The organism is Arthrobacter sp. UYCu512, from assembly GCF_040547075.1.
GTDB lineage: Bacteria > Actinomycetota > Actinomycetes > Actinomycetales > Micrococcaceae > Arthrobacter.
Map to the genome: position 1 here is coordinate 1 of NZ_JBEPPA010000019.1, position 53,635 is coordinate 53,635.

The 53,635-nt window shown below is 64.8% G+C and carries 45 protein-coding genes and 2 pseudogenes; 28 read left to right on the forward strand and 19 right to left on the reverse strand.

The annotated features are described in order from the left end of the window. Positions 1–238: 238 nt before the first annotated feature. Positions 239–1,176 (forward strand): annotated as a pseudogene (locus ABIB49_RS16655) (acetylxylan esterase). Positions 1,177–1,254: 78 nt separating this feature from the next. On the opposite strand, the gene ABIB49_RS16660 reads toward ABIB49_RS16655, so the two are convergent. The 6 genes from ABIB49_RS16660 to ABIB49_RS16685 all read right to left on the reverse strand — a co-directional run bounded on the left by ABIB49_RS16660 (position 1,255) and on the right by ABIB49_RS16685 (position 10,408). After that, a complete protein-coding gene (locus ABIB49_RS16660; RefSeq protein ID WP_354157388.1) occupies positions 1,255–4,524 on the reverse strand; it encodes a D-Ala-D-Ala carboxypeptidase family metallohydrolase in 3,270 nt (1,089 codons plus the stop codon). Positions 4,525–4,538: 14 nt separating this feature from the next. Continuing rightward, positions 4,539–5,882, reverse strand: a complete 1,344-nt coding sequence (locus ABIB49_RS16665) for a hypothetical protein (RefSeq protein ID WP_226776470.1) — start codon at positions 5,880–5,882, stop codon at positions 4,539–4,541. Positions 5,883–5,884: 2 nt separating this feature from the next. After that, on the reverse strand, positions 5,885–6,454 hold the full coding sequence (locus ABIB49_RS16670; RefSeq protein ID WP_226776471.1) for a hypothetical protein: 570 nt from the start codon (positions 6,452–6,454) through the stop codon (positions 5,885–5,887). A 17-nt stretch (positions 6,455–6,471) separates the two neighbouring features. After that, positions 6,472–7,725 carry an aldo-keto reductase family protein gene (locus ABIB49_RS16675; RefSeq protein ID WP_354157389.1) on the reverse strand — a complete coding sequence of 418 codons (1,254 nt, stop codon included), beginning with the start codon at positions 7,723–7,725 and terminating at the stop codon, positions 6,472–6,474. Continuing rightward, positions 7,718–10,108 (reverse strand): hypothetical protein, encoded by a 2,391-nt coding sequence (locus ABIB49_RS16680; RefSeq protein WP_226776473.1) that lies wholly within the window; start codon positions 10,106–10,108, stop codon positions 7,718–7,720. The genes ABIB49_RS16675 and ABIB49_RS16680 overlap by 8 nt, the downstream gene beginning before the upstream one ends. 81 nt (positions 10,109–10,189) lie before the next feature. Continuing rightward, on the reverse strand, positions 10,190–10,408 hold the full coding sequence (locus tag ABIB49_RS16685) for a hypothetical protein (RefSeq protein WP_226776474.1): 219 nt from the start codon (positions 10,406–10,408) through the stop codon (positions 10,190–10,192). A 161-nt stretch (positions 10,409–10,569) separates the two neighbouring features. On the opposite strand from ABIB49_RS16685, the gene ABIB49_RS16690 reads away from it, so the two are divergent. Beyond that, entirely contained in the window at positions 10,570–11,307 is a 738-nt protein-coding gene (locus ABIB49_RS16690) for an AfsR/SARP family transcriptional regulator (protein ID WP_226776475.1), read from the forward strand. Here ABIB49_RS16690 and ABIB49_RS16695 read toward each other — a convergent pair. After that, a complete protein-coding gene (locus ABIB49_RS16695; RefSeq protein WP_226776476.1) occupies positions 11,276–12,976 on the reverse strand; it encodes a gluzincin family metallopeptidase in 1,701 nt (566 codons plus the stop codon). The genes ABIB49_RS16690 and ABIB49_RS16695 overlap by 32 nt on opposite strands. A 218-nt stretch (positions 12,977–13,194) precedes the next feature. On the opposite strand from ABIB49_RS16695, the gene ABIB49_RS16700 reads away from it, so the two are divergent. The 12 genes from ABIB49_RS16700 to ABIB49_RS16755 all read left to right on the forward strand — a co-directional run bounded on the left by ABIB49_RS16700 (position 13,195) and on the right by ABIB49_RS16755 (position 26,993). Beyond that, positions 13,195–15,171: an APC family permease gene (locus tag ABIB49_RS16700; RefSeq protein ID WP_282360790.1), complete on the forward strand. Its 1,977-nt coding sequence runs from the start codon at positions 13,195–13,197 to the stop codon at positions 15,169–15,171. A 304-nt stretch (positions 15,172–15,475) separates the two neighbouring features. After that, a complete protein-coding gene (locus tag ABIB49_RS16705; RefSeq protein WP_226760016.1) occupies positions 15,476–15,574 on the forward strand; it encodes a potassium-transporting ATPase subunit F in 99 nt (32 codons plus the stop codon). A 7-nt stretch (positions 15,575–15,581) separates the two neighbouring features. Then, positions 15,582–17,249: a potassium-transporting ATPase subunit KdpA gene (kdpA, locus tag ABIB49_RS16710; RefSeq protein ID WP_354157390.1), complete on the forward strand. Its 1,668-nt coding sequence runs from the start codon at positions 15,582–15,584 to the stop codon at positions 17,247–17,249. After that, positions 17,246–19,384 (forward strand): potassium-transporting ATPase subunit KdpB, encoded by a 2,139-nt coding sequence (gene kdpB, locus ABIB49_RS16715; RefSeq protein WP_354157391.1) that lies wholly within the window; start codon positions 17,246–17,248, stop codon positions 19,382–19,384. The genes kdpA and kdpB overlap by 4 nt, the downstream gene beginning before the upstream one ends. 10 nt (positions 19,385–19,394) lie before the next feature. Then, positions 19,395–20,006, forward strand: coding sequence for a K(+)-transporting ATPase subunit C (gene kdpC / locus ABIB49_RS16720; RefSeq protein WP_226776480.1), 612 nt, complete (start codon positions 19,395–19,397; stop codon positions 20,004–20,006). 36 nt (positions 20,007–20,042) lie between these two features. Next, complete coding sequence (locus tag ABIB49_RS16725; protein WP_226776481.1) at positions 20,043–22,703, forward strand: DUF4118 domain-containing protein; 2,661 nt, start codon at positions 20,043–20,045, stop codon at positions 22,701–22,703. Continuing rightward, positions 22,700–23,374 carry a response regulator gene (locus ABIB49_RS16730; protein WP_226776482.1) on the forward strand — a complete coding sequence of 225 codons (675 nt, stop codon included), beginning with the start codon at positions 22,700–22,702 and terminating at the stop codon, positions 23,372–23,374. Before ABIB49_RS16725 ends, ABIB49_RS16730 begins: the two co-directional genes overlap by 4 nt. Positions 23,375–23,802: 428 nt before the next feature. Then, complete coding sequence (locus ABIB49_RS16735; RefSeq protein WP_226776483.1) at positions 23,803–24,243, forward strand: cupredoxin domain-containing protein; 441 nt, start codon at positions 23,803–23,805, stop codon at positions 24,241–24,243. Beyond that, the gene (locus tag ABIB49_RS16740) at positions 24,240–24,725 is read left to right on the forward strand and encodes a hypothetical protein (RefSeq protein ID WP_226776484.1); all 486 of its coding nucleotides are present in this window, start codon (positions 24,240–24,242) and stop codon (positions 24,723–24,725) included. The genes ABIB49_RS16735 and ABIB49_RS16740 overlap by 4 nt, the downstream gene beginning before the upstream one ends. Before the next feature lie 100 nt (positions 24,726–24,825). After that, positions 24,826–25,599 (forward strand): GVDTG sorting domain-containing protein, encoded by a 774-nt coding sequence (locus tag ABIB49_RS16745; protein ID WP_226776485.1) that lies wholly within the window; start codon positions 24,826–24,828, stop codon positions 25,597–25,599. Positions 25,600–25,622: 23 nt separating this feature from the next. After that, complete coding sequence (locus tag ABIB49_RS16750) at positions 25,623–26,297, forward strand: class F sortase (protein WP_226776486.1); 675 nt, start codon at positions 25,623–25,625, stop codon at positions 26,295–26,297. A gap of 81 nt (positions 26,298–26,378) precedes the next feature. Further along, positions 26,379–26,993 carry a hypothetical protein gene (locus ABIB49_RS16755; protein ID WP_226776487.1) on the forward strand — a complete coding sequence of 205 codons (615 nt, stop codon included), beginning with the start codon at positions 26,379–26,381 and terminating at the stop codon, positions 26,991–26,993. Between the two features lie 67 nt (positions 26,994–27,060). Here ABIB49_RS16755 and ABIB49_RS16760 read toward each other — a convergent pair whose 3' ends face one another. After that, positions 27,061–27,468: a nuclear transport factor 2-like protein gene (locus ABIB49_RS16760; protein ID WP_226776488.1), complete on the reverse strand. Its 408-nt coding sequence runs from the start codon at positions 27,466–27,468 to the stop codon at positions 27,061–27,063. 362 nt (positions 27,469–27,830) lie between these two features. Here ABIB49_RS16760 and ABIB49_RS16765 point away from each other — a divergent pair, with 362 nt between their 5' ends. Next, positions 27,831–28,115: an ArsR/SmtB family transcription factor gene (locus ABIB49_RS16765; protein ID WP_226776489.1), complete on the forward strand. Its 285-nt coding sequence runs from the start codon at positions 27,831–27,833 to the stop codon at positions 28,113–28,115. Then, complete coding sequence (locus tag ABIB49_RS16770; protein WP_226776490.1) at positions 28,112–28,525, forward strand: VOC family protein; 414 nt, start codon at positions 28,112–28,114, stop codon at positions 28,523–28,525. The genes ABIB49_RS16765 and ABIB49_RS16770 overlap by 4 nt, the downstream gene beginning before the upstream one ends. A 97-nt stretch (positions 28,526–28,622) precedes the next feature. On the opposite strand, the gene ABIB49_RS16775 is transcribed toward ABIB49_RS16770, so the two are convergent. From ABIB49_RS16775 to ABIB49_RS16790, 4 genes are all read right to left on the reverse strand, one after another. Continuing rightward, positions 28,623–28,895: a DUF8691 family protein gene (locus ABIB49_RS16775; protein ID WP_226776491.1), complete on the reverse strand. Its 273-nt coding sequence runs from the start codon at positions 28,893–28,895 to the stop codon at positions 28,623–28,625. Next, entirely contained in the window at positions 28,895–29,575 is a 681-nt protein-coding gene (locus tag ABIB49_RS16780; protein ID WP_354157392.1) for a DUF2306 domain-containing protein, read from the reverse strand. Before ABIB49_RS16780 ends, ABIB49_RS16775 begins: the two co-directional genes overlap by 1 nt. Then, on the reverse strand, positions 29,572–30,261 hold the full coding sequence (locus ABIB49_RS16785; protein ID WP_354157393.1) for a hypothetical protein: 690 nt from the start codon (positions 30,259–30,261) through the stop codon (positions 29,572–29,574). The genes ABIB49_RS16780 and ABIB49_RS16785 overlap by 4 nt, the downstream gene beginning before the upstream one ends. 128 nt (positions 30,262–30,389) lie before the next feature. Beyond that, complete coding sequence (locus tag ABIB49_RS16790; protein WP_354157394.1) at positions 30,390–33,047, reverse strand: winged helix-turn-helix domain-containing protein; 2,658 nt, start codon at positions 33,045–33,047, stop codon at positions 30,390–30,392. 320 nt (positions 33,048–33,367) lie between these two features. On the opposite strand from ABIB49_RS16790, the gene ABIB49_RS16795 reads away from it, so the two are divergent. Both ABIB49_RS16795 and ABIB49_RS19315 read left to right on the forward strand, forming a co-directional pair. After that, the gene (locus ABIB49_RS16795; protein WP_354157395.1) at positions 33,368–33,724 is read left to right on the forward strand and encodes a DUF6221 family protein; all 357 of its coding nucleotides are present in this window, start codon (positions 33,368–33,370) and stop codon (positions 33,722–33,724) included. A 161-nt stretch (positions 33,725–33,885) separates the two neighbouring features. Continuing rightward, complete coding sequence (locus ABIB49_RS19315) at positions 33,886–34,125, forward strand: hypothetical protein (RefSeq protein ID WP_502913826.1); 240 nt, start codon at positions 33,886–33,888, stop codon at positions 34,123–34,125. Between the two features lie 218 nt (positions 34,126–34,343). Here ABIB49_RS19315 and ABIB49_RS16805 read toward each other — a convergent pair whose 3' ends face one another. Then, positions 34,344–35,027, reverse strand: coding sequence for a GntR family transcriptional regulator (locus ABIB49_RS16805; protein ID WP_354157396.1), 684 nt, complete (start codon positions 35,025–35,027; stop codon positions 34,344–34,346). 307 nt (positions 35,028–35,334) lie between these two features. Between ABIB49_RS16805 and ABIB49_RS16810 the strand changes: the two genes are divergently transcribed. The 6 genes and pseudogenes from ABIB49_RS16810 (at position 35,335) to ABIB49_RS16835 (ending at position 42,591) form a co-directional block, all read left to right on the forward strand. Next, positions 35,335–36,402, forward strand: a complete 1,068-nt coding sequence (locus ABIB49_RS16810; protein ID WP_354157397.1) for an ABC transporter permease — start codon at positions 35,335–35,337, stop codon at positions 36,400–36,402. Between the two features lie 32 nt (positions 36,403–36,434). Beyond that, complete coding sequence (locus ABIB49_RS16815) at positions 36,435–38,159, forward strand: ABC transporter substrate-binding protein (RefSeq protein ID WP_354157398.1); 1,725 nt, start codon at positions 36,435–36,437, stop codon at positions 38,157–38,159. A 60-nt stretch (positions 38,160–38,219) separates the two neighbouring features. After that, the gene (locus ABIB49_RS16820) at positions 38,220–39,221 is read left to right on the forward strand and encodes an ABC transporter permease (protein WP_354157399.1); all 1,002 of its coding nucleotides are present in this window, start codon (positions 38,220–38,222) and stop codon (positions 39,219–39,221) included. Beyond that, positions 39,218–40,294, forward strand: coding sequence for an ABC transporter ATP-binding protein (locus ABIB49_RS16825; RefSeq protein ID WP_354157400.1), 1,077 nt, complete (start codon positions 39,218–39,220; stop codon positions 40,292–40,294). The genes ABIB49_RS16820 and ABIB49_RS16825 overlap by 4 nt, the downstream gene beginning before the upstream one ends. Positions 40,295–40,302: 8 nt before the next feature. After that, positions 40,303–41,142 (forward strand): annotated as a pseudogene (locus ABIB49_RS16830) (ABC transporter ATP-binding protein); the annotation flags it as partial. A 207-nt stretch (positions 41,143–41,349) separates the two neighbouring features. Then, on the forward strand, positions 41,350–42,591 hold the full coding sequence (locus ABIB49_RS16835; RefSeq protein ID WP_282468167.1) for an amidohydrolase family protein: 1,242 nt from the start codon (positions 41,350–41,352) through the stop codon (positions 42,589–42,591). Positions 42,592–42,649: 58 nt separating this feature from the next. On the opposite strand, the gene ABIB49_RS16840 is transcribed toward ABIB49_RS16835, so the two are convergent. Together ABIB49_RS16840 and ABIB49_RS16845 are read right to left on the reverse strand one after the other, a co-directional pair. Next, complete coding sequence (locus ABIB49_RS16840) at positions 42,650–43,963, reverse strand: MFS transporter (protein WP_226776497.1); 1,314 nt, start codon at positions 43,961–43,963, stop codon at positions 42,650–42,652. 143 nt (positions 43,964–44,106) lie between these two features. Beyond that, a complete protein-coding gene (locus ABIB49_RS16845) occupies positions 44,107–45,480 on the reverse strand; it encodes a DUF3100 domain-containing protein (RefSeq protein WP_282360778.1) in 1,374 nt (457 codons plus the stop codon). Between the two features lie 285 nt (positions 45,481–45,765). Between ABIB49_RS16845 and ABIB49_RS16850 the strand changes: the two genes are divergently transcribed. Then, a complete protein-coding gene (locus ABIB49_RS16850; protein WP_354157401.1) occupies positions 45,766–47,256 on the forward strand; it encodes a chlorohydrolase family protein in 1,491 nt (496 codons plus the stop codon). A 33-nt stretch (positions 47,257–47,289) separates the two neighbouring features. On the opposite strand, the gene ABIB49_RS16855 is transcribed toward ABIB49_RS16850, so the two are convergent. Both ABIB49_RS16855 and ABIB49_RS16860 read right to left on the reverse strand, forming a co-directional pair. Continuing rightward, a complete protein-coding gene (locus ABIB49_RS16855; protein ID WP_226776500.1) occupies positions 47,290–47,916 on the reverse strand; it encodes a response regulator in 627 nt (208 codons plus the stop codon). Next, a complete protein-coding gene (locus tag ABIB49_RS16860; RefSeq protein ID WP_354157403.1) occupies positions 47,913–49,112 on the reverse strand; it encodes a sensor histidine kinase in 1,200 nt (399 codons plus the stop codon). The genes ABIB49_RS16855 and ABIB49_RS16860 overlap by 4 nt, the downstream gene beginning before the upstream one ends. A gap of 212 nt (positions 49,113–49,324) precedes the next feature. Here ABIB49_RS16860 and ABIB49_RS16865 point away from each other — a divergent pair, with 212 nt between their 5' ends. From ABIB49_RS16865 to ABIB49_RS16875, 3 genes are all read left to right on the forward strand, one after another. Then, a complete protein-coding gene (locus ABIB49_RS16865) occupies positions 49,325–49,897 on the forward strand; it encodes a GlcG/HbpS family heme-binding protein (protein ID WP_282360774.1) in 573 nt (190 codons plus the stop codon). A 174-nt stretch (positions 49,898–50,071) separates the two neighbouring features. Then, positions 50,072–50,617: an ankyrin repeat domain-containing protein gene (locus tag ABIB49_RS16870; RefSeq protein WP_282360773.1), complete on the forward strand. Its 546-nt coding sequence runs from the start codon at positions 50,072–50,074 to the stop codon at positions 50,615–50,617. Between the two features lie 365 nt (positions 50,618–50,982). Continuing rightward, complete coding sequence (locus ABIB49_RS16875; protein ID WP_354157404.1) at positions 50,983–52,311, forward strand: GGDEF domain-containing protein; 1,329 nt, start codon at positions 50,983–50,985, stop codon at positions 52,309–52,311. Positions 52,312–52,353: 42 nt separating this feature from the next. Here the strand turns inward: ABIB49_RS16875 and bcp are convergent, their stop codons facing one another. Then, entirely contained in the window at positions 52,354–52,848 is a 495-nt protein-coding gene (gene bcp, locus ABIB49_RS16880) for a thioredoxin-dependent thiol peroxidase (RefSeq protein ID WP_282360771.1), read from the reverse strand. Positions 52,849–52,895: 47 nt separating this feature from the next. Continuing rightward, positions 52,896–53,294, reverse strand: coding sequence for a winged helix-turn-helix domain-containing protein (locus tag ABIB49_RS16885; RefSeq protein WP_349359604.1), 399 nt, complete (start codon positions 53,292–53,294; stop codon positions 52,896–52,898). Positions 53,295–53,635: the final 341 nt, after the last annotated feature.

Here is a 53,635-nt window from a genome sequence, read left to right on the forward strand (position 1 = left end):
GAATCCAGCGGGTCCGGCTTGGTCTGTCAGGAGTACTTCGGGAACACCCCCCACCCCGGATGGGTCACCCGGGAACCGTCACCAACCCGTTACCTATCTCGGGGACAAAAACAGTGAATTGACCCATCTGCCAGGAGTTCTGAACGATGCGGTTCCTGCCCTGGCCGGCAGGTCCTTGGCGGTCAGGGCGGGAGCGGCGGGTGATTTACCTGACGCTTCAAGTACACCCTGGGCGAAGATGGGCTGGCCTACAAGTAAATTTCAGTACAGCGCCCACTTTGTAGCCACCCCCGGCTGGGACCAGCTGCGCAGCTACACCTCATCAGCAGTCGAGCCGGAAGACTTCGACGATTTCTGGAACCGAACCATTGCCGACGCCCGGGAGTTCCCGCTCGACGCCGAATTCACCCCGGTGGGGAACCTGCTGAGTGTCATTGACAGTTTCGATGTCACGTTCGCGGGCTATGGCGGGGATCGGATCAAAGGCTGGCTGCATCTGCCGGCCAACCGCGGCGCCGGACAGGAGCTGCCCGTGGTGGTGCAGTATGTCGGCTATTCGGGTGGGCGCGGCCTGGTCCAGCAGGACACAAAATGGGCGCAGGCAGGCTACGCGCACTTCATTATGGACACCCGCAGCCAGGGGTACGGCGGCACCCTTGGTGCGACAGCAGATCCGCATCCCTCCGCCGGGAAGGTGTCCTACGCCGGGCTGATGACGCGTGGCATTTCAGCCAAGGAAGACTACTACTACCGCCGCGTTTTCGTTGACGCCTTCACGGCATTCTGTGCACCATGGCCGACGTCCCGTTCCTGCAGGATTTTCCCCGCGCCATCGACATCGCCCCGCGCGGCCCGTACCCGGAAATTGCGAATTTCCTGGCCCGCCATCGTGACCATTACGAGCCGGCACTCGGGGTCCTGGGTTACTTCGACGGTGTACACCTGGGCCGGCGCGCCACGGCGCCTGCCCTGTTCTCCGTTGCGCTAATGGACCATACCTGCCCGCCATCCACCGTCTTCGCCGCATACAACGCTTATGGCACCGGGCCGGCGGACGCCCCGCAGGCCCGGTGCCATAAGTCGATCGAGGTCTACCGGTTCAACAACCACGAGGGAGGCCAGGAACACCACTGGGTTGCCCAGTTCCACTACCTGGCGGAGCTGCTGGCCGGGTAGCCCACGCTCGGAACCACTGCTGCGTGCGCTTCAGATCCAATGTTCCGCCCGCCGTGCGTTGCGGAACGAGCGGAGTATCTAGTGTTCCGCGAAGATGCCTTCGGCAACGTCCAGCCCTGCCTCCATCTCGCTGCTGTCCTCGTGAGAGACCGGGCCGACCATCGTGGCGGTGCCCTGTGTGCCAATAATCGCCTTGGCGGAGAGCGCCCGCGATACGTTGACCTCAAGCGGGTCCGGATTGATGAGGGCCTTGCTGTGCAGACGAAAGATCGAATTGTTGAACCGGATCTGCACGTTCCCCAGTCCCGGTGCCGGTACCATCAGGTCGGCGTCGCCGGCGAACGAACGAACGCCGATAACGGGGCCAGGAATGCGTACCGGGTCCGGCGTCGGAAAGACGAACACGCCAAAAGGCGTACAGGTGCCCGTCCCGGGTTTGCCCCCGCCGGGTACCACCTTGGCCAGGAGCTTTCCGATCATATCCAGCAACGGTTTGGGTAGGCGCTTTTTGACCCCTGCGGGGATGATTTTGTCCACCGGAACCTGCAGCATAAATCCGAGTCCCGTATAGCTGTATGCCTGTACCTGGCGGGTCTGGATATCACGTATCCGGTACGCTGCGGTGGTTCGAGCGACACCGAGCATACCCGCCGTTCCGGGTATCGGCAGGGACTGGACCTGGTTCTTCAGCGAGGTGAAACAGATCTCGAAACGATCCGACGATGGCCGCACGGGCGGGGGCCTGAGCCCCGGCGGGTGAACTGATACCTGCACAAGGCGCCTGCGCGGGTCCTCGACGTTGGGGACCGCGTCTTGGAAACCCAACCCGCGCTGGTCCCCCATGGTCACTCGTCCCGGCGGAATGCCGGCCGCGGCCAGCAGACATTCCAGGCAACGCGCCACCGTCGTCATCCGCCAAAACGAAAGACTCAGGTTGTGATCAACGTTGCCCGTTCTCGAGGCAAAACCATCGACGCTGATTTTCCACCCGGCGTCGGAGAAGCGGCCCGAGCGAACATCGGCGGCGATCTTTGCCACCAGGATTTGCAGAGCCTGAAGGTGCCGGGCGCGCAAGGCATAGTCATTGACCTTGTAGTCCCAGAGTTGAACTCCGTAGACGCGCGGGTCCTGGGTGGTCCGGGGTTCTGCCACCCCCTCCTTCGTTGATGCACCGCCGAGCCGAAACTTGGGTTCGTTGCCCCGCAGCGCGCCACATACCGGAGCCCGGGGTGAGGGCGCCTCCAATAAAGCGAAGGGTGCAGCCTCCAGTGCGAAAGGACCCGCTTCGTCAAAGGACTCCGATGCCTCCACCGATTCGGCTCCCTCCACTGCCTCCATCGCCGGCAGCGACTGCATTTCTTCAACTTCAGCGCCCTCGTCCGCGTAAAGCGCCTCGTCCAGATACGCTGATTCATCCGTGAACGCGGCTTCGTCCCTCTCCCCGACCGTTGTCCATTCGGCCGCGGGCGCTTCCGGGAGGATGCTGCCCGCCGCCAGCTTCACAACGTCCGGTACATCAGCGGACGGATCCACCAGGAATCTCCAGCCGAAATGGCGGGGAATGTTGCCATGGCTGACCCTGGTGCCTTCGACCCGGAAGCTGGGCGAGGCGGTATTCCGAAGGGCTGCGTGCACGGCCTCGCTGTGTCGGGCCGTTTGCTCCCCTGGCCGGTAGATGACACGGAGGGCGCCCGTTCCGGCCGCCATTCGGCGCTGGGCCCAGCCGATCAACCGTGCCGGGTCGGTGTAGAGGGCATCGAACGTGTAAATCTCGTGCGGGTTGTTGTGGTCAAGGATTGACATCAGCGCCGCCCCGCCGCCGGAATGCGCCGTAAGGATCAGCCTGTCCACCGCCACCGTGGCGCCCGTGCTCGCGGTGAATCTCTCAAGGGCGGCCGCTACAAGGGCTTGGAGCCCACCCGCTTGGGTCAGCGCCGGAAAGGTATAGCGCTGGTTGTTGTGCCCGGCCTTGGTCCGGGGGGCGTGGTTGCCGCGCGGCAACACCAAGAGCGTCGGTCGGGTCCGGGCAGGTCCGCCCGGCTGCTCCGGGTTTGCGATGTCCAGCCCGCTGAACGGCTCCTTCTCCGTCGCGATGTTCAGGGCATATCCGCTGGGCGTGTGCCCATGCAGGTGCACTACCACGTCGACGACGGACGGGCGGGTCATGGCATTCCACTTCAGCACAAGATCGGGATGCGTGCCCGCGTGTGATGCCAGTAGGGGCAACTCATTAACGACCAGCCTGCCGGCCGCCACATCTGATGCGGTTCCCGGATGGACTGGCGGTAGTGGCCGCGGCGGTGCGGATTTCCGGTGCCGCCTGTAGCTTTCGATTTCCGCGAGCGCCTTGCGGTTCTTGTCGCCGCTGAAGTAAGTCCATTTGGCCCAGGAGCCGCGCACGTCAACGTGCGCGAAGTTCCCGCCGATGCCGACGCCGATTCCTTCACCGCAGGCGTCGAGCGCCAGCTTCGCGATCTGCATTCCGTTCAGGCCGGCGATCTTGATGTCCGCCGCTTGGCCGCTGCAGTGGCGGCTGAGCGTTGGGCTCTTCCCAGCTCTGCGGTAGACCGCAACGTTCCGGGCCCAGGAACGGTATCCCGATGTGATCTTAACTGGCCGGGCCGCCCGGTCACGGATGGCCTGGAGCGCTGTCACAAGCTCCGCGGAAATCCTCGCCCGGTCATCGGCCCGGCCCCCGCTGGAGGCGAGTTCGCCCACGGTGAAGTTCCTGGAGAGCTTTTCCTTCCGGACGCCGGCGCCGGTCGCGTAAATGGGGACTCCGGTGTTGTGCGGGTCCCAATGCTCTTCCCCCTTCCCTTGATTGCCGGGGCTCGGGATCAGTACAAGTCCGGTTTCGAATCCCTCATGATGCTGGCCTGTCAGCAGCGGCTCTGCTGCGAGCATTGAGGCAAGTTCGGATTCCTCAACCTCGCCGTTTTCCTGCGCCTGACCGCCCAGTTCCCCGGCGCCGTCGGCGAATTGATCAGCGGCCTCGTCCGTTGACTCGTCGGCGAATTGATCAGCGGCCTCGTCCGTTGACTCGTCGGCGAATTGATCAGCGGCCTCGTCCGTTGACTCGTCGGCGAATTCATCAGCGGCCTCGTCCGTTGCCTCGTCGGCGGTTTCGTCCCAGCCAAGCTCATTCCAGGCCGCTTCGCCGGTACTCTCGTTCCATTCTGTCTGGCCGGCATATTCGTCGGCATATTCGTCGGTTGTCTCATCCCATGACGTTTCGCTGCCCCCGTCTGGGAGGGAGAACACGCTTGGAGTGGGCCATGACTCGGTGCCAACGTCCGGGACCAGATGCGCCGGGGGCGCAAATATGCTGGACATTTCAAGCTTTTCCATGGTCGTTCTTTCGCTCAGAGCCGGGGCCCGGCTGGGGCCCGGTTTCCATTACTAGACGGGACCGTCACTGGAACGGAAGCCCCGGGGCCCGGGAGCCTGGTGGGCTGCGCTGAACGCAGGTCAAGTTGGGGGCGGCGGGTGGTGATCGCCAGGTCCTTGACCCGCTCGCCGGTGCCCGATTGCCAGAGGTCGATGATGCGGTTCATGGTTTCGGCAATCTTCGGGTTGGCCACGCCGTCCTTCTTGTAGAGCAGTGTCGCCTTGTCCGTGGCGTTGAACATGCCCAATTCGATGAGCCACATCAGGGTGGACACGAGGTCTGCGAGTTCGAACAGCTCACGCGCCTGCCTCGAGGGGGCGATCCCCACCACTTTGCCGATGGCCGACAGCCGGTCGGCTGCATTCCCCAGCCCACCGGCATTGGCATGCAGGTCCACGACCAGTGACGTATCGTATTCAACGGTCAGGTGGAACCAGCTGAGCATTGTGACGTAGGCAAATTCCTCCTGAGAAACCATTCCGCCGCGCCGTCGGAGCTGCAGCATTTCGCCGATGGTTTGGCAAAGGTAGCCGATATACGTGGGATCCGTGGAATTGGAGCCCGAGGAGTTTCTGTCATTTTCGATGCCCATCCAGACCTGCCTGAGCAGTTCGTTCCATAGTTCAAGGAATCTGGTGTTGCCGGCGGTGCCGATGTTGAGCTTCCAGGGCTGGCCTTCCACGGCCTTCGTTGGAGCGTGCGGCAGGTCCAGCCCAAACATTCGCCAATAGATGTTGCGCCGGTTGATGCTGGCGTCCGGCCGCAGCTGGCTGGTCATCAGCCCGCCCATTCCGAAAAGCGGTGGATCGCGGAAGAACAGCTGCTCGGTATTCCGTGCCCAAACCAGGGTATCCACACTGGGCGCCGGAAGGCTCTCACCCCATGCGTAGCGCCGCACCACTTCGCCCAGGATCTCGAAAACGCCGGTCGCTTCCACCAAGTAGGCGTAGAGCAGGTTCTCCCATACCGGCGGGGGCGTCAGCTTCTGAAATGCGGATGTTGGGTTGTAGGGCTGCAACGGAGTTGGCGAACCTGGCGCCGGGTCAATGCCGGAAAGCAGGGTATCGCGAAGCAACTGGGGCAGCGTGGTCTTGGTAACGGCGTCCGGATCCCCCAACGGCACCGGCACCGAACCTCCGCCGCCGAGGATCGCCTGCCAGGCAGGGTTGGCAATTCCGCCTTGAGACCACACTTCTTCCAGCCATCTGCTGAGCTGCAGCGGGTGGACGGCCATTACGGCGTTGGCCTTTTCTTCAAGTTTCCATGCGGGCGCTGGTGAAACTGGATCGGGGATTAGTCCGACTAATGTCCGGAACATGGCTAGTCCTTCACGGTGGCTGAGCCGCCGGGCTGGCGGCGGGAGGGAGTCTCGGATACTGGGCTGGACGGGACCGGGCGGCCGGTGACCGAGGTCTTTTGTTTGCTGCGGTTCCTGCCCTTGTCGTGGAAGTGCGGGACTCCCACGGCTAGCGGCTCGCCATGGGCATCCCAGACTTCAACGGAAGCCACCTCCGGGTCCGCGATGACAAGTTCCCAGTACTCGTTGTCGACGTCGCCTACGGAGTAGAACGACTCGAACGGCGGATGCGGGTAGCGCAGCAGGATGCTGGCCGCGCGGCTTGGCAGTGCCTCGACGAAGGTCAAGGTGTAGCGTGCGTTCCGTGCATCGCCGGGACTGATATCAGGGGATGCGAGGATCGCCTTGTCCGGAGTTTCCCCGTGCCGACCGAAGTTTCCCAGACCGTTGCGGAGGGCGCGGAACTGCAAAATGAGTTGCTGCTGCTCCGGCCGGAGCTCCTGCTGCGGGCCGCGTCCGAAGGCGCTGACCAATTGGGCTACGTTCTGCGCGAACTGCTCGGCAGATCCCTGCGGGGTGTATTGCTCGGTCATGGTGTCATCTCTCCTGCTTATGCGGCGATGGGCCGCTCGCCGCCGAGGCGGCTCAGCCACGTTCGCATTTCGGTTGGCGTGTTTTGGGACTCGAGGCCGCGGAGTACGCTCAAGGCCAATATCCGCAGCGGCTCCAACCGCTGCAGATGGTTCGAGGTGTACAGCGAGTCCCCTGACCGCTGGGCCAAGCGGTCGAGTTCGGCCGGGGACAGCCGCCGAGGGTCTGCGAGCGCAGCAAGCGGAACGCCGTGGAATGCCTGCATCGGTTGGCGCGTGCACACATCCACGATGGTCGGCAGCAGGGGCATGCTCTCGGCCATGATCTCGGCAACATCGCGGGGAGCCTGTCCCAGCGGGTACCGGGCCAGCCACCCGGCGCCCAGCACGTCCCAGGGCCCGGCTCCGTACCAGGAGCGGCAGAGCGCCACATTAAACTGGACCCGCAGCGCCGATATGGGGTGCGGATCGCCCGGGAGCATGCGATAGACGAGCTGGGCAGGGCCGTCAACAACCGTCGCCAGCGCTGGTACCGGCGCGTAGCCCAGCAAGGCAAAGGCGTACACGTCGCCGGCCACCTCCGCAGCCCAGGCCCGCCATACTTCGGCCACCAGTGTGTTGTGCGGTGCCAAGGCCTTGTAGAGTGCTGTGCCCAGTTCCGTCGTCCACCCTGTCAGGTGTGCCACCTGGTGACCGGTCTCGTGGACCAGGGAAGTCGGCTGCCAGAGGTTGTGCCTGGTGATCTTGATGGCAGCGGCCGGCGACAGGGAGGAATCCCACAGCCGCGCCCCGGCACGCAGGATGGAGGCGCCCAAGCCCTTGTCCAGATAGCAAAGCGCCGGCGGAGTGTCGATGTTCAACGGCCGGAGAACCTGGTCCATGCTGTAAACGGCAAGCGCGTCAAGGCCCCGCAGCACCGATGCCACGACCGGATTTGTCCGGGTGTTGACTGCGTCGCCGTAGAAATCGATGACAGCTTCGGCCCGGCTATAGCGCCGCCGCAGGATCAGCAACTCCGACCTAACGGCGGCGAGTTCGCCAACGGTCTCGGCGGCCTTGAGCGAAAAGAGGGCACGATCAGCGTGGGCGGTGAGGCGAACAACGACGGAGGTCAGGCTCCGGCGGAGGTTCAGGCCAAGGTAAGACTCGAGCTCCTTCCACGCCGCCGGTGACGCCGAAACCTCCAGGTCGCCCAAATCGACGCACGCTCGGCGCCAGTGCCGGATTTCGACACCGAGGGCCGCCCTCGCGGCGGTGGTACTGGAATCAGACATGGTGCCATCCCGGCTTCGCCGAAACGGTTGGCGGCCGCAGGGCGGCTGTCGGATGTCCGGTAACCGATGTGAAGGTCACGGTGAGGGTGACGCCGGAGGCCGGGTCCGCGACGGCGGCGCCCAGCTGCGCGCCCCGCTGGACCAGGTATTTGGAGATTGCGGTACCCGTTGACGCTGCCATGGCTGCGGCGATCCGGTTCGCTGCAGCAGGATCGCTCACCAGGGAGGAGCGCAGCAGCCGTCGGCTGATTTTCGTTGTCAGGTGTGGAAGGTAGATGGCACGAAGTTCCGAGAGTACGGCAGGCAGATCCCGCTGCCCCGAGGGGGCTGAGCGTTGGATGGATGCCAGCAGCGCCCGGGCCCGGCGCTCCGAGAGCCTGATCGCTATCCGCAGTTGCCTGCCGGCCGGATCCCAGTCAATGACGAGCAGTCGTCTGGGCCGGGCGCTCTTGCGTGCCGGCAGCTGCCCGGCGCGGATCCGGAAGTAGCGCTGTCCCGGCACCGGCTGCTGTGCCAGGGGGAATCGATGCAGCGCCAGCGGCGCGCGTCCAAGCCCGGGTTCCCGCAACAGCAGGCCCGCGGCTTCCGCTGTCAGGGGCTGGAATTCGTTGTCGACCGGGTGCTCGCCGGCAGGCAACCCTTCGTCTCGAGTGAAGTGACCCGGTATCGTGCCCGGCAGCGTCTCGTAAAGGTCGATCTCCGCCTGTACGGGCCAACGGTCAACGCCCCGGTCCAACAGGTACGTTTCCATCGTCCCGCCGTCGGACCATCTTAATGCCCGGGCCTGCTGCCGGCTGATCGGGACGGCGAAGACCTGCGAGTATTTGCGGAACCGGTACCGCGGCCGCAGCGAGCGCGGCATCAGGATCCAGTAGCCCTCTGCGCCGGCAGATTCACGTTCGGGCAGATCTGCCCGCAGGAGCCGGTCGGGCAGGTAGGCCGCGGCGGCCCGCGAAAACGCACGCTGGACCGCGGCGCTGACCTGGAGGGGGTCCTCGAGCGCTTCATCGGTGATCTCGTCGAGAACTTCCATCGCCGTCGCTTCTACCGTGGAGGCCAGGGCCTCCCCGGACAGGGTCTGTTCCTGCTGCGGGCTTGTCTCCAGGCCCAGGGCGGTGAATCCGACGTCGACCCCGGCCTTGGCGATGAGCCGTGCCGCCTCCGGTCCCACCATCCCCTTGATCAGATTCGCCAGCGGAGTGGCAATCAGGTTGATGAGCTTCCCCCGGGCGCCGGTGAGTTTCAGTCCCAGCTTGAGCAGCGGCCGGATGGCAAGGACAACCGGCAGGAACTGTTCAATTTCGGCCGTTGGCGGCTCGGTTCCGGTGTGCTCGCTCAGCGCGCTGGCCAACCGGGCGCGCGCATCATCCAGCCCGGCAGCCTCATCGAACTCGGGCTCGATGTATTCGGATTCGTCGAATTCCCCGGATTCTTCACCGGCGGATTCGACCGGGTACAGCAGGTTTACAAGTTCGGTGTCAAAATTCTGTGCCAGCGCTCCGGCGGACCCCGCAATTTCCTCGGTTTCGGTCGCCGGGAACTCCCCTGCCTCGTCAAGACCAAGCTTGGTCATCAGGATCTTCACGGCCGGCCGCACATAGGAGGGCAGCAAGCGGGTCAGCGGGGCTGCCAGCTTCTTAACCACGCCCTTGAGCAGGGCCAAGCCGATTCCTTTGAGCCTGTTGAGGATAGGTCCGATCAGGTGCTTGCCGATGGTCTGGATGCCGCTTTTGATCGTCTGCAGCCCGCTCTTCGCCAGGTCGATAACGCCCTTCACCGGGTTCTTGATGAAGTTCCCTGCCTGGCGGACCCTCTCCTTGATGAAGGACTTCGCCTTTCGCAGCAGCTTTCCCAGAAAGTTGTCGAAGACCTCCGATCCGAGGGTGGGCGCCGGCTCCAGGGAGTCCAGGAGCTCGTCCAGTTCCTGCTCGCTCAGTCTGGTCAAATCGGTATTTTCCAGGCCCCCGCCGATCCTGTTGATCGAGTTTTCCCATTCATTTGTCAGCGGATCGATCCACTCATCGAGTGCCTCGCGGGTTCCGGCATCCGTCGGCGCCGCAGACCATTCTTGGGCATCGGCCAGCACACGCGAGGCTCCCTCGTTGAGCAGCTGTTCGAGGGCGTCCTCAAATTCCTCGTCATGGAGGGTTTCGAGGAAATCGCGTGCTTCAGCCGTTTCCCGCTCGACGTCGGCTTCGCTGTCAGCCTCGGCGCCAAAGGGGGAATCCGTGTAATAGATCGCTTCGAACAAGGCGTCACCGGACTCCTCGGAAGGAGCTTCGGCCCCCGGGGCTGCCTGGTCGGTGAAATGCGAAAGCCCCGCAAACGGGGAGGTATAGCTCCCGGCTTCTCCGGAAGAAGCCGAATAGGAATCGACGCTCATTTTCCCACCTCCATTATTCCTCTTGATCCCATGATCGGGTCCGGTGTCTTCCGGGCCGTCAATCCTGCGTATCTTCCGGCGTCAGCCGCCGCCCCGCGGCGGGACCGCCGCGCTCCGGGGACCGGGACCGCCGAGTTCCTCCAGCAGTCGCTCGACCAGCACACACACCTCGTCGACGCTGGCGAAGACCCATTGCCGCGCCGGGTCGGCGGGGTTCCCGCCGGTCAGGATGCGGACGATCAGCTGGCCCCCGTCCCGCCTGGCCCGGATAACAATGATCTGGTAGTCGGTATATTCCACTTCTGCAGCTTCCCGCCCGGCCATCGTTTGCAGCGTCAACGTTCCGTCCGCGTTGACATAGTGTTGACACCGGGTGGACGTCGGAGTCTGATGATCAAAGTGATCCATTCACGGCCGCGTATCCGGGGAGGGCCCTGATGCACCCATCACATCGTCCCGTCGTGGCACACTCTGACGGGCGGGTCAGCCTTTCGCTACTCGGAGGGTTCTCCTTGCGCATCGCCAACGCCCCGGTGTCGTTGCCCCTGCACGCCCGCCGCGTTATCGCCTACCTTTCGCTGGACAAGCTCGGGGCACACGACTGCGACCGGACGGTGCTGGCCGAACGGCTGTGGTCCGACTCAACGTCCGAACGTTGCCGCGGAAGCCTCCGGACGGCACTCTGGCGGATCCGCAGCGCCGATTCGCGCCTGATCGATGGGGATTCGGACCGGGTGTGGCTAGCCGACGACGTCGAGGTGGATGTGCACCGCCTGCGCCGACAGGCAGAACGGGTACTGACCGATGTGCGCGGTGAACCCGAACATTCGCAGTTTCTGGCACATGCGGAGGAACTTCTTCCGGGCTGGGACGAGGACTGGCTGTTGCTGGCCCGCGAGCAGTTGCGTCAGATGCGCCTGCACGCGTCCGAGGTAACCGCGCGCAGGCTTCGTGAACGGGAACGCTACATCGAAGCCATCGACGTCTTGCTGGCGGTAGTTGCCGAGGAGCCGCTGCGTGAGTCCGCGCAGCGGCTCCTGATCGATGCTCATCTGGGCGAAGGCAACGTATTCGAGGCCAGGCGGCAGCTCAACGGATATGCCCGCCTGCTGTGGACCGAACTGGGGTTGCGCCCCTCGCCGGAGTTATTCAGGAAGGTCGGCTTGGTCATGCCGGTGCAGGGAACTGCGACGCACTAGTTGCCTGCGCCGGGGGCAACAGCGCCGATACCCTGGTCCGGGGCGAGGGGTCGCAGCCGCGGGCATGCACCGAGGCCACCAGCATCGTCCCGGTCCAGGACCTCTGAATGAGGGCTTCCGATGCCGTCGTCCAGACTTCTCGTTCTTCCCCTGGTTGGAGATCGAAGCCTCCAGTAGCGGCGATGTTCCGGCAGGCCCCCGCCGCCCGCTCCGCGCCAGTAGCGGCACCGGCCAGCGAAAACACCACCATAAAGTGCCTGCACGGACCGCCCCCGGAGTCGTTGCTCACACTGACCCGGATCCGGTCCCCTGCACCCCGGGCCGCCAACCCATGGAGCCGAAGCTTCGGAGCCGGCGACGGGTCGGGAAGCCCGTAAACAAACCGGTGGAAAGCATCGACCACAGACGGCTCACCGCCCGCAACCAGGATGTCGGCCTCCAGCCCGATCGTGGAAAGCGGAGCGCTGCAATGCCGGGCGTATACGGCCCGCATGCAGGCGCGCAGGCGTTCCACCCCCAGCGCGTCGGCCAGCCCGCGGAAGAATCGGCTACCGTCCGGATAGGCATTGACCGCGGTCCGACGGTCAAAGGGACGCCGGGAACACAGTTCCACCGGGGCTTCATTGAAGTCGAAAGCCTCCAATTGGCCGGCGCCGTGCTCATGGTAGGAGGTGAAGGCCTCGTCCCACCAGCCGTCGGCCTGCGAGGCCGGCATGACCCCGCGGGAAAACCAGGAATGGAAAACCTCGTGGGCCAGCGCCCGCCGGGATGTGGTGGCCCCATGGTGGTATTCCATCCCACCGCGGTTGCCGTTGAAGAAGCAGACGAACCGGTTCCCCGGGAACCTGCCGTAGTCCGCCTCGTTCTGCGCCAGCAGACTCTCGATCCTGCCCAGCTCATGGCCGAGGTCCTCCGGTCCGGCGGAGCATTTCCAGGCCTCGACAGTGACGGCGGTGCCCGAGACCGGTAATACCACCGTCGACTTCTGGCCTTCGACGGTGGCCGCCGGGCGGAGCTCCACAAGGTGCGAAAGGGTGGTGAACGACGCCGGGAATGCAACGGACCAGCGTCCCGGGCCGCCAACGGCAACGTCCCCGTTGCTGATGAGCACGTGCGCCACCTCCGTCCCTGTCAGGGTGATGTTGAGGGTGACGGGGAACTGGTCGAACGGAAGGTTGGAGGGGAACCAGGCTTCCAGGTAGCGGCCCGCGAAGAGGTCCGACATGCCCAGCGTCCAACGCAGCGCGGGACCGTCGGACCACTCCAGCACCGGCGGCGAGGCCCCGCCCAGCTCAGCGTGCGGCAACCCCAACCGGTAGCGGAACCGAAGGCTGTGGACGGACCCGCGGTCCTGGAACCGGCGCAGGACCCGGACGGAGCCGGCCGGTCCAGCACCGACGTCGCACCCGCCGATCATTTCCGGATCGAGCGGCACCCCGTCCAGCCAGCAGCTGTCCACACTCTGACGTAAATCGAAAAACGGGTTGCCCCCGGTGGGACCCACCCGATAATCCATCGTCGCCGCGGCCACCGACGTGCCCCGGACTGCATCAAAGGACACCTCGGCCCGAAGCTCCAGGACGTGCACCGGGACCACCATTAAGCTGCCGGCCAGGGTAGCCGGCGGGGCATTGGAAAAGTCCGCGGCCCCAGGGCCCGTGCCACTCACACCTCAGGAATAGCACGGCCGGGAGGCGCTGTCACGGGAAATAGCGCCGCACACCGCCGGACGGTGCAAACCAACGCTCGCGGCGCACTATGGGCACCGCGGCTGCGGGCGGGTGTTAAGGATCCGTCAAGACTTCTGCGGGTCCGGCAGCGGCGACTGAGCCCGGTGTTAGGGTCGGCAGTGACACACGATGCCGGGCATCGCGCGGAGAGGCACGGATGACCACAATGAGCAGGCCGCCTGCGGACCCCTCGGCGGCGCGGCCGGGTGCCCGTGAAAACTTAAGGAGTTGGCTCCTGTTCGGCCTACAGGACGCAAAGGGCACCCACCAAGGGCCCGGTGCCGTGGGTGAATCGCATCTGAAGAAGCATCCATGGTGGCAGGTGATGTGCCTGACCGGCGTCGACTACTTCTCAACCCTGGGCTACCAGCCGGCCATCGCAGCGCTCGCCGCCGGTGTGATCTCGCCGCTGGCGACGATGGTACTGGTGGCTGTCACACTGTTGGGCGCCCTTCCCGTCTACCGCCGGGTTGCCGGGGAGAGCCACCGCGGCGAGGGTTCCATCGCCATGCTGGAGCGGCTGCTGCCCCGTTGGGGCGGCAAGCTTTTTGTGCTCGTTCTGCTGGGGTTCGCCGCTACGGACTTTATGATCACCATGACGTTGTCTGCGGCCGACGCCACAGCCCATGCGATCCAGAACCCGTTCGTTCCGGGCTGGTTGCAAGGCCAAAACGTGCCGGTGACTCTTTTCCTGCTGGCCATGCTCGGCGCGGTCTTCCTCCGCGGGTTTAAGGAGGCCATGGGCGTCGCGGTCGTCCTGGTCGGCATTTACCTCAGCCTCAACGTCGTGGTGGTCATCACCACAGTCCTTGAAGTGCTGGCCCACCCCGTTGCCGTCGGGGACTGGTGGACCGCCCTGACAACCTCCCATGGCAACCCGTTTATGGTGGTCGGCATCGCCCTGCTGGTCTTCCCCAAACTCGCACTGGGCCTGTCCGGCTTCGAGACCGGAGTGGCCGTGATGCCGCAAATCCAGGGAAAGCCGGGTGACACCGAGGAGAATCCGGCCGGCAGGATCGAAGGTGCCCGGCGGCTGCTGACAACCGCCGCCGTCATTATGAGCAGCTTCCTGATCACCACCAGCTTCACGACTGTGATCCTGATCCCGGAGCAGGAGTTCCAACCGGGCGGCCAGGCCAACGGCCGCGCCCTGGCTTTCCTGGCCCACGAATACCTGGGGGCAGGGTTCGGCACTGTCTACGACGTGAGCACGATCGCCATTCTCTGGTTCGCCGGCGCGTCCGCGATGGCCGGGCTGCTCAACCTCGTCCCGCGGTACCTTCCCCGCTACGGGATGGCCCCGGGGTGGGCGCGTGCCGTGCGTCCGTTGGTCCTGGTGTTCACATTGGTCGGATTCCTGATCACATGGCTGTTTAATGCCGACGTCGACGCGCAGGGCGGTGCCTACGCCACCGGCGTCCTGGTGCTGATGACCTCGGCAGCGGTTGCCGTGGCGCTCTCAGCCCGGCGCGCGAGGCAACGCAAGCGGACTCTGGGTTTTGGCGTTATAGCAGCGGTGTTCATCTACACAACGGTGGCCAACATCATTGAGCGCCCCGAAGGCATCCGGATTGCAGCGATCTTTATTGTGGGCATCATCGTGATCTCGTTGCTCTCACGCGTCCGGAGGGCCTTCGAACTTCACGCCACCCAGGTCCATCTGGACCGGCAGGCACTGGAATTTATGTCTGACGATTTGGACGGGCCCATTGCCATCATCGCGCACGAGCCGCTGCGCCTGAGCGCCACGGCCTACCGGGACAAGCTGACATCGGCGATCCAGGTCAGCCATCTGCCGGTGGACTACCAGGCGTTGTTCCTGGAAGTGGTCGTCGACGATTCCTCTGACTTTGAAACGGCATTGGAGGTGCGAGGGGTGACCCGGCACGGGTACAGGGTCCTGGAAGTCCACGGACCCGTTGTGCCGAACACCATCGCCTCAGTGTTGCTCCACATCCGGGACGTGACCGGGTTGATGCCGCATATCTACTTCCGCTGGACCGAGGGAAACCCGGTCACCAACCTGCTGCGCTTCCTCGCGTTCGGTGAGGGCGAGATCGCCCCGGTGACCCGTGAGGTGCTCCGGGAGGCCGAACCCGATGTCACCAAACGGCCCTGGGTCCACGTCGGCTGATGGCCGGACGCCTGACGTCGTGCGCAGCACTTAAAGCAGCACGGACCCGAATCCTCCGTGCGCGTTAAGACAGCGTCAAGATTCATCCTCCGGGCGTTAAGAAACCATCAGGAACCGGATATTCGGCCGTCGCTGGGAGTTGACTTTCACTAGCCCCGCAAACGGGGAATGGATGAAAGGAACCTGCGATGGCCGACCTGGCTGTTATCGGAATCCTCATGGTGTCAATGGGATTCGTTATGTGGATAGGCCATGTTGTGGCCGGGATGGTCGGCACCGCCGACGAACGGCCGGAGGGCGGCCAATGAGCGCCGACGCGGTCATGTGGCTGGTCCTGCTGATTGCCGGACTGTGCCTCTTCGGCTACCTGCTGGCCGTCCTGATCCACCCGGAAAAGTGGTGAGCAGACTATGACTTTTAATGCTGCGTCTTTCATCGTCCAGGTGGCCGGACTCCTGCTGGTGCTGGCGGCCCTGCACAAGCCCTTTGGTATCTATCTGGCCCGGGTGTTCGAGGGCACAAAATCCAGCCGTCCCGAGCGCCTCTTCTACCGGCTTGCCGGAATCGACGCGGGTACTGAGCAGACCTGGTCCGTCTACCTGCGCAGCGTTCTGGCGTTTTCTGCTGTATCCATCCTGGCCGTGTACGGCCTCCAACGCCTCCAGGGCGTCCTGCCTGGCAGCGGCTCCCTGCCCGGCGTGGACCCGTGGATAGCCATAAACACCGCCGTTTCCTTTGTGACCAACACGAACTGGCAAACGTATGTGCCGGAGGCCACCGTGGGCATTTTCGTTCAGATGGCCCTGCTTGCGGTCCAGAACTTCCTCTCCGCAGCGGTCGGCATCGTCGTCGCCGTCGCCCTCATCCGCGGCATCGCCCGAACGAGGACGCAACGGCTGGGCAACTTCTGGGTGGATCTGTCCCGGACGTCGTTCCGGATCCTGCTGCCGATCGCGTTCATCGCGGCAGTGGTGATGGTCCTCGGCGGCGTGGTGCAGAACTTCTGGCCGACCGACGTCACGAACCAGTTCACCGGAGTCGGCCAGACCATTCCCGGCGGCCCGGTGGCGTCCCAGGAAGCCATCAAGGTCCTCGGGACCAACGGCGGCGGCTACTTCAATGCCAACTCCGCCCACCCGTTCGAGAACCCGAACGCCGTCATCAGCTTCTTCGAGGTGTTCCTGATCCTGCTCATCCCTTCGGCCCTGCCATACGCCTTCGGCCGGATGGTCGGCGACCAGAAGCAGGGCTACACCGTGGCTGCGGTAATGGGCTCCCTGTGGCTTGCTTCCACCACCCTGATGGGATGGGCCGTGGCTTCGGGCCAGGGCGCTGCGACCGCTGCGGCCGGCGGGCTGGGCGAAGGATTTGAACAACGCTTTGGTCCCGCGCCGAGCGCGATCTTCGCCGCGGCCACCACGCTGACCTCCACCGGCGCGGTCAACGTCGCCCATGACTCCCTGCCGCCGCTGGCCGGCGCAGTAGCCATGGTCAACATGATGCTCGGCGAAGTAGCCCCCGGCGGAACCGGCTCGGGGCTTTACGGCCTGCTTATTCTGTCGATCATCGCCGTCTTCATCGCCGGCCTGATGGTGGGGCGGACCCCGGAGTACCTGGGCAAGAGGATCGGCCCAACGGAAATGAAGCTCGCAGCCATGTACATCCTGATCACTCCCACGCTGGTGCTGGCCCTGTCCGGTATCACCGTCCTGCTGCCGGATGCAGTTGCCAACGCCCCGTCGACCGGTCCCCATCAGTTCAGTGAGGTGCTCTACGCCTTCACATCCGGGGCCAACAACAACGGGTCCGCTTTCGGCGGCATCACCACATCAGGGCCGTACCTCTCGGTCATGATGGGCCTGGCAATGCTGTTTGGCCGCTTCCTGCCGATTATCCTGGTGCTCGCCCTGGCCGGCTCCCTGGCCCGGCAAGGCAAGGTTCCCGCCTCCGCCGGTACCGTCCCCACCCACGGCTTGCTGTTCGGCGCCCTGCTGCTCGGCGTGACAGTAATTATGACCGCCGTGAGCTACTTCCCTGCCCTTGCCCTCGGGCCCCTCGCAGAAGGACTCCTCAAATGACCCGGTCCAGCTCGGCACCCGCCGCGGACACCGCCACCCGAACCTACGCCGACGGCAACCCCCTCGGCACCCCCGGCGAACACAAACACCACACAAAAACCCCGGCAAAACTGACGTTCGCAAGCGTTATGGCCGCCCTGCCTCTCGCAGTCCGGAAACTCGCGCCCGGGCAGATGATCCATTCCCCGGTCATGTTCACAGTGCTGGTGGGCGCCGCCTTGTGTACTGCGCTCTCCTTCTACCGGCCGTCGGCCTTCGGCATTGCGGTCACCGCCTGGCTATGGCTCACCGCACTGTTCGGCACACTGTCCGAATCCATCGCGGAGGGCCGCGGCAAGGCCCAGGCCGACAGCCTCCGCGCCAGCCGCCAGGGAATCTTGGCCCGGCTCCGGCAGCCCGACGGAGCCATCAAAGAGGTCCCCGGCACCGAGCTTCGGCTCAACGACGTCGTCATTTGCGAAGCGGGAGACGTCATCCCCTCGGACGGCGAAATCATCGAGGGCCTGGCCAGCGTCGACGAATCGACGATCACCGGCGAATCGGCGCCGGTGATCCGCGAATCCGGCGGCGACCGGTGTTCCGTCACCGGCGGTACAAAGGTCCTCTCGGACCGGATCGTCATCCGCATCACCGCCGAGCCCGGCGCGACGTTTGTCGACCGGATGATCAAGCTCGTCGAGGGCGCCGTGCGGCAGAAAACGCCCAACGAGATTGCTCTCCACGTGCTGCTGGTATCACTGACCATCGTCTTCCTGGCCGTGACCATGTCACTGGCGCCGTTCGCCGCCCTCGCCGGCGCAACGCCGTCGCCGATTGTGCTGGTTGCGCTGCTGGTCTGCCTGATCCCGACCACTATCGGGGCCCTGGTCCCGGCGATCGGCATCGCCGGGATGGACCGGCTGGTCCAGCACAACGTGCTGGCGACCTCCGGCCGCGCCGTGGAGACCGCCGGAGATATCACCACCCTCCTGCTCGACAAGACCGGAACCATCACCTACGGCAACCGCCGGGCCGTGAATTTCTTCCCCGCCCATGGTGTTGAGCCGGCCCGGCTTGTGGAAGCGGCCCGGGTCTGCAGCCTGGCCGACGAAACCCCGGAAGGACGGTCCATCGTGGATCTCGCCGCCGGGGACGGTGCTGCCGGGCAGGATCTGGCAACGCTGCAGCGCAGTTCCGGTGATTTCACTGTGGTCCCTTTCAGCGCCAGCACGCGTATGAGCGGGCTGGACCTTGACGGCCGGCAGATCCGAAAGGGCGCCACCTCTGCCGTGTCCGCGTTCGTTGCCGGTTACGGCGGCCACACCCCGGCGGAGGTCACGGACCGCGTCAACGACATCTCCGCCGGGGGCGGCACTCCCCTGCTGGTCGCCCAGGTGAGCCAGGACGGCAGCGCGGAAATTTTGGGGACCGTTCACCTCGCCGACGTCGTCAAACCCGGAATGCACGCCCGATTCGACGAACTGCGGAAAATGGGCATCCGCACCGTGATGATCACCGGGGACAACCCCGTTACCGCCCGGGCGATCGCCGCCGAGGCCGGCGTCGATGATTTCCTGGCCGAAGCAACCCCCGAGGACAAACTCGCGGTCATCAAAAAGGAGCAGGCAGCCGGCCGGCTCGTGGCCATGACCGGGGACGGCACCAACGACGCCCCTGCCCTGGCCGCGGCGGACGTCGGCGTCGCCATGAACTCCGGCACCCCCGCCGCCAAGGACGCTGCCAACATGGTGGACCTCGACTCCGATCCCACCAAACTCATCAATATCGTCGGCATCGGCAAGCAACTGCTGATCACCCGCGGGGCGCTGACCACGTTCTCGGTCGCCAACGACGTCGCCAAGTACTTCGCGATTGTGCCCGCCCTCTTCACCGCGGCCTTCCCGGGGCTCGGGCTGCTGAACATCATGGGCCTGGCAACCCCCTCCTCGGCCATCCTCTCCGCGGTGATCTTCAACGCCCTGGTCATCGTCGCCTTGGTGCCGCTCGCGCTCCGGGGTGTGAAATACCGCGCCGTCTCGGCCAATCAGGCGCTGGCCCGGAACCTGCTGATCTACGGGCTCGGTGGACTCATCGCCCCCTTCGTCGGCATCAAGATCATCGACCTGATCATTTCCCTCATCCCCGGCATCGGCTAGGAAGACCATTATGAACACTCTTACCGGCTATCTGCGCCAGGCCGGAACTGCGCTGCGGTTCCTGCTCCTCGCCGCCCTCGTCCTTGGCGCCGCCTACCCGCTGGCCGTCTTTGGCGTCGGGCAGCTGATCGCCCCGTACCAGGCCAACGGGTCCATCATCAAAGACAGGGCGGGAGCCCCGGCAGCGTCTGCCTTGATCGTCCAGGCCCCCGCCGACGACGCCGGCGTCCAGGATCCGCGGTGGTTCCATGCCCGGTCTTCCGCGGTGAAATGGGACCCGGCGTCGTCATCGGCCAGCAACCTCGGTCCCAATGATCCCAAGCTCTTGGACGCCGTCACCGCCAACCGGTCAGCTGTTGCTGGCGCCGAAGGCGTCGACGCGGAACGGGTGCCGGCAGACGCGGTAACTGCCAGCGGCTCGGGTCTGGACCCGGATATCTCCCCCGCCTACGCCCGGCTGCAGGTTCCCCGCGTTGCCAGGGCGCAGCACCTGAGCGCCGATGCGGTGATGTCCCTGGTCAACAAGCACACCAGCGGCGGCTTGGAGGCCTTCCTGGGCCAGCCTTCCGTGAACGTGACTGCCCTCAACATTGATCTCGCTGCCACGGTACAGTCCAAGTGAGAGTCCACCTGAGAGTCCGAGCGAAAGGATAAGTCCATGGCCCGTGGCACGCTGCGGATCTTCCTGGGAGCCGCGCCCGGGGTCGGTAAAACCTACGCGATGCTTGAGGAAGCGCACCGCTTAAGCCGGCGCGGCGAGGACGTTGTGGTCGCCTGGGCCCTGGACCATGGGCGCAGCGACACCAGTGCCCTGCTAGAGGGGCTGGAAGTTGTGCCGTCCAAGCACCTGGCATACCGCGGGACGGAGTTTGTGGAAATGGACCTGGACGCCGTTCTTGCACGGGCTCCCGGCACCTCGGTAGTGGACGAATATGCCCACTCCAACATTCCCGGCAGCCGCCATGCCAAAAGGTGGGAGGACATCGACGAACTCCTCGATGCCGGCATCAACGTTTTGTCCACGGTCAACATCCAGCATCTGGCATCCCTGGGCGACGTCGTCAGCGCCATCACCAACGTCCGCCAGGCCGAGACCGTGCCGGACGACATCGTCCGCCGGGCAGACCAGATCCACTTGGTTGACATTTCCCCTGAGCTGCTGCGCCAGCGGCTGGGCGATGGCAAAATCTACAGCGGCGACAAGATTGACGCGGCCCTGACGAACTACTTCCGGCTGGGCAACCTCACCGCCCTGCGGGAACTGGCACTTCTCTGGCTGGCTGACCGGGTGGATGAAGGCCTGGCCAGGTACCGCGCTGAACAGGGCATCGAGGCTACCTGGCCCGCCCGGGAGCGGATTGTTGTGGGCCTGACCGGCGGCCCCGAAGGGGAGATCCTGATCCGCCGCGGGGCCCGGATCCTGAACCGCGTCAATGGCGGGGACCTGCTGGCCGTGCACGTCCGGGCGGCTGACGGCGTGGCGGGCGAATCACCCCAAGCTCTCGAAGCCCAGCGTCGTTTGATCCTGGACCTGGGCGGCAGCTACCACGTCGTGACCGGCGAGGATCCGGCTGACGCGCTGCTGGACTTCGCCCGCAGCGTCAACGCCACCCAGATTGTCGTCGGCATCTCACGCCACAAGCGGCTCGCGGGCCTCCTGGGAAGCCTGCTCGGCGGCGGCACCGGGACCAGGGTCGTGCGCGACTCCGGTGACATCGACGTCCACATGGTCTCCCACCCCCTCGGCGGCCGCGGCGCCGGTCCGCGGCGGCAACGGGACCTCGGGCGGATCCGTGTCGCCGCGGGTTTTGTCCTGTCCGTCGTACTTCCTGTACTGCTGCAGATGCTGCTCTCGCTGAACCCGGACCGGAATGTTGCCACCGCAGCACTCATCCAGCTCGCCGGGTCCGTCGCCGTCGCGCTGGTCGGCGGACTCTGGCCCGCCGTCCTGGCCGCCCTCTGGAGCAGCCTCCTGGTCAACTATTTCTCCACACCCCCACTGGGCAACCTGACCATCAGCGACCCGCAGAATCTTCTCGCCCTGTTGGTCTTTGTGGGCGTCTCCGCGGCCGTTGCCGTCGTCGTCGACCTCTCCGCCCGCCGGTCCAAGGAAGCCTCGCGCGCACGGGCGGAGGCAGCCACGCTGGGGGACCTCACCCGCAGCGCCGGCCGTGCCGAGGACACCCTAAAGGGACTCCTCGATCAGGCCCTGGACGTGTTCCAGGTCAGTGGCGCGGTCCTCTACAGTTCCGCCGGAAACCCCGGCACTGGAGGGGCAGGGAAGGCCGGCTGGCGGCTCGTGGCACAGGCCGGCACAGTCCCTTCCGCCGGCCTTGACGGTGCGGAAAACATCGAAGAGATCGACTCCACAACCCGCCTCGTCCTCTCCGGACGGACACTGCCCGCCAGTGACAGACGGTTGCTCGGTGCGTTCGGCGTGCACCTGGCCGCGCAGCTGGAGCGCCAGCAGCTGGCGGCCAGCCGCCGGGACGTCGTGCGGCTTGCCGAGGGCAACACGATGCGGACCGCCATTCTCCGTGCGGTCTCCCACGACCTTCGGACACCGCTGGCGGGCATCAAACTGGCCGTCGGCGGCCTCAGGCAGCCGGACGTCCACTACACCGACGAGGAGGAACAAGAGCTGCTCGCGACCATAGACGAATGCTCTGACCGGCTGGATGCGCTGGTGGGCAACCTGCTGGACATGTCCCGGATCACCTCCGATTCCGTCAATCCGCTCATCAGGCCAGCGCGCTGGTACGACGTGATGCCTGCCGCTCTGCAGGGAATCCCGGCCGGCCGGGTGCGGATCGAGCTGCCCGGCAATATGCCCGAAGTCGAGGCTGACGCCGGAATGCTGGAACGCGTCATCGCAAATATCGTGGAGAACGCCGTCAAGTACGCACCGGACTCCGACGTTGTGATTGTAGGAGCAGCAGGCGGGCTCAGCCACGCAACGCTGGGTGGCCAGCCTGCGGGGGAACTGCGCATCATCGACCACGGCCAGGGCGTGCCGGCGGAAAGCGTCGTACGGATGTTCCAGCCGTTCCAACGCCTCGATGACGTCCCGCAGGCAACTGGCGTGGGTCTGGGACTGGCTGTTGCCAAAGGCTTCACCGAGGCGATGGGCGGAACCCTGACCGCGGAAGGGACACCAGCTGGCGGACTGACGATGGTGATCCGGCTGCCCCTCTCTCCCGGGGCGGCATTCCACCAGACTGGGGCCCAAACTGGTGGCCAAACACGGCGTCAGGCGCAGCCAGCCCTCCCGCGGCCGCTGAACACCCAACCCGCGTCCGCGACGGAGGCCACGCAGTGAACGACGTGCTTGTGGTCGACGACGATCCCCACATTCTCAAAGCCCTCAAGATCACCCTGCATGCGCACGGATACAACGTTGTGACGGCCCCCGACGGCGATTCCGCACTTAGGGCCGCCGCCCAACACAGCTTCGCCGTCATCGTGCTGGACCTGGGCCTGCCGGACATGGACGGAACGACCGTCATCAACCGTCTCCGGCAATGGAGCCGCGTCCCGATCCTGGTCCTGTCCGCACGGCACGGCTCCGAGGACAAGGTCCGGGCCCTGGATGCCGGAGCCGACGATTACGTCACCAAACCCTTTGGACTGGACGAGCTGCTGGCGCGGCTGCGGGCCGTCCAACGCCGCAGCATCCAGGCCGACGAAACGCCCATCGTATCCACTCCCGCTTTCACTGTGGACCTGGCTAAAAAACGCATCACCCGCAACGGGGAGGATGTTCGGCTGACCCCCACCGAATGGGGCATCCTGGAACTGTTGGTCCGGAACCCCGAGAAGCTCATCACGCAACAGCAGTTGCTCACCGAAATCTGGGGTCCTGCGTATGCCAAGGAAGCCAACTACCTGCGTGTGTATATGGCCCAGCTCCGCCGCAAGCTCGAACAAGAAGCCGGCAACCCCCGCCACTTCCTGACCGAGGCGGGCATCGGATACAGGTTCATGCCCTGACCCGCAGCCATAAACCCGGCCGGGCCTTTGCACTTGTGGCCCGCGTTGGGCAGGCTGGTCTGATTGGTGCCGGAGCTGGTTTGCGCCGAAGTCCGGCCGGGGTAACGGCCGATGGAAAATTGACGCCGCGGAGTTTTACGTTGTCCCCGGCAGGATGCCCGACGACACTTGCGACGGCAGTCTATGATTCCGGCGTCGGAAAGCGTTGTTATGCACCGCGTAGGCTCGAATGCCGGCGGCGCCGGGCGCGAACGCAACGAGGGTTCGCTGGGGGAAGCCTGCCCGCTGGCGGCGGATTGTCAGCATCGGGTAAACCGGGCTGCTTACCGGGCAGTCCCTGTGGTGCGGCGTGACGAATATCATACGTGGGGCTGGGCTGACAACGCCGCCCTGCGTTCTTGGACGATCACACCGTTGAAAGGGACCTCATGAAAATTGGCAACCGAGCGTGGATCATTGTCGCGGCCGCAGGACTTGCGGGCCTGACCGGATGCTCCGCCCCTGCCGGGCAGGCACCGAGCCAGGATCCGCCTGCCTCCACTTCATCCGCGGCGCAGGCATCGCCGGGTGCAACAACTCCGGGATCATCCGGGGCTTCCTCCGGACCGGCCGCACCGGACGGGGAAACCGTGATCAAAATCCGGGACTTCGCCTATGAGATGCCGGCGTCCGTCGCGCCTGGAGCGACAATCACTGTGATCAACGAGGACACCGCCCCGCACACGGTCACCGCCAAGGACGGTGGGGCGTTTAATGCGCAGGTGGCGGCCGGGCAAACTATAACCTTCACGGCCCCCAAGGACGCTGGCGATTACGCCGTCATCTGCACGTACCATCCCCGGATGGCCGGAACACTGGTCGTGAAATGACGCCGGCCAGGCAGCGCGTAGGCCGGTCGGCTGTTGTGCGGCTGGGCCTGCGCACCCTGATTGCTGCCGGGTTGGCGATCAGTGCGGTGATCCACTTCCAGCTTGCCGCCGGTTACCAAGAGGCCGCACCGGGCGGCGTCGGGCAGGGAACCCTGTTCCGAATCCACGCTGCGGGGTCGTTGCTGGCGGCGGTGTTTGTCCTGCTCAATGGGGGCTCGCGGGCCTTTATTGGGGCGGCAGTGATGTCACTCTCGGCGTTCGCCGCGGCAATCATTTACCGCTACGTTCAGCTGCCGGAGATCGGGCCGATCCCGGCTATGTATGAGCCTGTCTGGTACCCGGAAAAGGTCCTCGCCACCGTCGTCGAGGGGCTGGCCGGGCTGCTGTCCGTTGGTGGATATCTCCTGCTGCGCAAGGGCGCGCAAACGCGCGGGCCCGGCCCCACAGCAGCGGGCGCGAGCCCCCAGGGCCCGCCGGCGTAATTTATCTCACATCCAAACACATCTGGATCCCAATCCGCTCCGAACTACTGCTGTCCCTAACGTGGGACATCACGAACACTTGCATGAGGAGAATGCTTCGATGAAGAAGACACTGCGATTCATGGCAATACCCACCCTTGCTCTGGGAGCGCTCGCCCTTTCCGGTGCCCCGGCCATGGCGGCCGACGGGTCATACCAGTCCACACTGGGACAGATCAACGGCAGCTCCGCGTCCGGCACGGTCACCGTCGACGTCACGGGTAACCAGGCGCACGTTGTGCTGAAGGTTGCAGGACTGGCCCAGACCTTTATGGACGCGCCTTACCCGCATGTTCAGCACATCCACGGCGGTGCCAAGGGCGCGTGCCCGGCACCGGGTGCGGATATGGACGGCGACGGTGTGGTCAGCACAACAGAGGGAGCTCCGTCCTATGGCGGCATTGTCACCACGCTCTCCACCACCGGCGATACCAGCCCGGCCGCCGGGCTGGACCTCAAGGTCGCCGGTCAGGGCGCCAGCTACACCGTTGACCGCACGTTCGAATTGAACGCGGAAACTAAGGCTGCCCTGGAAGCCGGAACCGCGGTTGTGGTTGTCCATGGTCTCGACCCGGCCACGCTGAGCGCTGCCGGCCAGGCGGCGAAGAGCGATCTGGCGCCTACCCTGCCGCTGGCAGCAACATCGCCGGCCCTGTGTGGAACCCTGGCTGTCGGTCAAATGTCCATGCCGGTCGGTGGCGCTGACACCGGCGTCGCACAGGGTACCAGCGGAACGGACGCGGGAACGCTCGCGCTGGGTGGTGGCCTTGTGCTTGCAGCCGCCGCCGGCGGGGTTTATCTGGTTCGCCGCCGCCATTCCGGTTCAGCGGCTTAAGCACAGCTGCCCGGACTGTCATTATGACGACAACGAATTTCGGCCGCCGCGGAAGCCTGCTGGCCTCCGCGGCGGTTGGACTTCTGCTCCTTGCCGGCTGCTCGGCAGGCAACGCAGAAATATCCGCCGGCGCCTCCGGTGCGGCACGGTCAGCGTCGCCAACACCGAACACATCCACGGCTTCGGCGACGGCCACCAGCCCGGCACCGGCCACGGTGTCCGCCCAGGCCCTTCCCACTGTGCTGCCGAAATCTACTCCTGCCTCGCTCTCCATCCCGGCGATCGGCGTCCAGACTGAACTCCTCGGCCTGGGCCTGCGGGATAACAAGTCTCTTCAGGTGCCGCCGGACGGCCCCGGAGCACCGGCTGGCTGGTACAACGGATCACCCACCCCCGGTGAACGCGGACCGGCCGTCCTGCTGGGCCACGTCAACGCGGTCGGCGGCGGACCCGGAGTTTTCGCCAACCTCCGCAGCCTTACCGCTGGAACACCTGTCACCATCCAACGGACCGACGGCTCCACCGCAACGTTCACGGTTGACCGGGCCGCAGCTTATGGCAAGGACGCGTTCCCCACCCTGGAGGTCTACGGCAATACGACTGCGGCCGAACTGCGGCTGATCACCTGCGATGGATACGATCCAGCCACGGGACTGTTCGACGACAACTACGTCGTCTACGCCACGCTCCAAACCTGACCGTCCGGTCTGTGCAACATTGCCACGGCGGCTCCGTTGCAAAACGACGCGAGCGATAATTCACAAGGAAGTGGACGCGACATGAAATACCAAAATTCCTGGCTTGCAGCACTGGCCGCGGCGTCGCTGCTGCTGTCCGGCTGCGCTGCCGCCGGAGCCGCCGCTCCCGGCGCCGCGGCGCCGACGGCGTCGGAGACCCACGCGGCGGGGCACACCGGGGAGCAACACGATACCGGCACCGACGCCCCGGCCGCGGCCGAGGGCCCACCTGAAGCGGCCCAAATGGTGTGCGGGAAAGAGACGCAGGACAATATCTCTTCGAGCCTTGCCCTCAGCGCTGCCCCGCACAGCGTGAGCAGCTGGGCCGACAAACTCTTCACCTGTACCTATCACCTTGCCGAAGGAAGCTTCGTGATCTCCGTGAAGGAATCAGCTGATCCTGCAGCGGCTCGCCAGTACTTTGATGCGCTGCAAAGTGAAGCCGGGGATGCGGCGCCGATCCAAGGGCTTGCCAACCTCGGGTTCCCGGCCTACGAGACACCCCGGGGGTCAGTTGTTTTCCTGAAGGACAACATGACCCTGTCCGTGGACGCCACAGACCTGCCCGGAGCCGTCGGGCCGAACAGCGTCACACCCGCGGCATTTGCATACCAAATCGCAACCACCATCCTGGCCTGCTGGACCGAACACCCCTAAAGCGCCCGTTAGTGGTGGCTGTGCTCGCTAGCAACTCCTACGCCCCCGGCGGCGGCCAACGGTGGCGTCAGTGGTGGCTGAGGTGCTCGTCGTCTTTCCAGATGCCGTCACCGGGCATGTCGAGCCGGCCGGTCATCGGCTCTCGCCATTGCGGGGTGTCAGTGGGTTCTCCCCAGTAGTCGGTGACTCGCACGGCTTTCCCATCCTCAAGTTCGCCGATGGTCACGTTGCGGTAGAGCCGACCGTCGCCGTAGTTGCACGTCCACTCCACCACCACAACATCTTTCAGGTAGAGGCGTCTTCCAACCTCGAGCGTAAGTTCGGCGAAATTGCCCTCGACGCTGCCGATCAGCTTTTTGGTGCGCACGACCTCGCCCATTTGAGGCCATTGCCGCACCGCATTCTCGGCCAGAGGCACACCGAGGATGTAGGCGAGGCGGGTCTCACCGTTGGACGCCGCTTGATCAGCGTTCATCGAAATATCCCTCCGTCTGTCCCCTTGTCGCCGAGTGTTGTGCCTGACCGCGGCTTAGGGGCGGCCCGTCGGCTGATTGGATCTCCAGACTTTTTGCTGGCGTTGGGGCACACGGCCATCATCGACTAAACAACGCCGCGTTGGCAACGGTGTGTCCCAAACGGCAGTGGCAGGATCTGCCGGAATTCTCTACCCTGGCCCGCCTGCCGTGCATCCGTCAGTCCGGGCAACTACTGCGGCCCGTTCCGGTCGGCGGATAGAGGTGGCTGCCACCTGGTGGAATACCAGCAGTTACTCCGGCGGACGTTTGCGGAACGGTCGCAGCCTTGATAAGCAAGCGGTGACTTGCCTATAGTGAAGCCATGGTTGATGTCTTCCGAGCACTCGACGATGCGACACGGCGCACAGTCCTTGATGAGTTGTCAGTGCGCGACGGTCAAACCCTGTTTGAGATCTGTTCCATGCTGACGGTGCGGCATGGCCTCAGCCTCACGCGCCAGGCGATCTCACAGCACCTCGGCGTGCTTGAGTCGGCAGGCCTCGTAGTGACGGAGCGGCGCGGACGTTCCAAGTTCCACTACTTTAACCCTGAGCCAATCGCCGAGATTACCGGACGATGGACCGCCAGAAAGAGGATCGAAGAATGAAAATTGCCCTGACGAGCCTGTTCGTCGACGACCAGCGCGCTGCCCTTGCCTTTTACACGGACGTACTCGGTTTCTCGAAGCGCCACGACATCCCCCTCGGCGATGACTTCTGGATCACCGTTGTATCCCCCGAATCGCCGGATGGTCCGGAGCTGCTTCTCGAACCGTCGAGCCACCCGGCAGTAAAGCCGTATCGGGATGCCCTGGTCGAGGACGGCATTCCACTCGCTCAATTCGCCGTCGCCGACATCGAAGCCGAGCACTCCAGACTCACCAGCAGGGGCGTGGTGTTCACGCAGCCGCCAACTGACATCGGCACCGCTGTGGTGGCCGTCTTTGATGACACCTGCGGCAACCTCATCCAGCTCATCGAAATGAAGCGGGACGAGGACGACGCCGACTCCCGCTGAGCGAGCGACGGATTCGAACCACGGCTTCACCCAGCTGCGCGAACTCGGCGACGCCGTCTCGAAGATTCCGACCGAGAAGACCGAATCATGGGGAAAATCATGCGCCGTCGATTACTTCCGCCGTGGGCGCTTGTGTATCTGATGGGTCGATGGCCTCCACCGAGATCAAGATGAGGCCAAGATTTCGGACTTTCACCAGGAGCCCGTGCAGCGCCGGTTGATCAGGGACGAAACCGCGCAGGCTGGTCGTCCCATCGTCTTCGTGGGTCAGGGTAAGGTCGCCGAACCAGGCAGACCAGCGCTCGTCGAGGTGCCCATCCACCCGAAGCTGGTAGCCAGCGGGATCCTTTTGTCTGCGTCGCTGCCCCATTAGGACCAGGCCTCCGGCGCCGGCGGCCCGGTCCGGCTGCTGCAGCGGTGGATGACGACCTCAGCGACCGTGAGATTGATAGCCCACCCGGCGCCCAGCATAAGGTCGGTACTTAGCACGCTGGTGCCGAACGCTGCGTGTCCTATGCCTTGGGTGAATACCTGGGTGCCTGCTCCTAGGGCCAAGGCATAGGCCCGCGTCATCCATGCCTGGTGAAGGCTTATGTCGCCTCGGCGGACTGCCGCGAATCCCAGGACGATGCTGGCAGCCATGCCGGATCCGAAAGCCAGTCGAAACACATAAGCGAGTTCCCCGGTGCCCGGCTGGCGGGGGTAGAACAACGTCATCCACAGTGCAGATGCCGCCACTGCCAGGCCGAGTCCCAACAAAGCTCGTCCAGCCGTCCGGTGCCAAACCGGGTGGCGACGCCGGAGCCTGGGGGCGAATTGAAATGCGCCGACGACGGCGTATCCCACGGCGCAGACGATATGCACTGTCACAGCCAGGGGCGAGGCGGTCATCCGGGCGTTATCCGGGATAAGCGGCGGGCCGCCGGCCAGTTCCAACAGCCGCAGGCAACCGGCAGCGGCCGGAACCAGGACGAGGGCTACCAGCGCGAACGGCACCCACCCCACCTGGCGGGCCGGCCGGTGGGGACGCGCCGCCGCCTGAATGCTCACTTGGCGCCTGCTTGGTGGAGCGGTGAGCTGACCGTGCCGTTGAGGCGACGGGCAGCAGGGGCGCGCAAGCCGTGCCACAGCGAGTAGCCGAGGCCGATCATGGCTACACCGGTAGGAATAGCGAACAGCCGTTCGTTGACTTGCGGAAGCAGCGGGATGGCGAGAGTTGCCACGGATCCGGCGGCGAGCAGCACGGCGGCCCACCGGGCGAGGATGCCGGCGCGGAAGAGTCCGATGCCGAACAACAGGCCGCCGCCGAGGAAGGTGGCGGCCGAGGCCAGGTTCAGGAGCTGCATCAGGCCGATGTCGCCGCTGGCCTGGCCGCCCGTCACTACGGCAAAGACGTCGTTGACGTATCCGGGCGCCATTCGGGCAAGCGTTGGAAAGACAACAGCCCCGATGACTTCGACGCTCATCATCAAGAGGTAGCCGGCGCCGAACACGAGGTACCCGATCAGGCCCATCACTCCGGCCTGCCTCACCTGGCGCAGGTACATGCCGGTGATGCCGACCAGCGATAGGCCGGACATCAGCACCTTCAGGCTTTGTCGGACCGTGTACTCGGTGGTGGTGGCGAACTCTGCATCCAAGGGAGGGTGGCTGATCTGGACACCGATGAACAGCAAGCCTGCTGCGACGGCGGCCAGGCCGGCTGAGCGGGCGAGGCGGGCGGGTGTTATGGACATGTCTGGCTCCCTAATCGTAAGTCCCGGCCGCGTGGCGCTGCCGGATAACTCAAAGGTAGGGACGGATGGTGTGACCCGGCGTCACCCCATGATGTGACTGACAGGATGAAACATGATCGTGGTAGCGGCTAGATCAGCCCGTGGTCGCGGGCACAAAGAACCGCTGCTCGGCGGCTGGTTACGCCGAGTTTCGTGAAGACGTGTTTGGTGTGGGATCGCAAGGTGTTGTGCGAGATGAACAGTTCGCGGGCGATCTCCGGTCCGGTCAGCGCGCTGTCGAGGAGCTTGAGAACCTGGATCTCCCGCTCGCTGAGGGAGTCAACGGCCGACGCCGGGCGCTCCCCTGGCCTGGAGGTTTGCGCCGCAGACCCCTTGCCCAGGTTGAGCAGCCGTGACGCGTGGGCGACGGTGCCGCCGTCGTGCATTGCCGAACGCAACAACTCCACCATGGGCGCTCCTTCGTCCAGGAACAGCCGCACGTACTCATCGGGTTCAGACGCTTCCTCCCACGCGCAGCGAAGCGCTTCGAGCGCCAGTCGTCGATGCCCCTGCACGTGGTACACCAAACCCTGGAGCATAAGGATCTCCACCACGCTGCCCGCGCGCCCGGATGCCGAGGCATGGGTCAGCAACTCCGCCAACAGGCGGTGGACGCCCCGGACGGCGCCGCCTTCCGGGTCGGCCCGCTCCTGGGCAATCAACAGCCGCACCAGCGTCAGGTGATTGTATTCCCTGAGATAGCTGACCTCGTCCGTGACGGAAAGCCCCCGTTCACGTGCCCAGCCAGCAGCCTCCGACAAGGCGCCCTGGGCTATCCAAACGCGCGCCTTGATGGCGGCTATCGGGCGCACATCCGGGAAGAACCCGGGCCGGTAGAGCTCCTCCGCCTGGTCAAGAAAATCGATGGCGCGATCGTGGTTTCCTTCATCGCGGGCCACCAGTCCCGACGCCACGAACCACCGGTAACGGCTTTCCGTCATCGGTCCGCGGTGAACAAACGCCGCGGCCAGCTCAAGGTGCTGCTTGGCGTTGCCGAGGTCTCCGGCCTGGCGATCAATTTCGCCCAGCCCGACATGCAGGTCACTGCTCGCCCGGGCCATGGATCCACCGCGCGCCCGGGCCCGCTTCAGCGACTTCTGATACAGCCGGCGTGCCTCGCCGGGACGCCCCGTCGCGAGCCACAGGTCCGCGAGCACCACCGTGCCGCTGAGCTCGTCGACCAGGTTTCCGCCTGCTCGCAGGCTCGCCACAGCCTCGGAGAACGTCCGCGCCGCTCTCCGCACGTCGCCGGCAGCCCAGGCTGCGAGCCCCAGGAACCCGGCGGCCCCGCCGCGCGCGAGATGGTCATCCGGGCCGGCAAGCTCAAGTGCCTGCCGGGCATAAGACGAGGTGGCCGCCATATCACCCCGTGCCTGTGCGAGGGAAGCCCGATAAACAGCAATTGTCGACGGCAGTGTCTGGACCTCCTCTATGCCGGCCCAGGACGGCGTCGTTCCACCGCGTGACGCTGATTCCGGCACGCCGAGTTTCACTTCCGCAGCGAGTGCGCTACCCGCGTCATCGAGCCAGGACTCCACCCCGTCAAGGTCCCCGGAGGCCATCAGCATCCCGGCAAAGAAGACACTCAGGACCGGACTGCGGCGAATGGCATCCTCGGGAAGGACGCTCAGCCAACTATGCAATACGGCATCCTGGCGGTTGCGCCGCAGTACCGGCACCGCCAACTCCATCAGGTGCACGGCACGGTCGAAGTCGAAGGCGGCCAAGGCATGCCTGACGGCGTCCTCACTCTGGTCATGGGATTCATACCACCGGCTGGCGCGCTGGTGCAGTAACGGAATCCGTTCGGGGTGCTCGCTGAGGAGGCGGGCCCGCAGCACGTCGGCGAACAGGTTGTGGTAGCGGTACCACTCACGCCGATCATCCAGCGGGACGAGGAACAGGTTCGCCCGCTCCAAGGCCGTGAGCATTTGGCTCCCGTCGCCGCGCCCGGTAAGCGCATCACAGAGCGGACCGGTGAGCCTGTTGAGAACAGCCGAGTCCAGCAAGAACCGACGAACCGCATCAGGTTGATGCCGCAGCACCTCCTCGACGAGGTAGTCGAGCACATAGCGGTCGTTCCCGGCGAAGCGGGCGATGAAGCCGGCGACGTCGTCGTGCCGTTGGAGCGAGAGCGCGGCGAGCTGAAGCGCGGCAATCCACCCCTCGGTCCGTTCTTCCAGCGTCGCCACGTCGTCCGCGGCCAGGTCCAGTCCCGCCACTTCTTTGAGATAGGCGGCGGCCTCCTCCGAGGTGAAGCGCAGATCCGCGGCACGGATCTCGATCAGCTCGCCGCGCACCCGCCACCGGGACAGTGGCAGATCCGGGTCGGCCCGCGTGCTGATCACCACGTGCACGCGAGGCGGAAGGTGCTCAAGCAGGAAAACCATTCCCGCGCTGATATCGCCACTGTCGACCACATGGTAGTCATCGAGCACAAGCCAAACATCAGCGGCAGCCGCGGCCAGATCGTTCAGCATCGTCGCAAGAATAAGCTCGGTGGGCATTGGTCTGGACGCGATGAGCTCAAGCGCAACCGGACCGATGCCCGGCACCGCCATTTGGAGGGCATTCACTACGTAGGTCCAGAACGACGCAGGCTCGTTGTCCGCAGGGTCGAGCGCGAGCCAGGCAACACAGCGGGCTTCACCGGGCGTTTCAGCCAGCCACTCTGCGAGCAGCGTAGTCTTGCCGAAGCCAGCCGGAGCGGATATCAGCGTAAGCCGCGGCTCAGCTCCGCCACGCAAGCGTTCGCTGAGCCTGGGGCGAGGTACCAGGGCACGTCTCAGCTTCGGAACGAACAGCTTCGTAGCAATTATCGGATATGCCATGTGATCCCCGTTGGCCAAAAGTGTGTGGCAGATAACACCAGCCTACCGAGGCGCTGGTCAACATCGATGCCGCTTCGGCAGTGCGGCCGCCTCTGGCACTCAAACCCTCCCGGGGACGGGCCCTTGCTTTAACCGATCCCGCCCCATAAGTTCGCCTTGGCCCACTAACGCTGCAAGGCCGAACGGTCCTGTCCCGAAACGATATGCGCGGCACGAGAGCTGAAATAATGAATGACATGGATATTGTCCAGTTCCTGGAAGACCGGACCTCGGAGCAGGAGTCGGCGCTCCGAGCCGGGGCCTTCACACTCGGCTCATCCACGAATCCCGCTGATGGCAGCGAAGAAAACGCCACCGTACAGGAACGCATGCTGGAAGAATGCGCCCAGCAGCGAGCCCTCATTGCGAGCTGGAAGGAATCAGCCGCCGCGGAAGGGATCACCGACCCCGATGAAGCAACCGACACCATCGCCATCGCCAGGCGAACCATGCTCGTTCTGCTCGCAGGTGCCCACCGGGACCACCCGGACTACAATCCGGATTGGGACCCGGAACCGCCCACCATTGGACCCGGCGACCCGTCCCGGGGATAGATACCTTTTAGGACAACCCCCGGCCGCCTGCGTTGAATGACGGCTCGACTCCCGGCTTTTAACACTCCCCCGTCGGTGCCTCCGATCCCGGCCGGATCTACTGGGCCCGGCCGGCTGACGGGCCGCATCAGTTTTCCGGGGGTATCCATCAGCGGATCCTCATCGCGATGGCCATTGCCCTCGAGCCGCCCTTGTTGATCGCGGACGAACCGACGACAGCACTGGACGTTACCGTGCAAGCCCAGATCCTCGAGCTGCCGACCGCCTGGCTGTTATGTATGCCGGGCGAATTGTGGAAGCGGGCGACGCTGATGCTGGGCTCGGCTCCCCCGCCCATCCGTGCACTGATGCCCTCCTCTGTTCGGTGCCACAAGCCGCTATGCGCGACGCAGATCTCCTGAAGAACTCAGGCCTACTGCTCAACCTGAGGGAGCCACCGTGCCTTGTGCGCTCCGCATTTGCCGTTCCCGATGCCCCAGGAGCGTCGGGGTGTCCGCGCGACAAGTGATCAGGCCGCACGAACTGCGTGGTCTGCTGCCGATCAGCGGCCGCGGACACCGCGCCCGGCAGATCCTCCCGGTCCGGCACGAAGGTGCTGCCGGGTCGATTACACCGGCAGCTACGGCGCGAGCGTATGGGCGAGCCCGGCAAGTACTGGTTCGCGGCCTAACTCGATATGGGAGTACGCAAGGGAATAAGCCAAGTCCGGGCGGCCCTGCAGGATGGCATTGCAGAGCTCCACGTGCTCGTCACGCTGAAGCTCATTGCTGCGGTTGTGGGCGAGGCCAAAGATCCAGCGCATCCGGCCAAAAAGGGGCTTCACAGAATCGACAAGTAGTCGGTTGCCGGAGAGCCGCACAATTTCGGCATGGAATTCCGCGCTGAGACCTGCAACATTCGCCTCAGGACCGTCGTCGATAGCGCGTCGTGTTTCGTCCACGAGTTCCTGCAATCTTGCACCGTCTTGACCTTCGGCAACCCGGACCGCTGCAGCACGCGCGGCAAAAGTTTCGAGGCAGAGGCGGACGTCGAAGAGTTCGTTGACGTCGGTGAGCGTCAGCCGCCGCACCGCCGCACCCCTGCGAGGTGATGTTTCGACGAAGCCGTCCTGTTCCAGGCGCTGGATGGCCTCCCGGACGGGGATCCTTGACACGCTGTGAAGTTCTGAGAGTTCCCGTTCGCGCAGCCGCGTCCCCTGCTCGTATTTGCCTGTCACAATCCCCTCAAGGACAAGCTGATACACGTGTTCGGCCCGGACCTCGTCGTCCCGCCCGTTCAGCGCATCCCCTTTCGGTTCAATCACATTCACCCCGCCGTTCATCACTCACCCTCTGGCCCTGCGGACCGTGCCGCTCAGCGTTCCACCTGAGCATACACGTGCCCGACTGCCGGCTCCGGGCACACCCACCGGCTTCCATCCTGCCGGTTCTGGTTTGGCTTGCCCCGGGAATGGACACGTATGCCGGTGTGCCGCGGAGTATGGGCCGCATCAAGGCTGGTATTCCAAATAATATCTAAAGGTGATTTACATCGCACAAATGGTGCTCTAATCTATGTTTGGTATACAAAACAATGGAGCCTGCTCCGCGGACCTGAATCGAGCGTTCCCAATGACCCAGCTTCAGTCCGGTGCCACACCAGATGCTGCGAGGACGTTGCCTGGCGACAGCGCCGGCGCCAGCGGCCCCCTGTCCCCCGGCGGCCAACCCGCCGTCGCTGCCGTTCCAGCCCAGGCACGGTCGTTGCTGGCCACGGCGTGGCTCAGGATCCGCAGGAGCAAGATCGCCCTGTTGAGCCTCTGTATTGTGGTCGCCATCGTTCTCTTTGCGGTGCTCGCGCCTGTCCTTAGCGCCTGGTCCGGGAATGATCCGTTTACGTCCAATACCAGCCCGGACGTGCTTGATGACTACGAAACTCCTGGGCTGCCGCTTCCTGGCTACATGTATCCCTCAGGGCAGCACTGGCTGGGGGTGGAGCCTGGTCTCGGGAGGGACCTGTTCGCGCGTCTCGCCTTCGGCGGCCAGGTCTCCCTCACTATCGCCCTTCTATCAACGGCGGTTTCCGTTGTACTTGGAACAGTGCTCGGGGCGGCGGCGGGCTATTTCGGGGGAAAGACGGACGCGATCATCAGCCGGATCACGGATCTCTTCCTGGCTTTCCCGCACCTATTGCTGGTGCTTTCACTGACGCCGATCCTTCAGTCCAGGTTGCGCGGCACGCCCTTGGGCCAGGGAAGCTTCCTGCCCATGGCCTCGCTGGTCATCATCCTGGGGTTTTTCGGCTGGGCATATCTTGCCCGGATTGTCCGAGGCCAGGTCCTCAGCCTGAGGGAGCGTGAATTTGTTGAGGCAGCCCGCTCGTTCGGCGCCTCCCACCTCAGCGTGCTGTTTCGGCAGATCATCCCCAACGTGATGGGGGTCGTGCTGGTGTACGCCACAATGCTCATCCCCACCAACATCTCCGCGGAAGCGGCACTGTCCTTCCTCGGCGTTGGTGTCAAGGATCCGACTCCGTCCTGGGGCCAGATGCTCAACGCCGCCCAGTCCGGCAACTGGTACCTCAGTGATCCATGGTTTCTGGCCGTCCCGGGAGCGATGCTCCTCGTCACCGTCCTGGCGTTCAACCTGCTCGGCGACGCCGTCCGTGATGCTTTGGACCCCAAGGCCTCACGCCACTAGCACCCGTCACCAACCCCCGAATGAGGAGAAACATGAAATACCCATCCAGAGTGCTGGCACTCGCTGTGCTGATCTCCGTAGCCGCTACTGGCTGCGGAGCGGCCCAAGGCCAGCCGGGCTCGACGAAGACCAGCGGTTCAGCAACGGAGCTGGCCGCGGTGGTGGTCAAGCCGGGCTTCACGACCAAGGGCGGCAATATCAACGTCCTGATGTCCTCCGACTTCCAGACCCTTGACCCTGGAAACAGCAACTACGTCCAGACGGCCAACGTCGGGCAGTTGTATTACCGAACGCTCACCATGGCCAAAGAAACGGCGGGCCAGCCGCCCACCATCGTCCCGGACCTCGCCACGGACACGGGGACGGCCTCCGCCGACGGCCTGACCTGGACGTTCACGCTCCGTGATGGCGTCAAGTTCGAAGACGGCCGGCCGATCACTTCGACCGACGTTAGATACGGGATCGAGCGCACCTTCGCGCAGGACGTCTACACCCAGGCACCCCAGGAGATGAATTCCGCGCTCGACGCGGCCGGCTACAAAGGGCCCTATAAGGATCCTGCCTCGGTGCTCCATGCCGTCGAGACTCCTGATGAGCGCACCGTCGTGTTCCATCTCAAGAAGCCCTTCGCGGAGTTCCCCGCGCTGGCCTCACGATCCAACACCGCTCCCGTGCCCCGGGACAAGGACACAAAACTCGACTACACGAACCACCCGGTCTCCTCCGGCCCCTACATGGTGGAATCGTACAACCGCGGGAAGTCGCTCAAGCTCGTCCGCAATCCACATTGGGATCCTGCGACGGATCCCAACCGCACTGCACTCCCGGACACCTTCAGCTTTTCCCTGTCCACATCCCAGGCCACCATCAGCCAGCAGCTGCTGGCCAACTCCGACCCCTCCGCCATCACCCTGGACTCGAACGGCGCCCTCCAAACGTCGGATTCGGCCAAGCTGGCCGATGCCCAGGTCAAGGACCGGGTGGCCTCAGGACTGCTGGGCTGCAACGACGTGCTGAGCCTAAACACCCAGAAGATCCAGGACCCGGACGTCCGCAAGGCTATTGCCCTTGCCGTGGACCGCCAGTCGATCCTGGTCCAGTACGGAGGACGCCGTTTCGGCGAGCTCACCCAGACACCGCTCAACGACAAGATGCGCGGATATGTAGCCCAGGACCTGGAGATCGATCCCACCGGAAAACCCAAGCTGGAGGAAGCCAAGAAGCTCCTCGAAGGAAAGACCTACCCCAAGTCCCTCACCTATGGCTACGCCAACAACCGGGACGCCTACAAGAACACGGGCACCGTGGTCCAGGAAAACCTCAAGGCCCTGGGCATCGACGTCCAGCTGGTGCCGATTCCGGCCCCGAACTACTACTCCGTTATGGCAAGCGAGCAGCTCCCGGACATGGGACGTTCGGGGTGGTGCGGGGGCGCGGATGCTGCGTCGATCCGGACCTCGGCGGACCCCCTGCTGGGCCCGAACAATGACGGCACCAGCTACGGGTTCTCCAACACCTCCCGGTACTTCGACCCGCAGGTCTCCAAGGCCATGTTTGAGCTGCGGGACACCGCCGGGACCTCCGAGGAGCTGGGCACGAAGTGGGCCGAGGAATTCGGAAAGGCCCTGAAGACCTACCCGATCATTCCGCTCGTGCGCAGCCACACGAACAGCATCGTCGGCTCCAATATCCGCAACGCCCAGGTGGGCTACTTCTTCGGCGGCATCGACCTGTCGATCGTCGGCGTCGAGCACTAACCGGTCCTCACAGAAGGAGACGCGGGCCGCCCGGATTCAGGCGGGCGGCCCGCAACGACCATGATCAGATTCATACTTCGCCGGACAGGTTCCCTGGTCCTGCTACTCGTAGCCGTCAGCTTCATCACCTTCACACTCTTCCAGCTGGGTCCGGCCGATCCTGCGTCGGCTGCCTGCGGCCAGGAATGCACGCCCGAACGCGTCGCCGAGGCGCGCGTCGCGCTGGGAATGGACCAGCCGTTCTTCATCCAGTACGCCGAGTACATCCGCGGGCTGGTTTCGCCGCGTATGATCGGCACCCCCGGCGCTGAATCCATCTGCCAGTGGCCCTGCCTTGGAAAATCATTCCAGACGAATGAAAACGTCTCCGACATCATCAGCCGGTCCATGCCCTACACGCTCTCGATAGCGGTCGGCGCACTGGTCCTGTGGACAGTTTCCGGAGTGGGCCTGGGCCTGCTCGCGGCCCTCAGGAAAGGCAGCGCCACCGACAAGTTTATCGTCGGCGCCGCGTCCGTGGGCGTCTCCCTGCCGATCCCGGTTACCGGACTTTTCCTGCTGCTGGTGTTCGTCAATCAGCTTCACCTGCTGCCGTTCACCACCAATGAGATCATCAGCCCGTTCGGCCCTCAGGGGCCCTGGGCGTGGATGCTGAACTACCTGCTGCCCTGGGTTGCCCTCGCCGTGCTGTTCAGCGCCTCCTATGTCCGGATCACCCGCGCCAACATGATCGAAACGTTCGGTGAGGACTTCATCCGCACCGCCAGGGCCAAGGGGCTCCACCCACGGACCGTGACGTTCAAGCACGGCGTCCGGGCCGGGATCACCCCCATCGTGACGATGCTGGGCATGGACATCGGCCTGCTGCTCGGCGGCGCCGTCCTGACCGAACAGATCTTTTCCGTACCGGGGCTCGGCTTCACCGCGGTGCGGGCAGCGATCTCGGGCGATCTGCCCGTCACCATGGCCATCACCATGCTCGCCGCCTTCTTCGTCATCGTCGCCAACACCGCCGTTGACCTCGCCTATGCCGCCATCGATCCCCGAGTGAGGCTCCAATGACCCAGATTCACCACGGCGCCCACGCCGCCGTTCCCGCCCCCGCAACAACCCCGGACACGGTGGACGGCAGTGCCGGCGCCTTCCTGGACGTTCGGAATCTCTCCGTCGGATTCCCCACCGACGACGGCATGATCTCGGCAGTCAACGGCATGGATTTCACCCTGGAACGCGGGCAGACCCTTGGGATCGTGGGCGAATCCGGATCCGGAAAATCGGTGACCAGCCAGGCGCTGATGGGCCTGCTAAAAGGCACCTCTGCCCAGGTTTCCGGCCAGGTGCTCTTCGACGGCAAGGACCTCATCACACTGGCCGAAGCGGGGATGAGGCAGCTGCGGGGCCGAAACATCGGCATGATCTTCCAGGACCCACTCTCGGCGCTGCACCCCTTCTACACGGTCGGTCATCAAATCGCCGAGGCCTACCTCGTCCACCACCAGGCGAGCAGAAAGCAGGCCCGGTCCGCAGCCATCAATATGCTCGGCCGGGTGGGAATTCCCAGCCCCGAGCAGCGCTACGGCGAATACCCGCACCATTTCTCCGGCGGCATGCGGCAGCGGGCCATGATCGCCATGGCCCTCATCTGCGAACCGGAACTGCTCATCGCGGACGAGCCCACCACGGCCCTGGACGTGACCGTCCAGGCCCAGATCCTGGACCTCATGGCCGAACTCCAGGCAGAAACCAACTCCGCGCTGATCCTCATCACCCACGACCTGGGCGTCGTGGCCGAGGTCTGCGATTCCGTGCTGGTCATGTACGGAGGCCAGTGCGTCGAGACAGGGCCGGTGGACGAGATCTTCCACGACACCCGCCACCCGTACACCCTCGGGCTCCTCAATTCCATGCCGACGCTCGCCGGGAACTCCGGCCGCCTCAGCCCGATCCCCGGCCAGCCGCCGTCGCTGCTTGAGCTGCCGCCAGGGTGCATTTTCCGCTCCCGGTGCGACTACGCTGCGCTGGCCGGCCCCGATGTCTGCCGCGAGCACAGACCCGAGCTCCTGGTGGAGGACGGCCACGGCAAACGCTGCCATCTCACCAGCCCCCAAATCATCACCATCCGGACTTCGCGTTAGGACCCGCCATGGACAGGCAGCCCATTCTGCAGGTTGAGAACCTTCAGAAGCATTTCCCCGTCAAGAGCGGGCTCTTCACCCCGGGCGGGCATCGCTCGGTCAAGGCCGTCGATGGTGTCTCGTTCAGTCTCGAACGGGGCCAGACACTCGGACTCGTGGGTGAGTCCGGGTGCGGAAAATCCACCACCGGCCGCATGATCGCCCGGCTGCTGGACCCTACCGCAGGGCGGATCGTCGTCGACGGAGTCGATATCAGCCAGTTGCACGGGAAAAACCTGTACAACTTCCGGCGCAAGGTCCAGATGATCTTCCAGGACCCGTTCGCCTCCCTTAATCCGAGGCAAACGGTCGGAACAGCGATCGCCGCGCCGATGGTGGCGCAGAAGATCAACCCGCCCGCAGGCCTGAAGAGCCGCGTCAAAGACCTGATGGAGCAGGTGGGCCTCAGACCCGAACATTACAACCGCTTTCCGCACGAGTTCTCCGGCGGCCAGCGCCAAAGGGTCGGCATCGCCCGGGCTATTTCCTTGAACCCGTCCGTGATCGTGTGCGACGAACCGGTGTCCGCACTGGACGTCTCGGTCCAGGCCCAGGTGGTCAACCTACTCCAGGAAATCCAGCGTGACACCGGCGTCGCCTACATCTTCATCGCCCACGACCTCTCCGTTGTCCGGCACATCTCCGACCAGGTGGCCGTTATGTACCTCGGGAAGATCGCCGAACACGGCCCCCGCGATGAGCTGTTCCGTCTCCCCCGGCACCCCTACACCCAGGCGCTGCTCTCAGCGGTGCCGTTGCCCGATCCACGGGCAGCCCGGCAGCAAGTGAAGATCAGGCTCCGCGGAGATCTTCCGTCACCGTCAAACCCGCCCAGCGGCTGCGTCTTCCGCACCCGCTGCCCACTGTTCGACGCACTGCACGAAAGCCGGCAGCAGGTGTGCATCAGCGACATTCCCTCACCGGCCGGCCCGGCCGCCCCGGCCTGCCACACCGGCGGGGCTGGCCGCCGCCACCCCCGCCGGTGTGCAATAGACCCAACAATAAGGAGCACTACATTGACTACCCTGATCCGCGCCGCCCGTCCCTGGGGGCAAGCGCTGAGCGACATCCTGCTCAAAGATGGGAAAATCGCCGGCATCGAGCCGCATAACCCCGCGCACACCCCGACGGACCCGCCAGGGGCCCTCCAAGAGGCGGCCACCGTCGTCGAAGGCCGCGGCCGGCTGCTGCTCCCGTCCTTCTCCGACGTCCATGTCCACCTGGACTCGACCCGCATCGGCCTGCCGTTCCGCGAGCACACCGGAGGCCCCGGCGTTTGGACCATGATGATGAACGACCGGAAAAACTGGCGCGACGCCGAGGTCCCCCTCCAGGAACGCGTCAACAACACGCTGGGCCGGATGATCGCGCGCGGCACAACCAGGGTCCGCTCCTACGCCCAGGTCGATGTGGACTGCCGGCTGGAACGCTTCGAAGCGGTCCTGGCGGCTAAGGAACACTTCGAGGACCAGGCCGACGTCGACATCATCGCCTTCCCGCAGGCCGGTCTCCTTCTCGAGGACGGCACCGTGCCGCTGATGGAGCAGGCCCTCCGGGCCGGGGCCAACGTGATGGGTGGCATTGATCCATGCAGCCTGGACCGGGATCCCGTCCGGCACCTGGACATCGTCTTTGGCCTGGCCGAGAAGTACCAGGTTCCCATCGACATCCACCTCCACGAACCGGGCGAGCTGGGCGTCTTCAGCACGGACCTGGTGATGGAGCGAACCCGGGCCCTCGGGATGCAGGGCAAGGTCACCATGTCCCACGCCTACCAGCTGGGCAGCGTCTCCGAGGCCACCACACACCGGCTCGTCGAGGAGTTCGCGGAGCTTGACATCTCCATGGCATCCGTGGCCCCGGCGGCATCCGGGCAGCTCCCGCTCCCGCTGCTGGCGGAGGCCGGTGTCCGCGTGGGCCTGGGCGAGGACGGGCAGCGCGATTACTGGTCCCCCTACGGCAATACAGACATGCTGGACCGCACCTGGCAGCTCGCGTTCACCCATGGTTTCCGCAGGGACGAGTTGATCGAACACTGCCTGGCCATCGCTACGGTGGGCGGCGCCAGCGTGCTGGACCCGGCCGCCATCCGGCTCAACGGCACCGCGCACCGGCCCTGCCTTGACGTCGGCGATCCGGCCGAGCTGCTGCTGGTCGACGGCGAGACGGTCGCCTCCGCGGTCATGGACCGGGGCACCGACCGAACCGTGATCCACCGCGGCCGCGTTGTGGCAGACCAACTGCAACTACTTCCCTAGGCCCGCAATAAAGTGGCAGGTTCCTTTCTAAGGGACCTGCCACTTTTTTGTGTGGGGGTCAGCTTCCGACGCCGGCCGGCCGGGTCTCGCCGGTGAACACCGTGCTTTCGTCCGCAGACACGATTCGCCCGCTCACCGAGAAGTATCCCGCCAGGGACAGCAGCATGGCCACTCCCGCCAAGGCCCAGAACGCAGCTTCCCAGCCGCCGGTCACATCATGAATCAGGGCGGCCAGCACAGGTCCAAGGGAGGCCAGGGCGAACCCGAGCCCCTGGCTCATCGCCGAAAGACTCCCCGCGGTTTGGGGCCCCGTGGAGCGGAGCACCACGAGCGCAAGTCCAAGCCCGAGTCCGGCGCTCTGGACAACTCCCAGGACACCTATCAAGAGGAACTGAAACTCAGCCGGGCCGGCCAGCACCCCGAGCAGCGCGGCGGCCACAAACATCCCCAAACCGGGCGCCATGATCTTGAGAACAGCCGGCCGGCTGGCCAGCACGGGTGCCAGCAGGCTGGCGGGAAGGCCGGCCACGCTGAACCACGCAAGATGCGCCGCAGCGTCGCCGGCGGTGAGGCCCTTCGACACCAGGAAGACTGTCAGCCATGAAGTGACCGCGAAGTAGAGCATCGCCTGGAGACCAAAGAATGCTGTCACCGCCCAGGCAGTTCCCTGGCTCCGCAGTGCGCGGGCGGCAGGGAGTAGCCGCTCCGCACCGGCCCTTGAGCTGCCGGAGCTGAAAGCATTTGAAGGTGGAATGGCGGCCAGCGTACCGGCAGGTCCGGTGGCCACCCCACCGTGTTGGAGCATCAGTATTGCCGCCAGCACAGCTGGTACAGCCCAGATGGCCAGAGCCCCGTTCAGGCTTCCGTCCAGAGCGTGCTGCAGCGGTTGGATCAACCCTGCCCCCAGTGCCGCGCCGAGTCCGAAGCCCATGCTGCACAGCCCCGTCCACCAGCCGTTGCCCTGGTTGGCCTTGACGACCTGGGGCAGCAACACGCTGGCTGCCATGATGGCCATGCCGGCCACAAAGGTGCCGGGGAGCAGTAGGGCAGGCACCAGCACCCGGGCGACCAGGGCCAAGGCCAGCAACAGCATCGCAAGAGCGATGGCTGTCCCTGCACCCAGGCGGCGGGCGAGCCACGGTCCGCACGGGGCGGACATTCCGAAGGCGAGGACCGGCAGCGCCGCAAGGAGCGGCAGCGCCGGGGCAGCTATCCCCAGCCCCTGTTCCAGTTGGCCCATGGATCCGGCGATGGTCGTAATCGCCGGCCGTAGGTTAATGGAAACGAGGCTCAAAGCGACGAGTGTCAATGCGATCTTCGAAGCTGCAGGTGTCCGGGGCCGCTCCCAGGGCGCCCGGGGGATCTTTTTCACAGTCGTCTCCTGACTATATTCTGGTATACCAAGCCTAGCCTGATCTAGGGACCGTCGGTTCACGCGCAGAACGCATGCGTGCGGCGTTCGTAAAGGAGGATTCTTTGGAATACCAGATTTCTAAAGTGAGCTCAGGGCGCCGGTTACCGGCCGAGGGCAATCTGCCCCAGGGCGGCCGCCGCAATGAAGGATGCACTGTAGGTCACCAGCGCGACAACGATGATCTTCCAGCTCAAGGACTTCAGCGCCTTGATGTCCCGCCCGACCGTAAGCCCGATCAAAGTCAGCGCAGGCAGCCCGATGAGAATGACGTCCAGATGTCCGGTCAGCGCCGCAAGCAGACCGGCAGTGGGCAGGAACGGCGCCGACAGTACCGTTGTGAGAGTCAGCACCCACACACTGGACGGCACCGAGGGCATCAGACGGGCCAGACGGAAGGACAGCCCCGTCAGCAGCAACAGGACGACCACACCCGCCAGATCGTTCCAGGCGAAGCTCTTCGTTCCGATGACGTTCATAGCGAGGGCGGAGGCCCCGGCGATGGCGAAGGCGAGAATCGTAATCCGTGGAGTCAGCTTCAGTGCCGGATCTACCTCCACTGCCACTGGAGGGGCAAGCTGCGCCGCTGCGCTCTGTGCCGTCTTGCCTCGGGTCCCCCGCGTGGACCTGCCTTCGTCGTCCTTTCCAAAAAGGCGGCTCCAGAACGCATACAGCCTCCGGCACAGCGGCAGGGACAGGAAGACCCCCGCATAGAAGCCGACGATGTTCGTAACGAGGTTGGACAATGCGGCCAGCGCCATGATTTCACCGGCCTGTTCCGGGTAGAGCAGCGAAAGCGCCCCCACTCCCCCGAGCATCATCGACGCCGAGCCGAGCCCAAGCCCGAGGGCCAGTGCACGCGGATCGAAGATATTCAGTCCGCCCAGGAATCCGGCGAGCAGGGAGATAAAGACTGCGCCAAAGAGGCTGCCGAGCAACCACACGGAGAAAACGCCACGGTACTCCCCGGAGCGAACCCCGAAACGCTGGATGGCGAAGGCAAGAAACGACTCGCGGTCAATTGACCAGGTGGCCCCGATCGCTACCCGACCCAGCCCCATGGCCACAGCTATCGGCAAGGCGAGGATGACCGTGCCGAAGATGTGCCCGACCTCCTGAAGAAGGATGGCCGGACCGATCTCAGTGACCTTCGCCAGCGACGGCCCGATCTGCGTGCCCAGCCGAGCGAGGAAAAGGATGATTCCGATCTCCAACAGAAGCGTCGCAACGGCGCGGCTGGCACCCGAGACGCGCCGGATTCGCTGGGTTCCGATGATGCCGCCGATGACAACGGCCCAAATGATGGGGAAGAGCACCACCGGCGCCGGGCCCAGCTGAAACTTGTACGTGCCAATCAGGACGGCCGCCGTCGAGACGAGCATGGACACGGTCACCACCGTCCACCAGTGCCGGCGCGTGATCTTCTGGTCCGCGACGGATGCGGAGGTCTGACTGATTTGTTGGGCTTCTGAGGCCATGGGAGTAACTGTCCTTTGGGAAAGACCCTCCACCCTTACTGGGCGGCTGCTGGGTCGGGGGTACATGTGTGTTTTATGTCGCAACTATTTTGTATACCAAAAATATAGTAAGCCGGTTCGGACGAGATGTAAATCACGTTTGAAGCCCGGCGATTAGCTGGTTCGGATGACCGGGCCCCATCTGACCTCACCAAACCCTTGTTATTGGTATACCAAAATCGATATGGTTTGATCTGTGCGGTTCACCCTGCGGTGCCCGCTCCATCATCGACATTGGAGGTTGGTTTGCGCACCAAGTTCAGCGCAGCATTTGTGCTCGGGCATAAGGACGGTCACCACGTGCTTATCCGCGACGGTGACGTTGTCTACGAGGGCACGCGCATTGTGTATGTCGGGCACGGCTACGAGGGTCCCGCGGACGAGCACTATGATCTTGGCCGTTCCCTCATCACGCCGGGTCTCATCGATCTGGACGCCCTGACAGACATCGATCACCTGCTCATCGACTCGTGGGCATCGCCGGACCGGGCCACCGGTCTGCAATGGTCCGAAGACTACTTCCGAAGCCGCCGCGCGGACGTTTTCACCGCAGAGGAGCGCCAGACCATCCGGAAATACGCCCTGGTGCAGTTGGCACTGCACGGCATCACTACCTACATGCCCATCGCATCGGAGATCCATTCCGCCTGGGCGGAAAGCTTTGCAGAGCTTGCCGGCATGGCCGAGACCTCCCGCGAGCTCGGCCTCCGGGGATATTTGGGCCCGGCGTTCCGCTCCGGGGTAAATATTGTCAGGGCCGATGGACAGCGCGACGTCGCATTCGACGAGAGCCAGGGGCGGGCCGGGCTCGCCGATGCCGTTCGCTTCCTGGACTACGCAGAGGATCTGGCCGATCCGCTGATTACCGGGGTTCTCCTACCGTGCAGAATTGAAACGCTGACCGCTGAACTCCTGCGCGCAACGGCCGAAATCGCCCGAGAAAGGCATGCCCTCGTTCGGTTGCACTGCCTTCAAGGGGCTCTGGAACGGGAACTGCTGCAGCGTTGGCACGGACTTACTCCCCTCCAGCTCTTGCAGAAAACAGGGCTGCTGGATGTGCGCCTACTCATCCCGCACGGAATCTTCGTGGACCGGAATCCGGCCCTGGGTGGTATGGATGCCGGTGATCTTCAAACTCTTGCGGATGCAAATATCTCCATCGTCCACTGTCCACTCACATCCTTCAGATACGGCATGGCACTCGACTCGTTCGCTGCCTTCCGGGCAGCAGGCATCAACCTGTGTCTTGGAACGGACTCCTTCCCGCCGGATCTCATCCGCGGCATGGACACCGGTGTACACCTGGCCAAACTCCTAGAGCGAAGGCCGGACGCAGCACCCGCGGAACACTACTTTGAAGCAGCAACCCTCGGCGGAGCCCGCGCCATGGACCGCCCTGATCTGGGGAGGCTGGAAGAAGGAGCGCAAGCGGACCTCGTTGCGTTCGCTCTTGACGACTTCCGGGACGGAGTCCTGGACGACCCGATTCGAACCCTGTTGCTGAACGGAACAGCACGGCAGGCCACTCATTCCGTCGTCGCAGGGCGCATCGTAATGCGGGACGGCGACATCCCGGGCATTGATATTCCGGGCCTGAAAGTGGAGGCCCAACGGCTGTTCGCAAAGATGCGCGAAGCATACTCAGAGCGTGACAGCGAACGCCGGTCTCCGGACCAACTGTTCCCTCCGACTTTTCCCTATGCCAGTGCACCGGCTCCAAGCGCATCAAAACCATAACGCGGGACGTTTCAGCCGCGGCTTCGGCACGGCCTAGCGCATGCCCTCCCGGCGGATGGCGGTGGCGATAGCCGCTGCCCGGGTTTCGACGCCGAGTTTGGCGTAGATATGTGCCAAATGCGTTTTGACTGTGGCCTCGGAGATGAACAGCCGCTGGCCGAGTTCCCGGTTGCTGAGTCCTTCGGTCAGGAGGCTCAGCAGTTCGGCCTCGCGCGGGGTCAGGATTGCGTCCGGGTTGCGCAGCTGCTGGAAGAGCCGCGAAGCCACCGGCGCGCTCATCACGCTCTTGCCCTGGACTGCGCCGCGGACAGCTGCAAATATCTCCTCGGGTGAAGCGTCCTTAAGCAGGTAGCCCATCGCCCCGGCATCCACGGCGCGGACGATGTCGGCATCAGAGTCGTAGGTGGTGAACACGAGGATCGCCTGCCGACTGTTGCGGCGCCGCAATGCCTTGATGGCCTCGATGCCGTCCATGCCGGCACCCATGGCGAGATCCATCATCACCACGGCCGGACCGTGCCGCTCCACCAGCACCAGTGCCTCCTCGCCGGAGGCTGCCTCGGCCACCACCTCAATGCCGGGCTGCGTCCCCAACAGCGCCTTGAGCCCGCTGCGGACCACCAGATGGTCATCTACCAGCAGCACGGAAATGATGTTCACTGTTTCTCCCCGGTAGGCAGTTCCGCGGCCACAACCGTCCCGCCGCCGGGGCTGCTTTCCACCGAGAACACGCCGCCGAGTTGTTCCACCCGCTGCCGCATGGCGCGCAGCCCATAGCCTCCTGTGTCCGAGGGCGGCGCCAGCGACGACGGATCGAAGCCCGCGCCGTCGTCGTATACATCCAGCGTGACAGCGCCCGGTAGAAAGCCGAGCGTGACTGTTGCGTTGGCCGCAGCCGCATGCAGCGCCGTGTTGGCCGTCGCGCTCTGGACCACCCGCAGCAGGGCGTGCCGGGTGGCGGCGGTGACGGTACGGGGCACACCGGTGACAAGGAGGCGAACACCCGGCAGGTACTGCGACGCTGCCCTGGACACGGCATCCGTCAGGGGCGCCGTATCCAGCCCGGGGGAAGCTAATTCGTGGACCAGGCTGCGGGTTTCGGCCAGGTTCTGGCGCAGCAGACCGCTGGCCGAACGGACGTCCTCACGCGCGGCCGGGCTGGGCCAGGACCGGCTGGCGGCTTCCAGGAGAAGGAGACTGCTCGCCAGGCCCTGCGTCACTGTGTCGTGGATTTCCCGGGAAACCCGCGCACGTTCTTCGATGCTGCCCGCCCGCCGCTCGGTGGCCGCCAGCTGATCCTGTGCCTGCGTCAGCGCTTCATTCAGGCGGCGTTGCTCCGCAGTGTCGTGTTCAATCCGGTTATAGATCAGTGTCAGCATGAACCCGACGGCCAGCGGGCCCAAAAGCATGGCGACGTCGTTTCCGCCGCCCAGCCGGAAGAGCCCGACGGCGGTAACTGCTGCCGTCGCGCCGCCAGCGAGGTTGGCGACCCAGCCGGTGAAGGCAGTGCGGCAAAGGAAGAACAGGGCGAAGGAGCACCAGGCAAAGCTCGGCGCTGCGATCACCAGCACGGCCCACAGCCCCGCCAGGAAAAACATCCACACCGCCCAGGGCCGCCTCCGCTGCGAGAGCACAGCGATCACGGCGTACAGCGAACAGACCGCTGTGGCGAGTGCCAGGACCCCCACGTTGTCCGCGGGGCTGTGCCGCATCGCGTACCGGACCGCCGACGCGACCACCAGCACGGCAAAACCGATATGGACGACGGCGTCGATTCGGCCCAGCGGACCGCTGCCCGTGGCGGTGGCCCGTTGGTGCTGGGAGTGTTCCCGCAAAGTGGCTGATGAGGAAGGCATAGGGTCCGGTTCCGGTGGATGAAGTGCTACCCCACCATATTAAGTCCCGCGCCGTTAGGCCTCCCTCACCCTTTTGGCTGATACTCCTGGCCCGATGGGGGAGAAATCGGCAGACCAACGCCCGATGTCCCAACCGGTGCGAGGACGAAGAATGGATTTGGGCCCGGGCCGTTGGCTTGGGCCCGCCCCCTACAGTACTCCGAGGAGAACCCGTGAAGACGTCCAAGAAGATCACCGCCGCCGCTGCTGCTGCATTGCTCATCACCGCAGGGCTAACGGCTGCCGCCAATGCCGGGCCCAACCCGGTTCCGGCTGCGGTAGCCACCACCGACATCCAGCCGTCCCCTGGAAAAGTCATTGCCCAGAACCGCATCAGCGTGGGTGCTTCGGCTGCTGCCGTACAAGCTGCCCTCGCAAAATGCCAAGCTGACAAGCTGCCGTTCGTGACGGTGGCACTCGTCGACCGCTTCGGAACCGTGCAGGCCCTTCTCCGCGGCGACAACGCCGCAGAGCACACGATTGAAGCGGCGAGGCAAAAAGCCTATACCGCAGCGGCTTTCGGTACGCCCACCAGCGAGCTGTCCAAGCGGGTCAACGGGAACGGGCCCAGCATCGCTGATCTCCCGGGCACCCTCTTCTTGGCCGGCGGGGTTCCGCTCAAGGTCGACGGGGTCTCTGTGGCGGGCATCGGTGTGGGCGGTGCTCCCGACGGTAATCTCGACGAGGCCTGTGCCGCGGCCGGGGCGGACGCCATCGCGGGTGTGGCACCGGGCACAGCCAAGTAGGAAATCACGATGTTCTGGAACCGGAATCTTGTCCTGATCTGTGCAGCGATGCTGGGGCTGGCGGCCTGCGGCCCGGGAACCGGGGAGCCACTCCGTCCCTCGTCACCGACGGGCGGGGTGAGCCCCGGACAACGACCGCCGCCACTGGCGGCACCGCCGCCTGTGGCCCCGACGATGGCTGTCTCCGCTCCGCCGGCCCGTTCCCGCGAGGCGCAGGCATCACTGGACCAGCGTCTTATCCTGGCTGCCAAGGCCAACGACGTCGCCCACGTGACAGAGCTGATCCGGGCCGGGGGCAACGTCAATGCCAAAGACTCCCGTCAGGATTCGGCGTTCCTCTACTCCGGGGCAGAAGGATTCAACGGGGTCTTGCGGCTGACGATCGCCAACGGTGCTGACGTTTCCAGCACCAACCGGTTCGGCGGGACAGCTCTGATTCCCGCCAGCGAACACGGACATGTGGAGACCGTCCGCATCCTCACAGCAGCAGGGGTTCCCGTCAACCACGTAAACAACCTGGGCTGGACCGCCCTGCAGGAGGCCATCCTGCTCAACGACGGCGGCCCCAGGCAGCAGGACGTAGTCAGGCACCTCCTCGCCGCAGGAGCGGACCCCAACATCCCGGATCCTCAGGGGCGAACGGCTTTGGAGAACGCGCACCGGCTGGGGTTTGCTGAGATCGTCAGTATCATAACGGCGGCCGGCCCAAACGACCTCTGAGAGGATGCCGTCACCACCACCCGGAGCAATTTGTGAATCGACGCCTCAAAGGGTGTGCTCGACAGATGTCCGAGGTTTAGCCCACGGACACCGCACCCGCCGACCGTGAAGGGGCAGCGATTTTGTTCCCTGAACCCACTCCAGCATAATCAGTGAACCGCCCGCACGCTGACGAGGAACACTCCACGATTGCCCGGGTCGCAACCGAAAGCCGGGGGGGCTATGAGGTCGATCATGAAAGGTGCCGGGTGCTCTCGCACGACGGCGAACCCACTCAGACCGTGGGCACTCTAGTGCTAGCGCCGCTGCGGAAGAGACCGGCCGGTTCTCATTACGGGTGGCTGCCCCGGCTCTCCGGCAATGTCATGCTGGACCTCAGAATCTGGATGCTGGGTTTCGGGCTCCTTATCGGCCTGGTCTTCCCATTTCTTCTGATCGTGCTCGGACTCTCACCCGAGGCGGCCGTGCAGCCAGGCTTCTTTGCCCTGACCGTGGCCGCGGGGATCGCTGTCGCGGAGATCAACCATCTCCTAGTGCGTGTGGTCGTGGGGGGTCGGCTGCGTTCTCTGGTTGCCGGGATGGCTCCTGTCGAGGCTCTGTTGGTCGATGCGGCCGCGAGCGGTGACTGGACAGGATGCGATCTGGCGGGCTGCGCAATTCCAGTGGACTCAGCCGATGAATTCGGCGACGTGGCCCAGTCGTTTAACGGCCTGGTCGCCAGCCTGTCGGACAGCCACCAGGTTTCCGATGGGATCAAGAAGGTGTCGCAAGCCCTCGCTGCCCACCTGGAAATCGGCGCCCTCGCGGAGGCGGCGTTGCATGAGCTGTCGGTGCACACCGCGTGTGCTGCTGCGGCGCTGCTCACAGTTAGCAACGGCACGCTCCACGTGGCCGGATCATTGCGGATGCGAGCCGGTATCGACCTGGCGGGTACAGAGTTGGTACTCGGTGTCTTGGGCACGGCACGGCCCGCCGTGCTTATGCTGCCCGAAGACCTCGTCAGGGCCGGGGCACTGACGGAATTTACTCCGCAGGAGGTACACATCCTGCCCGTCCTGTTCGACGCGGCCACAGTCGGGGTCCTGGTGATGGCGTTCGCGGAGCACCCTGCCCCGGCGGCCAGGGCCGTGTTGGGCGCCTCGCTTCCGGGTCTGGCAGTGGCCGTGAACAACGCCCTCACGCACGAGGACCTGCAACGGATCGCAGCTTTGGATCCACTGACAGGCGTGTTCAATCGACGCTCAGGTCTGGTTCGGCTGGAGGAGGAATTCGATCGGTCCAGGCGATCCCACCAGTCACTCGGGGTGCTCATGTTCGACATTGACCATTTCAAGGTGGTCAACGATACCTTCGGGCATCTGGTCGGCGACCGAGTGCTGCGCAGCGTGGTGCAAGCGGCGCGAAAGGTCCTGCGCGGGAGCGATGTGCTGCTTCGTTATGGCGGCGAAGAATTCATTGTTGTTTTGCCGGGGGCGACGCGGGACGATCTCGCCATAACGGGCGAGAGGATCCGACTGGCTGTCGCCGAAGCAGGCCTCCTCGAGGACGGTCACCCCATCCGTCTGACCGTCAGCGTTGGCGGTTTCGCGGGCCACGCAGGGAACACCACAACCCCGGAGGAAATGATCTGTCACGCCGACGTCGCCCTCTACTCCTCCAAGCAGTCAGGCCGGGACCGATGCGTGATTGCCTGATGGCGCAGGAGAGGCCATACCGAAGCGATAGCCGGCCGGTGGCTACAGGCCCAGTGCCGCCTTCAGCTGCGCGACGTGGCCCTTGGCAGTGACCTGGTACTGCGCGAGTTCGACGATGCCCTCGGGGTCCACCACCACCGTGGAGCGGACCAGGCCCTCCGTAACCTCGCCGTTGACCAGCTTCTCGCCCCACGCACCGTAGGCCAGGGCCACAGCATGGTCCTCGTCGGCAAGCAGCGGGAAGGTAAGCCCCTGGTCGCCGGCGAAGGCGGCCAAGGCGGCCTGCGAATCCGGCGAGATACCGAGGACCGCATATCCGGACCTCGTGAGGGAGGCCAGGCTATCGCGGAAATCGCACGCCTCGGTCGTGCAGCCAGGGGTCGCTGCCTTCGGGTAAAAGTACACGATGGCACTCTTGCCGCGGTAGTCCGTCAACGAGACACGCTTGCCGCCAGCGTCGGTCAAGCTGAAATCCGGTGCCGGCGTTCCGGGCCGAAGCTTCGTGGGGACTCGCTGGGATGTCGGGAACAGGTTCATGGTCTTCCTTGACAGGTCGTGGGATCGGATTTCCCGGTTGAAACAATTCAGATGGAGTATTCGGCAGGTCCACGCACTTTGGCGTAAGGACCGGGGACAAACTGGTAGCCACCGCCGCGAACCGTGGCAATCGTAGACCGGGCCCCGCCAAGCTTTCGGCGCACTCGGGCCACATAGACGTCAATGGATCGCGAGGCGCACCCCGGGAAATCCAGCGACTCCAGAAACTCCCGGAGTTCACTGCGCGCTATCGGCCTCGAGCAGTTTTCCACGAGGTAGCGCAAGAGCCTGAACTCGACCCCAGTCAGCTGAACAGGCCACTGATCGACGTGGACTGTTCCGTTGGCGAGGTCCACTGCCACCGTGCGGGGGCGCGTACCGGCCCGGAGCGGGGGCCCTGTGTCGTCCTCTCCCGGGCCCACGTCGTCGATCCCTTCGGGGGGCACGGCTTCAGGTTGCGCTGTTCCGGAGGCGGGCCAATGATGTACTTCCGCCTCCGGAACAATTCTTAGCACGCGGGCCAGGAGCACTTCGGCCGCGTGAACCATGGTCGCCTCATCTGCGCGGGACGATTCAACCCAGATTGCCAAACCCCTGGGCATGTTCTTCCGGCCAGGACCGTGCAGCAACCCGCTGGTCCCCCGGTCCGCAGGTGCCGCAGGACCGCTTGTATGGGCGTGGACAGACATGGCGGTGGGGTTTAGATGCCGCCGCGGCGCAGGAGGGTGCCGTGGGGGGTGTGGTTGTTGATGGGGTGGCCGCGGAGGTAGGTTTTGCGGACGACGCC

Coding starts and splice junctions, on each gene's coding strand:
- ABIB49_RS16775 (WP_226776491.1), bottom strand. CDS start 28,895: ATGGGGCAGCGACGCAGACAAAAGGATCCCGCTGGCTACCAGCTTCGG.
- ABIB49_RS16725 (WP_226776481.1), top strand. CDS start 20,043: ATGGCCCGTGGCACGCTGCGGATCTTCCTGGGAGCCGCGCCCGGGGTC.
- kdpA (WP_354157390.1), top strand. CDS start 15,582: ATGACTTTTAATGCTGCGTCTTTCATCGTCCAGGTGGCCGGACTCCTG.
- ABIB49_RS16680 (WP_226776473.1), bottom strand. CDS start 10,108: ATGAGCGTCGATTCCTATTCGGCTTCTTCCGGAGAAGCCGGGAGCTAT.
- ABIB49_RS16745 (WP_226776485.1), top strand. CDS start 24,826: ATGAAGAAGACACTGCGATTCATGGCAATACCCACCCTTGCTCTGGGA.
- ABIB49_RS16760 (WP_226776488.1), bottom strand. CDS start 27,468: ATGAACGCTGATCAAGCGGCGTCCAACGGTGAGACCCGCCTCGCCTAC.
- ABIB49_RS16665 (WP_226776470.1), bottom strand. CDS start 5,882: ATGTTCCGGACATTAGTCGGACTAATCCCCGATCCAGTTTCACCAGCG.
- ABIB49_RS16735 (WP_226776483.1), top strand. CDS start 23,803: ATGAAAATTGGCAACCGAGCGTGGATCATTGTCGCGGCCGCAGGACTT.
- ABIB49_RS16740 (WP_226776484.1), top strand. CDS start 24,240: ATGACGCCGGCCAGGCAGCGCGTAGGCCGGTCGGCTGTTGTGCGGCTG.
- ABIB49_RS16750 (WP_226776486.1), top strand. CDS start 25,623: ATGACGACAACGAATTTCGGCCGCCGCGGAAGCCTGCTGGCCTCCGCG.
- ABIB49_RS16700 (WP_282360790.1), top strand. CDS start 13,195: ATGACCACAATGAGCAGGCCGCCTGCGGACCCCTCGGCGGCGCGGCCG.
- bcp (WP_282360771.1), bottom strand. CDS start 52,848: ATGAACCTGTTCCCGACATCCCAGCGAGTCCCCACGAAGCTTCGGCCC.
- ABIB49_RS16660 (WP_354157388.1), bottom strand. CDS start 4,524: ATGGAAAAGCTTGAAATGTCCAGCATATTTGCGCCCCCGGCGCATCTG.
- kdpC (WP_226776480.1), top strand. CDS start 19,395: ATGAACACTCTTACCGGCTATCTGCGCCAGGCCGGAACTGCGCTGCGG.
- ABIB49_RS16705 (WP_226760016.1), top strand. CDS start 15,476: ATGAGCGCCGACGCGGTCATGTGGCTGGTCCTGCTGATTGCCGGACTG.
- ABIB49_RS16815 (WP_354157398.1), top strand. CDS start 36,435: ATGAAATACCCATCCAGAGTGCTGGCACTCGCTGTGCTGATCTCCGTA.
- ABIB49_RS16795 (WP_354157395.1), top strand. CDS start 33,368: ATGGATATTGTCCAGTTCCTGGAAGACCGGACCTCGGAGCAGGAGTCG.
- ABIB49_RS16870 (WP_282360773.1), top strand. CDS start 50,072: ATGGCTGTCTCCGCTCCGCCGGCCCGTTCCCGCGAGGCGCAGGCATCA.
- ABIB49_RS16755 (WP_226776487.1), top strand. CDS start 26,379: ATGAAATACCAAAATTCCTGGCTTGCAGCACTGGCCGCGGCGTCGCTG.
- ABIB49_RS16670 (WP_226776471.1), bottom strand. CDS start 6,454: ATGACCGAGCAATACACCCCGCAGGGATCTGCCGAGCAGTTCGCGCAG.
- ABIB49_RS16765 (WP_226776489.1), top strand. CDS start 27,831: ATGGTTGATGTCTTCCGAGCACTCGACGATGCGACACGGCGCACAGTC.
- ABIB49_RS16675 (WP_354157389.1), bottom strand. CDS start 7,725: ATGTCTGATTCCAGTACCACCGCCGCGAGGGCGGCCCTCGGTGTCGAA.
- ABIB49_RS16845 (WP_282360778.1), bottom strand. CDS start 45,480: ATGGCCTCAGAAGCCCAACAAATCAGTCAGACCTCCGCATCCGTCGCG.
- ABIB49_RS16860 (WP_354157403.1), bottom strand. CDS start 49,112: ATGCCTTCCTCATCAGCCACTTTGCGGGAACACTCCCAGCACCAACGG.
- ABIB49_RS16875 (WP_354157404.1), top strand. CDS start 50,983: ATGCTGGACCTCAGAATCTGGATGCTGGGTTTCGGGCTCCTTATCGGC.
- kdpB (WP_354157391.1), top strand. CDS start 17,246: ATGACCCGGTCCAGCTCGGCACCCGCCGCGGACACCGCCACCCGAACC.
- ABIB49_RS16810 (WP_354157397.1), top strand. CDS start 35,335: ATGACCCAGCTTCAGTCCGGTGCCACACCAGATGCTGCGAGGACGTTG.
- ABIB49_RS16825 (WP_354157400.1), top strand. CDS start 39,218: ATGACCCAGATTCACCACGGCGCCCACGCCGCCGTTCCCGCCCCCGCA.
- ABIB49_RS16770 (WP_226776490.1), top strand. CDS start 28,112: ATGAAAATTGCCCTGACGAGCCTGTTCGTCGACGACCAGCGCGCTGCC.
- ABIB49_RS16820 (WP_354157399.1), top strand. CDS start 38,220: ATGATCAGATTCATACTTCGCCGGACAGGTTCCCTGGTCCTGCTACTC.
- ABIB49_RS16785 (WP_354157393.1), bottom strand. CDS start 30,261: ATGTCCATAACACCCGCCCGCCTCGCCCGCTCAGCCGGCCTGGCCGCC.